Raw genomic sequence first — 57671 nt, 5'->3', positions numbered from 1 at the left:
TGCCTTCGACGATCTGCCGCTGCTGACGCAGAAGGCGAGAGTGCTTCTGTTCGACGGGCTGTCGACCGAACTGATCACGCTGGCGCTGCGCGGCGCGCCGCCCGCATTGACGGAGTCGGTGCTGTCGGCAATCGGCGCCCGGTCGCGGCGCATGATCGAGTCGGAACTCGGACAGGGCTCGGAAGGCATCCAGCTTGCCGACATCATGGCGGCGCGCAAGAACATTGCAGTGGCGACAATCCGGCTTTCGCGCGAGGGGGCTTTCGAACTTCCGTCCTCGTCGCAGCAGAGCGAAGCGGCCTGACGCTGAGCAACAATGGCTGAAGCGGCGGACAAAGACTCCAAAACCGAAGACGCGACAGAAAAAAAGATCCGCGACACCATCGAACAGGGCAAGCTGCCCCATTCGCGGGAGGCGGCGCTGCTGGCGTCCTTCATCGCCATATTGGTGTTCACCGTCTTCTACGCCAAGGACGCGGTCGTCAATCTCGGCATGTTCCTGTCCATGTTCCTGGAAAAGCCCGAGGCATGGCCGATGGACACCGAGACCGATGTCATCGCGCTCTACAAGACCGTGATGATGGAAATAGGCCGTGCCGTCGTCAGCCTGCTGGTGCTGCAGGTGGTGGCCGGCATCGGCGCCTCGGTGCTGCAGAACATGCCGCAATTCGTCGGCGAGCGAATCCGGCCGCAGCTATCACGCATCTCGATAGCCAAGGGCTGGACCAGGACGTTCGGTATTCAGGGCTGGGTCGAATTCCTGAAATCGCTGGGCAAGCTCGGCTTCGCCAGCATCGTGCTCTACTTCACGCTGTCGCAGGACTACCGCCAGCTGCTGGCCGGCATGATCACCAACCCCGTCGCTTTCGGCCTCGTCATCAAAAGCATCACCGTCGACATATTGGTGGCGATCGTCTTCGTCATGGGGTTGATCGCGGCTGTCGACGTGGTCTGGTCGCGCTTCCACTGGAAGCAGGATCTGCGCATGACCAAGCAGGAGGTCAAGGACGAGTTCAAGCAGTCCGAGGGCGATCCGATCATCAAGTCGCGGCTGCGCTCGCTAGCGCGTGACCGGGCACGCAAGCGGATGATGACGGCGGTGCCGCGCGCGACGCTGATCATCGCCAATCCGACGCACTTTTCGATCGCGCTTAGATATGTCCGCGACGAGGATTCGGCACCTGTGGTGCTGGCCAAGGGCCAGGACCTGGTGGCGCTCAAGATTCGCGAGATCGCCAAGGAGCACAACATCCCGATCTTCGAGGACGTGGCGCTCGCCCGCTCCATGTACAAGCAAGTTTCGGTTGATAGCGTGATCCCGTCGCAATTCTACCAGGCCGTCGCCGAACTGGTGCGGATCGTCTACTCGAAAAAGGCTGAGCGGAGACAAATTTCATGAACCGCCAACCGCACGCGAAATCCCGCGAACTCATCGTCGCCAAGGCTATCGAGCAGGTGGTGGACGAGTTGCGCCTGATCGATGTCGCCGACTACATCGCCTTCATCCGGCTCGAGCATTTCGCTTGCCTGTCGGATCTCGTGGATTCGGCGGTGGAGCTTTATTTCCTGCCCGGTACGCTGCGGCTCGGCCATGGCGGTGAGGCGCATGTCGACTGGAGCGGCAGCCCGCGCATCGTGCTCGATCTCGAGCTCAGGCCGCCGGGTGTGACCGTCTATTTCCAGCTGACGCTGAGCGAAGAGAGGTCTTCGGTCGCCGTCAACTATGTGTCGTTCGAGAAGCCCGGCGAAGACCCCGAGCACAACACCGCCTTGCTGGAAACGGTGATCGAAGAGGCGCGCATCCGGAGAACCGAGCCACTCGCTTATCGCTGACTTTTTGTCCGTTATCCCAATCGTCTGAGCACGCCAGCCTGAAGGTAGGCGGGCATCACTCGATCAGCCCCAGCCGCAACGCCTTGGCCACCGCCTGGTTGCGGTTGACCGCGTTGAGCTTCTGCGTGGACTGGGTGAGATACTGGTTGGCGGTGTGGACGGACAGCTTCAGCAGCCTGGCGATCTCTTCGCTGGTGTTGCCGTTGGCGGTCAGCTTCAGGCACTCCAGTTCGCGCTTGGAGATCGAGCGCATCCGGGTGGCGTCGTTGGGACGAATGCGGGCAACGGCGGCGAACAGCGAGAAACAGCGGGCGTGGATTTCGTAGAGCATGTCCTCCGGCAGAGCGATCGTCGAGCCGAGGAACACCACCAGCCCGCAATGGCCGCGATCGGCATGGACGGGAAAGGCAATGCCGTTGGTGCCCGGCGCCAGGGGGGCTGCGCGCTCCGTCCAGGCGAGGTTCTGGAAGACAGTGTCCGAGCCGGCGATGCCGTCATCGGCCCACCAGCGCGGCGCCGTGGAGGTGCCGCTGTGGCGCACCATCTCCTCGCCATTGGCGCCGGCGATGAACTTGGTCGCGACAGCGGTGGCCGGATAATCGGAATCGAAGCTCGGCACCAGACGCGCCCGCTCCGGCGAAGGGCTGACGAAGTAGAGGCCGAAGGCCGACGCGTTGATGTCGACGGCGATCCAGCGGCAGCGGCGCACCGCGTCGGGGATGGTGACGGCATGATGCGTTTCGGAACCGATGGAGAAGGCGCCGAATGGATTGCGCTGCTCGTTGAAAAGGGCTTCGGCCGCCGCCTTGATGTCAGCGTGTTTCAAATGATGCCGCTCCTGATCGCCGTGGCGATGGCCATCGCGCGGTTCGAGGCCGCGAATTTCTGGATGGCGTGGGTGATGTAGCTGTTGACGGTGTTGGACGAGACGCCAAGGATGACCGCGACCTCGTCGGTGGTCTTGCCTTCCGACACCCAGAACAGGCATTCGCGCTCGCGGTCGGACAGCGGATCCTGCATGGCGGCGGCGGCGACCAATTGCGGAATGGTGGACAGCGCATAGCAGCACTTCAGCTGCGCCTTCATCAGCGCCGGCTGGTCGATCTTGCCGGCCTCGGCCGCCGAGAACAAGGCAAACAGCCGCTGGCCTCCGACATTGAGCCGCAGCGAATAGACTTCCGCATGGCCAAGCACGTCTAGCAGGCGTGCTTCCTCGCCGGTGAGCAGCCCGCCGGCGTTGGGCGCTTCGGCAGCCAGCAGCGGCTTCGGGCGAATGCCGGGCGCTACGGTCAGCGGTCCCTGGGCGAGGCCGGCGATCAGCCGTTTGCCGATCAGTTCGATGGCGTCGAAGATCCAGTTGGAGGAGACGATGCGGGCGTCGTTGCGGTCCTGGTCGTGGACGATGGCGACGAGCATGTAGCTGTCGGCGCCGATCTCGGCGGCAAGCTGCATGAAAAAGGAGGTGAGATCGCCGCGGGACGCGAGGCGCGAACCTAATGTGTCGGATTGCAGAAGCGCGGCGGAACTGCTCATTGGATGCTTTGGTTGTATGTCATGGCCGGAATCTTTTCTTGAGCCCGGATGCTGGGTCACCAGCGGCCGAACTTGAAGACGCATCACGTTTACGAAGCACGCACACGGCGCGGGGTCGCGCGGATCGCCGAATCCATTCAGGGAACGCGAAGCCGTCCGCGTCTGGTGCCGGTCAGAGGCCGGAACTTGAGACTTTGGGTGGTCGCCGCGCCCCCCAAGGACCGGCTGATTCGGGTCTAATCTACCCGCAGATGAATCCGACATCAAACGCGATTTGACAAAAACGTTTTTTTTGGACTCGGGCGACTCGGAGGCGGACTGCGAGGTCTTTTGCTGCCTCGAGCGACCTGAAACGCCGACACGAAAAAGCCAGAGGTGTTGCGACACTGCCGTATCGAGGGCCGATCGATTCCGATAGGTTCTGGGCGACCGGCAGGGGTGGGCATCCCTTCGGTCGTTAAAGGCGATTTGGCGGCGCTTGCTTCGCGGCCATCGGCATCGGGGGCAATGATGAAGCAGGCTTTCCTGGCGTTCACGGTGGTGCTTGCGGTTTTTGCCAGTGCGGCAGCGCCAGCCAAGGCCGAGCCGATCGTCTCGACAACGAAGGAGCAGACTGCAATGCGAGCGCTTGACCTTCTCGGCAACAAGAGGCAAGCGCCGCTGTCGGCTTCACCGTGGCGGGTGGGCGATGGCGGCACGACGCGAGCGGTGCACGCCTGCGCCGGTGACAGGGATTGCGGCGCGCAGATCCACGCCGACTAATCGGTTCGACGCGCGGCCGCCGGCCGCGTTGAAATCTTGGGTAACTTTGTTTCGGGGGAAACGATGAGCGATTCATTTCGAGAAGTCACATCCGTCTCGTGGTTCGGACGGATCAAGCGTGCGGTCGGCGGGGTCATCTTCGGCCTCGTCCTGATCGTGCTGATGGTGATCGGGCTGTTCTGGAACGAGGGCCGCGCCGTGCAGACGGCGCGCTCGCTGGCCGAGGGGTCGGGAGCGATCGTTTCGGTCGGCGCCGACAGCGTCGATGCCGCCAATGACGGCAAGCTGGTCCATGTCAGCGGACCTGTGACGGCCGATAGTGGCCTGGCGGATCCTGATTTCGGCATTGCGGCGCAAGGGCTGCGGCTGTCGCGCAGCGTCGAGATGTATCAGTGGAAGGAAGAGTCCAAGTCGGAGACGACGAAAAAGCTCGGCGGCGGTGAAGAGACGGTGACGACCTACAGTTATTCGAAAGTGTGGGACGACAGCCAGATCGACTCGTCCGATTTCAAGAAGCCGGACGGCCATCAGAATCCGCCGATGGCGATCCACAGCCGCACTTTCCAGATTCCTGAAGGCAAGCTGATCGCGTTTGATCTCGATACGCCCGTGCTCGATCGCATCGAAGGCGACAAGGACTATTCGCTGTCGACCGATCAGTCGGCGGCGATAAAGGCCGCCTATACCGGCACGAAACCGCTCAGCATCGTCGATGGCAAGATCTATCTCGGCAATGACAACACGACGCCCGCTCTGGGCGACTACCGCATCGGCTACGAACTGGCGCCGCTTGGCGTGGTCAGCATCGTCGCGCGCCAGGCAGGCAGCCGGTTCGAGCCATACCAGACGCAAGCGGGCGATGCGTTGCTGATGGTGGATACCGGCAACGTGCCGGCCGAAAAGATGTTCGCCGACGCTGTAAGCGCCAACACGCTGATCACCTGGCTGCTACGCGGCGCCGGCCTGCTTTTGCTGACCATCGGCTTTGCGCTGTTCCTCAGCCCGATCGGGGTGATCCTCGACGTCATACCCTTCCTCGGCAGCACGGCGCGGATGGGAACCGGCATCATCGCCTTCGTCCTGGCGATCCTGGTCGGCACGACGACGATCGCCATCGCCTGGTTCTGGTACAGGCCGCTGCTGGCGGTAGGGATCCTGGCCGCCGGCGTGATCGCGGCGGTGATCGTCTACAGGATCGGCCGGTCGCGAAAGCCAGTCGTTCCAGCGGCCGCGCCGACCGCCGGCGCAGCTGTCTAGGTGGAGTTCCGGGGGCGGCTGTGGCCGCCCCCCACTTCTACTTGTCCTCGAAGCCGGTGAGCACGCCGACGGCGTTGATGCCGATCTCCTCGACGGCATAGCCGCCTTCCATGACGAACAGCGTCGGCAGGTCGAGCTTGGCGATGCGTCGGCCGATCTTCGGATAGTCCGCGCTCTTCAGCTTGAACTGGCTGATCGGGTCCTTCTCGAAGGTGTCGACGCCGAGCGAGACGATGACGATATCCGGCGCGTAAGCGGCGAGCCTGGCGCAGGCGTCTTCGAGCGAGGCGTTCCAGTTGTCCCAGTCGGTGCCGAAGGGCATGGGATAATTGATGTTGAAACCTTCGCCTTCGCCGGCTCCGCGTTCGTCGGCATGGCCGAGGAAGAAGGGGTACTCGACCATCGGATCGCCATGCAAATTGAGAACCTGGACGTCGGCGCGGTCGTAGAAGATTTCCTGTGTGCCATTGCCGTGGTGATAGTCGACGTCGAGGATCGAGACGCGTTTAGCGCCCTGGTCGCGGAACCACTGCGCAGCCACCGCCGCGTTGTTGATGTAGCAGTAGCCGCCCATGAAGCCGGCGCCGGCGTGATGGCCGGGCGGACGGCAAAGCGCGAAGGCCGATGTGTCACCGCCCTTGACCAGGGCAGCCGCCGTCAGCGCCACGTCATAGGACGATTTGATGGCGGTCCAGGTGCCTTCGACGAAGGTGGCGCCGGCGTCAAAGGAATAGTAGCCGAGCAGAGCATCGACGCGCTTGGGCGGCACGTCGCCGCGCAGGCCGCGCGTCGGCCAGGTGAAGGGCATGGCCGTGCCCTCGAAGCCGGCAGCCTTCCATTCCGGCCAGACGGTGGGCAGGAAGTCGATGTAGTCGGCTTTGTGGATGCGTTTGGCGGCGGTGAGATCATGCTCGACAGGTCCGATGATCGGTCCAAGCTTCTCGCTCTCGACCCGCGCCTTGATGAACTCGGCCCGCGACGGCTTTTCGAAGCCCGGCACGATGGCAGATGTGACCAGTTCCATCTGGCCGGCATGGCCGGCATGAAGCGGCGAATAGACAGTCTTCATGAAATTCCTCTCGAAGTGAAATCAGTCAAGGTTGAGATAGGGGGTCACCAGAGCGAGCCACATTCTTTCCACATCGTCCTCGATGAGGTCGTATGTCTTGCGGTCTCGTTTCAGCCCCACAAGCCGGCAGGCGTGCCCGACATCCATCATCAGCACGCCGAGCCGGCTGGCGATCTTGTCTTCAAGGGCCGGGTTCACATGCTGCAGCCACGCGGCGTAGAGCGCGATGATCTGCTCGTCATATTCGTCCTGGATCGGCCTGAGGTCGGCATTGCCGGAGATGGCCTCGATCACCGGCATCAGGTTGGCGTTTTCGAGATATATCCTGGAGGTATCGATGAAGAGCTTGCGCACTTCCTGGCGAAACTCGTCGCGGTTGGTGGGCGGCGCGACCTTGATGCGCCTGGCGATCACCTCGGGAAAGGATGACAGCCAGCGCCGCGCGAGGTCGAGAAGAATGGCCTCCTTGTTGGGAAAGTATTGGTAGAGCGACCCGACCGACAGGCCCGCGCGCCGCGCAATGGCGAGCGTCGTAGGGGTCTTGGTTCCTTGCTCCCGCGTCAAGATCAAAGCCGCGTCGAGAATCCGGTCGACCACCTTGCTCGACCGCTCTTGCCGCGGCTGCTTGCGCGGTTCGAGCGCCATCCTGGTTTCGCGGCTGAGATTGCGCTTCACGTCCCGATGCCCTCGTTCCCCCGTCCCAAGCGCCGGATGCTGTCCACAATACATTCGAAATTCGGCACGTTGACAAACGCGAATAATTAGTCGCATTCTTTTATCCACGCTGTTTTCAGAGATCACAAGGGGAATTTCAAAACAGCGCACTGGCATCAGTTTTCGTCCGATAGCGCCGCTCCTGCGGAGTGGAAGCTTGTCGGACAAGAGGGTTGTCGGTCTCAGTCAGTCGTCAAAAGCGCGGAGTCGCGATGTCTGTCACGGGTGCGGGTGCTGATCTGATCGTCATCAATGGTCGCGTGCGGACCATGGACGATGATAATCCCGCCGCCGAGGCCATTGCCGTCAAGGACGGCGCCATCGTCGCCATTGGCAGCCGCGCCACCATCGAAGAGCTCAAGGGTCCAGCCACAAAGACCATCGACGCCAAGGGCGGCTCGGTGATCCCGGGCTTCATCGAAGCCCACATGCATCTGTTCTCGGGCGGGGCCGAGCTCGCGCATCTTCAGCTTGGCGGTGTCCACGGCTTCGAGGCGCTGCAAAAGGCGATCCGCGATTATGCATCGACACGGCCGGAGGCGAAAATGCTGGTCGGGCAGGGCGTCGACTACACCGTGCTGGGCGAAGAGCGGGTGACGCGCCATCATCTCGACGCCATCCTGCCGGATCGCCCTTTCTGCATGGCGGCGCCCGACCACCACACAATGTGGGCCAACACCAAAGCATTGGAGATGGCCGGCATTCTGCAGGGGCGCACGCTCGGTCCGGGCAACGAGATCGTCATGGGCGAGGATGGCCTGGCTGCCGGTGAATTGCGCGAGGGCGAGGCCTTCGGTCCGGTGCTCGACCTTGCCGGCGAAAGCCGGGTGCGGCTGGGGCTGTCGACCGGTGGCGAGCCCGACCCGATGCCGTCGGCCGCCGAGCGGGCCGCCGACCGTGACATCATGCGGCGCGGGCTTGCCTGGTGCGCGCGCCACGGCATCACCTCGATCCAGAACATGGACGGCAATCTCTACCAGCTCGAACTGCTGGCCGAGATCGAGGCGGAGGAAGGCTTGCCCTGCCGCGTCAAGATGCCGTTCCACTACAAGAATTTCATGACGCTCGACATGCTGGAGAAGGCCTCTGTCATGGCTGAGCGCTACGACAGCGAATGGCTGTCATCGGGCATGGTCAAGGTGTTCTATGACGGCGTGCTCGATTCCTGGACCGCGGTCATGGTTGAGCCCTATGCGGACCGGCCCGACTGGGTCGGCGAGCCGTTGTTCACGCCGCAGCAATTCATCGATCTCGCCGTGGCCATCGACAAACGCGGGCTGCAGATCGCCGTTCACTCGATCGGTGATGGCGCCGTGCGCGCTGTCCTCAACGGCTATGAGGCTGCGCAGAAGGCCAATGGCAGGCGCGACAGCCGGCACAGGGTCGAGCATATCGAGGTCACCACCGCCGCCGATGTGCCGCGTTTCGCCGACCTTGGCGTCATCGCTTCGATGCAGCCGTCGCATCCGCCCGGGGCCATGGATTTTCCGCTCGAGCCGACCGTGTCGCGCATCGGGCGGGACCGCTGGCCGCTGAGCTATGCCTGGCGCACCTTAAAGGAAGCCGGCGCCCATGTCGTGTTCGCCTCGGACTGGCCGGTGGCGGCGATCGACCCGATCCTGAGCATTCAGGCGGCATTGATGCGCAAACCATGGGCAGAAGGCGATCCGGACCAGAGTTTTTCGCTGCAGGAGGCGCTCGCCGCCTACACGGTCGAAGGCGCCTATGCCGAATTCGCCGAGCATCGCAAAGGCGTGCTGAAACCGGGCTACATGGCGGATCTGGTGGTTTTGTCGGCTGATATCGAGAAGACGGCGCCGGCCGAATTGCACAAGGTGCGGCCGATGACGACGGTCTGCGGCGGTAAGGTCACCTACCAGGCCTGACAATGGCATGCGGCTTGCAAAGCTTGCGGCTTGCAAGACGAATCGACTGACTGAACTGTGATTCAATGCCGGACTTGCCAACCTACCGGCCGTGTGGTCACATCGAACAGGGGAAAAACTCCGCCGACAAGAGCGGGGTCAACAGTGAGGCGTATCGTGCCGGAAAAACCGGATCGGAATGCAATTGAAGTCGTAAACGTCAGTAAAATTTTCGGATCAGGGGAGGGGCAGGTCGCTGCCCTCGACACGGTTTCGGTATCCATCCGCGAGAACGAGTTCTTCACGCTGCTGGGCCCATCTGGTTGCGGCAAGACCACGCTGCTGCGCTTGATTGCCGGCTTCGACTTTCCAACCGCCGGCGAAATCCTGCTTTACGGTGAGGACATTGCGCCGCTGCCGCCGTTCAAGCGGCCGGTCAACACCGTCTTCCAGTCCTACGCGCTGTTCCCGCACATGACCGTCGCCGACAATATCGGCTTTGGCCTGGAAATGCTGGGCAAGCCGAAGGCCGAGATCAAGGCGCGCGTCGCCGAGATGCTCAAGCTGGTCAAGATGGAGGCGCTGGCGGGTCGTCGCACGAGCCAGATTTCCGGCGGCCAGCAGCAGCGCGTGGCACTCGCCCGGGCGCTGGCGCCACAGCCCAAGGTGCTGTTGCTCGACGAGCCGCTGTCGGCGCTCGACTACAAGCTGCGCAAGGAGATGCAGATCGAGTTGAAGCGGCTGCAGCACGAGACCGGCATCACCTTCATCTTCGTCACCCATGACCAGGAAGAAGCGCTGACCATGTCGGACCGCATCGCGGTGATGTCGTCGGGCAAGATCCTGCAGGTCGGCTCGCCGCGCGACATTTACGACCGCCCGGCCGAGCGCTTCGTCGCCGACTTCATCGGCGAGTCCAACTTCCTCAAGGCGGATGTGGTCGGCGCGACTGGTGGCCGGGCGACGGTGAAGCTGTCCTCTGGCGTGGAAATCCCGGCCTCGCTGCCGGAAGGCTTCAGCCCCAGCGGCAAGGTCACCATTGTCGTTCGTCCCGAGCATGCGCAGTTGGGCGCCGCCAGCCCCAGCGCTTCGCTGTCCGGCACTGTCGAGAACATCGTCTATCTCGGCACCGACACGCACTTCCATCTGCGCCTTGCCGGCGGCGAGCCGTTCATCGTGCGGCGCCAGAACAGCCGCGGCGCCGGCGACGGCATCGTGCAGGGCGGCCAGATCGGCATCATGATCGGCAACGACGCCGCGCAAGTGCTGAAGGACTGATCATGGCGACCGCGGAAGAAGTCGCCAAGGCAGCGGAGCGGCGCGATGTGCGCGACCGCTGGCTGCTGTCAGCGCCAGCATTGCTGGTGATTTTCCTCGCCGCGACCGGCCCCTTGCTGATCGTGCTGATCTACTCGTTCCTGACGCCCGGCCCCTATGGCGACGTGAAGTGGCAGTTTTCGCCCGATGCCTGGCTGTCGGTGTTCATGGAACGCGACATCTTCGACGATACGCTTTCGCTTGCGGCGGCGCATGTCACCATTTTCTGGCGCTCGATCAAGCTCGCGGTGGTGACGACGATCGCCACTTTGGCGCTCGGGTTTCCCACCGCCTATTTCATGGCGACGCGCAGCGAAAAGACCAGGGATCTCTGGCTGTTCCTGATCACCATTCCGTTCTGGACCAACCTTCTGATCCGCACCTTTGCCGTGCTGCAGATCATCCGCAACGAAGGCATCATCAACACCATCCTCATCAAGCTCGGCATCGTCTCGGCGCCGGTGCAGATACTCTACACCGACACCGCGATCCTGATCGGCATGGCCTATGTCTATCTGCCGCTGATGGTGCTGCCGATCTATGCCAGCATGGAGAAGCTCGATTTCCGCCTGGTCGAGGCGGGCTACGATCTCTACGCGACACGCTTCAAGGTGTTGCGCAAGATCATCTTTCCGCTGGTCAAGCCAGGCGTCATCGCCGGCTCCATCCTGGTCTTCATTCCGGCGCTCGGCGCCTATGTGACGCCCAGCGTGCTTGGCGGCGGCAAGAACATGATGCTGTCCAACCTGATCGAATTGCAGTTCGGCCAAGGCCGCAACTGGCCGCTCGGCTCGGCGCTATCGATCACGGTGATGATCATCGTCATGGTGGCTCTGCTTGCCTATGTGCGCAACGCCGGCAAGTCGGGGGTGCGGCATGGCTAGCAACTTTTCCATCAAGCACCAGCCCGGCTTCACGGCGATCGCCGCGACCTGTTTCGTCGTGCTCTATTTGCCGATCATCGTGCTGGTCGCCTACGCCTTCAATGCGGCGAACTCGACATCCGAATGGGGCGGCTTTTCGATGCGCTGGTTCCAGTCGGCGTGGCAGAACGTGCAAGTCATCGACGCGACGCTGCGCTCGTTCCAGATCGGCGCCGTCGCGGCGGTGCTGTCGACCATCTTTGCCACCATGGCCGCGCTCGCCACCACGCGCACGGCGCCCTATCCAGGCCTCATCTTCAAATATGCGGCGATCAACCAGCCGCTGATGGTGCCCGAGATCGTCACCGGCGTGGCGCTGCTGATCTTCTTCTCGCGCATAAAAATCTTCACCGGCTATTCCGGCCTCGGCTATCTGATCGCCGCGCATACGGCGTTCTGCATTCCGTTCGCCTACCTGCCGATCCGGGCGCGGCTGGAGAACATGGACCTGACGCTGGAGCGCGCCGCGGCCGATCTCTATGCGACGCCGTGGAAGACTTTCCGCCGCATCACGCTGCCGCTTCTGTGGCCCGGCATCCTGGCCGGATTGATGCTGGCCTTCGTCATCTCGCTCGATGACGTCGTCATCACCGAGTTCGTCAAATCGGGCGGTCAGGACACGCTGCCCACCTATATGCTCGGCCAGATCCGCCGGGGCATCACGCCTGAGATCAACGCGATATCGACCGCCTTCCTGCTGCTTTCGGTCGCGATCGTCACGTTGTTTTTCTTCGTCAGCAGGAAACGAGACTGAACCGACAATAATGGGAGTTAAAACCATGAACTGGAAGACAATGACAGCCGCCATGGGGTTGGCGCTGCTCGCAACGACGGGCCTGGCCCGCGCCGATGGCGAGTTGAACATCTACAATTGGGGCAACTACACCAGCCCCGACGTGATCAAGAAATTCGAAGCCAAATACAACATCAAGGTCACCATCACCGACTACGATTCCAACGACACCGCGCTGGCCAAGGTGCGCCAGGGTGGCACCGGTTTCGACATCGCCGTGCCGTCGCAGACCTACGTGCCGATCTGGATCAAGGAAGGCCTCGTCCAGGAGACCGACCCGGGCAAGATGGAGAACTTCAAGAATGTCGCGCCCGAATGGGCCAATCCCGACTTCGACCCCGGCCGCAAATATTCGGTGCCGTGGGCGCTGGGCACTGTCGGCGTCGTCGTCAACACCGATGCCTACAAGGGACCGGCCGACAGCTGGGGCATCATCTTCAACACGCCGGACGAGTTGAAGGGCAAGACCAATGTCGTTCCCGAGATGAATGACGTTATCTTCGCGGCGATCAAATATGTCGGCGGCCAACAGTGCACCGATGACAAGACGGTGCTGAAGAAGGTGCGCGATACGCTTGTCGCGGCCAAGCCGAACTGGATCGCGATGGAATACAACACCATCGAGAAGATGGGCGCCGGCGACTTCAAGGCGACCAGCGACTGGAACGGCTCGGCGCTGCGCCAGCGGCTGGCCAATCCGGCCATCCACTACAATTATCCGAAGGAAGGCTACGGCCTGTGGAGCGACAACGTTGTCGTTCTGAAGGAAGCCAAGAACGTCGAGAACGCCAAGCTGTTCCAGAACTTCATCATGGATCCGGAAAACGCGGCCGGCCTCTCGGCCTTCCACCGCTACGCCAATGCCATCACGGGCTCGGACAAGTACATGCCGGCCGATATGAAGGACGCGCCGGAGGTTGTCATTCCGGAGGCTGCGAAGGCACAGGGCGAATTCCAGAAGATGTGCGCGCCTGAGATCCAGGACATCTACACCAAGATCTGGACCGAACTGCAGAAGTAATCGCTTCTTGAGAGACCCGGCGGTCTTTCTCGCCGGGTCTCTTCTTTTCCGGAATGGCTTTCATGGACTCCTATCGCAACAGCGATCCGCGGCCACCGATCATGCAGGGCTCGCCGCCGCAAATGGTTCCGCCAAAGCTCGATTGGGACCGGCCGCCCTGGAACCGCTGGGGGTTCCAGCATATCCGCGAATTCCTGCCGACCATCGAGGTCTGGCGCGGCAATGGCCATCGCCATCGTCTCGAACGGGCAGAGACCGATCTCGATGCGCTGCCGGTGGAGGACAGTGAGGGTCGCCCGACAACGCTCGCCGGCCTGCTCGACGAGACCTATGCGGACGGCTTCCTGGTGCTCAAACACGGCAAGGTCGCTTACGAGCGCTACTTCAACGGCATGGACGAGCGCACGCTGCACCTGTCGCAGTCGATGGCGAAGTCGGTGACCGGCACTGTGTTCGGTATTCTGGTCGGGCGTGGGCTGATCGATCCGGCCAAACCGGTGACCGCCTATCTGCCGGAGCTCGGCGAGACCGGCTGGGTCGGCGCCAGCGTGCAGCATGTGCTGGATATGACCACCGGCGTGCGCTTTTCCGAGGAATACACCGATCGTTATTCCGATATCGGCCAGGTCGATGTCGCCACCGGCTGGAAGCCGGTGCCGCCGGGCAGCGATCCGGATTTCCAATGGCCGTCGCATCTGTTCGAGCTGATCCTGCGACTGAAGGACAAGGTGCGGCCGCATGGCGTCGCGTTCGAGTACCGCTCGATCGAGACTGACGTGCTTGCTTTCATCATGGAGCGGGTGACCGGCAAGCGGCTGGCGCAACTGGTCTCGGAGGAACTCTGGCAAAAACTTGGCGCCGACGAGAGCGCCTGCTTCACCGTCGACAGCGCCGGCTATGCGCTGGCCGATGGCGGTTTCAACGCGACGCTGCGCGACTACGCCCGCTTCGGCCAGCTGATCCTCGACAATGGCCGCGGCATCGTGCCGGCCGACTGGATCGAGGCGACGCGCAATGGCAGGCATGGGCCGGACTTCAATCCGAGCCTGCCGGAGGGCAGCTACCGCAACCAGTTCTGGATCGAGGATCCGCGCTCACGCGCGCTGATGTGCCGGGGCGTGTTCGGGCAAATGATCCATATCGACTGGGAAACGAACATGGTCGTGGTCAAGCTCTCGACCTATCCGGATTTCAGCAATGTCGCCTATTCGGTGGCGACGCTGAAAGCCGTGCACGCCATCGCCAAGGCGCTTGGCTGAAACCACACAAACAATCCCTTTGAGGAAACGTTCATGACCGGCAAGACCGCGTTCGAGACCCGCTACGGCTTTGCCCGCAACGAGGTGCTGCTTTCCAACTGGCGGGAAAATCCGTTCAACCGCTGGTCGTTCCAGAATCTTGGCGAACTGGTGCCGACCGCTCCCGTGGCGGCGACGCCTGGAAGCGTCGAGGCGCCGGTGCGGGACATGAGCGGCCTGCTTGGCGAAAAGGTCTCCGTCGCCGGCGCGGCGGAGACGGCGGCTGAATTCTTGGCGCGCTCGAGCAGCGATGCGCTCACGGTGATGAAGGGCGGCAAGATCATCGGCGATTGGTTCGCGCCGCAGATGGAGTTCGGCGCCCGGCACATCATCTTTTCGATCAGCAAGTCGGTCACCGCCATCATCGCCGGCATATTGGAAGGCGAGGGCGTGTTCGATCCGGAAGCGCCGGTGGCGCAGTATATCCCGGAAGCCGCCGGTTCGGCCTATGGCGATGCAAGCTGCCGGCATGTGCTCGACATGAGCGTCAGCCTCGATTTCGAGGAGGCCTATCTCGATCCGGAAAGCGCTTTTGCCCGCTACCGCCGCGCGACGCTGTGGAACCCGGGCGGCGGCACGGAAAGCCTGCGCGAATTCATCCTGACCTTGCAGCGGCTCGAAGAACCGCATGGCAAGACCTTCCGCTACCGCTCGCCCAATTCCGATCTGCTCGGCATCCTGCTGGAACGCGCTTCGGGACAGCGCTTCCCGGACCTGATGCGCGAGAAACTGTGGCTGCCGCTCGGCGCCGTCAGCGAGGCCTCGATCGGCGTCGACATGGAAGGCACGGCACGCACCGCCGGCGGCATTTCGGTGACGCCGCGCGATCTCGCACGCATCGGTGAGATGATGCGGCAAGGCGGAACGGCCAATGGCCGCCGCGTCGTGCCGGAGGCCTGGGTGCGCGATACGGTCGTTACCGGCGGCAGTGCGGAAGCCTGGCAGCGCGGCACCATGGTGCGTCTGTTCCCGAAGGGCCGCTATCGCAACAAATGGTACCAGACGGGACACGAAAACGGCGCCTTCTGTGGAATCGGTATCCATGGCCAATGGCTCTACGTCAATCCGAAGACGGAAGTGGTGATTGCAAAGATGGGGTCGCAGCCGGTGCCGGAGGAGCCTGCGCTCGAACGCGAGATCGTTGCCTTCTTCGAGGCGCTGAGCGGGCGGGTTTAACCGATCCCGGACATCCGAACTGCGGTGCGCTTTCCTGTGGACCTCGCGCGCTGGTGAAGACGCGGCAGTTGGCGGCGCTGATGTCTGCGCCTATGGTCGCCGCTCTTTTGCGACAAGGACCAGCATGGCATCGGACAGCAAGCGCATCGCAGCAATCATCGCGGCCGAGATCGGCGCGCGGCCGGAACAGGCGGCGGCAGCCATAGGGCTGCTCGACGAGGGGGCGACGGTGCCGTTCGTGGCGCGTTACCGCAAGGAGGTCACTGGTGGGCTCGACGACACGCAACTGCGCGACCTTGCCGAGCGGCTGGCCTATCTGCGCGAACTCGATGCGCGGCGCGACACCATTCTCGGTTCCATCCGCGAGCAGGGAAAGCTGACCGAGGAGCTTGAAGCCAAGATCGTAGCTGCCGTCACCAAGGCGGAGCTCGAAGATATCTATCTGCCCTACAAGCCCAAGCGCCGCACCAAGGCGGAGATCGCCCGGGAGCGCGGGCTTGGGCCGCTGGCTGAGACGATCCTTGGCAACCGCTCGCTGGTGCCCGCCGAGGCTGCGCTAGCCTATGTCACCGAGGAAGTGGCTGACACCAAGGCAGCGCTGGAGGGCGCGCGCGACATCCTGTCGGAACAGTTTGCAGAGAACGCCGATCTGGTCGGCAAATTGCGCAGCTACATGAAGGAGCGCGCCTTCATGCGTGCCCGTGTCGTCGACGGCAAGCAGGAGGCGGGCGCCAAATTCTCCGACTATTTCGACCATGTCGAGCGCTGGGCGAATGTGCCGAGCCACCGTGCGCTGGCCATGCTGCGCGGCCGCAACGAGGAAGTGTTGTCGCTCGACATCGAGGTCGATGCCGACGATGCCTCACCGGTGAAACCGGTCGAGCGGATGATCGCCACTGCCTACGCCATCGGCTCCAGTCTGCCGGGTGACCGCTGGCTGATGGAGGTAGCTGGCTGGACCTGGCGCATAAAACTGTCGCTGCACCTGACCCTCGACCTGATGCGCGATCTGCGCGAGCGGGCGGAGGAGGAGGCGATCCACGTCTTTGCCCGCAATCTGAAAGACCTGCTGCTGGCAGCACCCGCCGGATCGCGGCCGACCATGGGGCTCGATCCCGGCATCCGCACCGGCGTCAAGGTCGCGGTGGTCGACGGCACCGGCAAGCTGGTGGCGACGACGACGGTCTATCCATTCCCGCCAAGGAACGACTTGCGCGGCACACAAGTCGAACTCGCCGCGCTCATCCGCCAGCACAAGGTCGAGCTGATCTCGATCGGCAACGGCACCGGCAGCCGCGAGACGGAAAAACTGGTTGCCGACATGCTGTCCGATATGCCGGCCGGTGCAGGCCCGAAGCCGCTCAAGGTCATCGTCAGCGAGGCCGGCGCTTCGGTCTATTCGGCTTCGGCCACTGCTGCTGCGGAATTTCCTGGGCTCGACGTGTCATTGAGAGGGGCCGTGTCGATCGCGCGGCGCTTGCAGGATCCCCTGGCCGAACTGGTCAAGATAGAGCCGAAGTCGATCGGCGTCGGCCAGTACCAGCACGATGTCGACCAGTACCGACTCGGCCGTTCGCTGGAGGCGGTGGTCGAGGACGCGGTGAACGCCGTCGGGGTCGATCTCAACACGGCTTCGGCGCCGCTTTTGGCGCGGGTGTCAGGCCTTGGCGCGTCGCTTGCCGACGCCATTGTCGCGCATCGCGATGCGACCGGACCGTTTGCCAGCCGCAAGGAGCTGCTCAAGGTGGCGCGGCTGGGACCGCGCGCGTTCGAACAATCCGCCGGCTTTCTGCGCATTGCCAATGGCAGCGAGCCGCTCGACGCTTCGTCCGTGCATCCGGAAGCCTATGGCGTGGCCAAGAAGATCGTCGCCGCCTGTGGCCGCGATGTGCGCGCGCTGATGGGCGACAGCGCCGCGCTTAAGGCGCTCGATCCGCGTGTCTTCGTCGATGAGCGTTTTGGTCTGCCGACGGTGCGCGACATCATTGCCGAGCTGGAAAAGCCCGGCCGCGACCCGCGCCCCGGCTTCAAGACGGCGACCTTTGCCGACGGCGTCGACGACATCAAGGATCTGAAGCCCGGCATGCTACTCGAAGGCACCGTCACCAACGTCGCCGCCTTCGGCGCCTTCGTCGATATCGGCGTTCACCAGGACGGGCTGGTGCATGTCTCGCAACTGGCCGACCGTTTCATCAAGGACGCGCATGAGGTGGTGAAGGCTGGCGACGTGGTGAAGGTGCGGGTCGTCGATGTCGACATCAAGCGCAAGCGCATTGCGCTGTCCATGCGCAAGGATGGCGGCGAGGGCGGTGCCTCGAACGGGCCGCGCGACAATGGCGGCGGCAAGCCGGCGCCACGTCCGCCAGTGCCGCAGCGCCAGCCCGAACGGCCTGCGCAAGGTGCGTTCGGCGCGGCGCTGGCCGAGGCAATGAAGCGGAAGTAGCTACCACGCCAGAACAGCCGGCTCCTTCTCAACCTGCCCCAGCAGCCAGTCGCGGAAGCTGGCGACCGGCGGGTGGCTGCGCTTGTCGTACGGCACGACGAGGTAATAGGCGCTGCGGCTCTGCATCGGCTGCCCCGGTGTCGGCACGAGCTGACCGCGCTGCAGCTCGCCAGCAATGAGAACCTGCGGCAGGAGCGCGACACCAAGCCCGGCCATGCAGGCCTGGGCGACGGTGCCGAACTGCTCGAACTGCATGCCGGGCCCGGTCGGCGCACTTAGGCCCTGTTCCTCGAACCATTCGCTCCAGGCGCCCGGACGCGTCGCCATGTGCAGCAGCGGCAGCCGGCTGATGTCGGCCGCAGTAGTGATGTCGCGGCTGGCCAGAAATTCGGGCGAGACCACCGGCATCACGGTTTCGCGCATCAGAAGCGTGGAGTCGGCCTCTGGCCAGTCCGGCTGGCCATGATGGATGGCGGCGTCGAGCCGCTCACGGGCGAAATCGAAACGGCCGATGCGGGTGACGAAATTGATGGTGATGTCGGGGTTCTCTGCGACGAAATCCGGGATCAGCGGCATCAGCCACCGTGTGCCGAAGGTCGGCAAGATGGCTAGGTTCAGCATGCCACTATGCCGATTGCTCATCAATCCGAGCGCTGCGTCGCGCAACTGGCCGAGCGCCGAACGCACCGCCTCGGCGTAGATTTCTCCAGTCACCGACAGTCGGACATTGCGGCTGTCGCGCTCGAACAGCTTGCGGCCGAATTGTTCCTCCAGAAGCGCTATCTGCCGGCTGACGGCGCCCTGGGTCAGGTCAAGTTCCTGGGCAGCGGCGGTGAAAGAGCCGAGGCGGGCCACCGCCTCGAAGGCGGCAAGGGCACTGGTGCTTGGCAAAAGGCGGCGCTGGACATTCATGATCCATTACTACAGCTCATTGATACGTGATGCAATTTCGTTTGATTTTTTCGGAGTGGAGGCGGATAAGCCCGGCAATCAATATTTTGCTGGGAGAGAGCGAGAGCCATGGCCGCCGACAAGAACGCGTTCGTTTGGGAAGACCCTTTCCTGATCGAGAACCAGCTTTCCGAGGACGAGCGCATGGTGCGCGATGGCGCTGCGGCGTTCGCCGCCGACAAGCTCGCGCCGCGCATCGAGGAGGCCTATCTCGAGGAAAAGACCGATGCCGGCATCTTTCGCGAGATGGGCGAGGCGGGCCTGCTCGGCATCACCATCCCCGAGGAATATGGCGGGCTCGGCGCCAATTACGTGACCTACGGGCTGGTGGCGCGCGAGGTCGAGCGTGTCGATTCCGGTTATCGCTCGATGATGTCGGTACAATCGTCGCTGGTGATGTATCCGATCCATGCCTACGGCTCCGAGGCGCAGCGCAAGAAATATTTGCCGAAGCTCGCTTCGGGCGAATGGATCGGCTGCTTCGGCCTGACCGAGCCGGATGCCGGTTCCGATCCCGGCGGCATGAAGACGCGGGCCGAGAAGACGGCGAACGGCTACAAACTTTCCGGTTCGAAAATGTGGATCTCCAACGCGCCGATCGCCGATGTGTTCGTCGTTTGGGCGAAGCTCAAGGGCGAGAACGGCAAGGACGAAATCCGTGGCTTCGTGCTGGAAAAGGGTATGAGGGGGCTTTCGGCGCCGAAGATCGGCGGCAAGCTGTCGCTGCGGGCGTCGATCACCGGTGAGGTGGTGATGGAAGGCGTGGAAGTGGGCGAAGATGCGCTGCTGCCCAACGCCAAGGGCCTCGGCGGCCCGTTCGGCTGTCTCAACCGTGCCCGCTACGGCATTTCCTGGGGCGCCATGGGCGCGGCCGAGGATTGCTGGCACCGCGCCCGGCAGTATGGCCTCGACCGCAAGCAGTTCGGCAAGCCGCTGGCCGGCACCCAGCTGTTCCAGAAGAAGCTCGCGGATATGCAGACCGAAATCGCGCTTGGCCTGCAGGGGAGCTTGCGCGTCGGGCGGCTGATGGACGAGGGCAAGATGGCGCCGGAGATGATCTCGATCGTCAAGCGCAACAATTGCGGCAAGGCGCTCGACATTGCCCGCCAGGCCCGCGACATGCATGGCGGCAACGGCATCCAGATCGGCTACCACGTCATGCGCCACGCGCAGAATCTGGAGACGGTCAACACCTATGAAGGCACGCACGACGTGCACGCGTTGATCCTCGGCAGGGCGCAGACGGGCATCCAGGCGTTCTTTTAAGCTGTGCCGATATTCAGGTGAGGCCGGCCTGCAAATGGCCGATACCTGCGCTTCCGGTGCTCACGTACGAAAAGTACGCTCCGCTCCGGCTCTCGGTATCAGCCATTTTCGGCTCGGCCTGACCTAAATCTCGACACAGCTTAGCCGGCTTCGGCTGCTTAAATTAGGTGCACCGCAACATCTGTGCTTGGAGAATGCCCAGCAGATGTGTCAGGGTTCGGCGAATTTGTTTGAAACGCCGATCTCCGAGGCCCCATGGCAATTCTGGCAGCCGTCTACCACCTGACCCACTACAAATATGACCGGCCCGTGGTTCTCGGGCCCCAGGTCATCAGGCTGCAGCCGGCGCCGCATTCCCGCACCAAGGTGCTCAGCCATTCGCTGAAAGTCGGGCCGGCGAACCACTTCGTGAACCTGCAACAGGACCCTTACGGCAATTTCCTCGCCCGCTTCGTCTTCCCCGAGCCGGTGACGGAACTGAAGATCGAGGTCGACCTCGTCGCCGACATGACGGTCTACAATCCGTTCGATTTCTTCGTCGAGCCGGCGGCCGAGACGTTTCCGTTCGAGTATCCGGAAGACATCAGGGACGATCTCGCCATCTACCGGACGCCGGAGCCGGCTGGACCGCTGCTGTCGGCCTTTCTCGCAACGATCGACCGAAGCTCGACCAACACCGTCAATTTCGTTGTCGATCTCAATGCGCGGCTGCAGCGCGAGATCGCCTATATCGTGCGTATGGAAACCGGCGTCTTCTCGCCGGAGGAAACGCTGGCGGCGAAAAAGGGTTCATGTCGGGATTCGAGCTGGCTGCTGGTGCAGATCCTGCGCAACCTCGGCATCGCAGCGCGCTTCGTCTCCGGCTACCTGATCCAGCTCAAGCCCGATCTGGTGGCGCTCGATGGCCCGGCCGGAACCGCCGTCGACTTCACCGATTTGCATGCCTGGTGCGAAGTCTATCTGCCGGGCGCCGGCTGGATCGGCTTCGATCCGACCTCGGGCCTGTTGACCGGCGAAAGCCATGTGCCACTGGCGGCAACGCCGCACTTCCGCAACGCAGCCCCGATTTCCGGTATGGCGAGCTTCGCCAATGTCGAGTTTGGCTTCGACATGCGGGTCGACCGCATCGCCGAGCATCCGCGCATCACCAAGCCATTCTCGGATGAAAGCTGGCAGGCGCTGGATGCACTCGGCAACAAGGTCGATGCCGCGCTCCAGGCAGGCGATGTCAGGCTGACCATGGGCGGCGAGCCGACCTTCGTGTCGATCGACGATTTCGAGTCGGCAGAGTGGAACACCGCCGCCGTTGGCCCGACCAAGCGCGAAAAGGCCGATGCGCTGATCCGCAAACTGCGCGAACGTTTCGCGCCGGGCGGCTTTCTCCATTACGGCCAGGGCAAATGGTATCCGGGCGAGAGCCTGCCGCGCTGGACCTTCTCACTTTACTGGCGCACCGACGGCCAGCCGGTGTGGAGCGATCCATCGCTGATCGCACGCGAAAAGAGCGACGCAAAGGTCGGACCGCAGCAGGCCGAAAGCCTGTTGACGGCGATTGCCGGCGAACTCGGCATCGATAAAGGCATGGTCAGCGAAGCCTATGAGGATCCGGCCGAATGGCTGCTCAAGGAAGGCAAGCTGCCCGACAATGTCGACCCGTCCAATTCCAAGCTGGAAGACCCGGAAGAGCGCAGCCGCATGACGAAAGTCTTCGAGCGCGGGCTGACGAAACCGTCAGGCTACGTGCTGCCGGTGCAGCGCTGGAACAGCCAGGCTTCGGATCCGCGCTGGCGCTCGGAGAAATGGAAGACCCGGCGCGGCCGGCTGTTCCTGGTGCCGGGCGATTCGCCGGTTGGCTACCGCCTGCCATTGGGCACGCTGCCTTACGTACCGCCGGCGCAATTCCCCTACATCGTGCCGGTCGACCCGTCGCTGCCGCGTGGTCCGCTGCCGGCGCGGGAAGCGATCCTGCCATCCGCTGCTCCGGCCGAACTGGAAGGCGCCGACGAAATGGCGCGGCGCCAGCAGGCGATTTCGTTCACCGCGACGACCGGTCAGCAGGATCGGGTCGAGCAGGAGATCACCGAGATCGGCGGCGCGGTGCGGACGGCACTGTCGGTCGAACCGCGCGACGGGCGGCTGTGCGTGTTCATGCCGCCGGTCGAGGCGCTGGAAGACTATCTCGAACTGGTCGCAGCCGCCGAAAATGCGGCCAAGGCGATCGGCCTTCCCGTGCATATCGAAGGCTACGGGCCGCCGCACGATCCGCGTCTCAACGTCATTCGCGTTGCGCCCGATCCCGGCGTCATCGAGGTCAACATCCATCCGGCTTCGAATTGGCAGGACTGCGTGGCGACGACGACCGCGATCTACGAAGAGGCGAGGCAGACGCGGCTTGGCGCCGACAAGTTCATGATCGACGGCCGCCACACCGGCACCGGCGGTGGCAACCATGTCGTGGTCGGCGGCGCGACGCCCAATGATAGCCCCTTCCTGCGCCGGCCGGACCTTTTGAAGAGCCTGGTGCTGCAATGGCAGCGGCGTCCGTCGCTATCCTATCTGTTTTCCGGCCTGTTCATCGGCCCGACCAGCCAGGCGCCGCGCTTCGACGAAGCGCGCCACGACTCGCTCTACGAGCTCGAAATCGCGATGGCGCAGGTGCCGCACCCGGACCAGGGCAATGCACCCTTGCCATGGCTGGTCGACCGGCTGTTCCGCAACTTGTTGACCGATGTCACCGGCAATACGCACCGCTCCGAAATCTGCATCGACAAACTGTTTTCGCCCGATGGCCCGACCGGCCGGCTTGGCCTGGTCGAGTTCCGCGGTTTCGAGATGCCGCCCAATGCGCGCATGTCGCTGGCTCAGCAATTGCTGGTGCGTGCGATCATCGCCCGCGCCTGGAAAAACCCGCTCGACGGCCGCTTCGTGCGCTGGGGTACCTCGCTGCATGACCGTTTCATGCTGCCGCATTATGTCTGGGCGGATTTCCTCGACGTGCTTGACGACCTCAAGCTCAACGGTTTCGAGTTCCGTCCCGAATGGTTCGATGCGCAGCTCGAATTCCGCTTTCCGTTCTGTGGCGAGGTTCAGCATGCCGGCATCAAGCTGGAACTGCGGCAGGCGCTTGAGCCTTGGCACGTCATGGGCGAGCAGGGCGCGATCGGCGGCACCGTGCGCTTCGTCGATTCCTCGGTCGAACGGCTGCAGGTCAGGACCGAAGGTCTCAATCCGGAACGTCATGCGATCGTCTGCAACGGCCGCGTCGTGCCGATGAAGGTGACCGACAACAGGGAAGTCGCGGTGGCGGGCGTGCGCTTCAAGGCGTGGCAGCCGGCGTCCGGCCTGCATCCGGCGCTGCCGGTCAACACGCCGCTGGTCTTCGACATCTATGATCGCTGGTCGGGACGGGCGGTTGGCGGCTGCGTCTACCATGTCGCGCATCCCGGGGGGCGCAGCTACGACACCTTCCCGGTCAACGGCAATGAGGCCGAGGCGCGGCGGCTCGCCCGCTTCGAGCCGCGCGGCCACACGCCGTCGGCCTATGTGCTGCGCAACGAAGAACCCTCTGAAGACTTCCCGATGACCCTTGACCTCAGGCGGCCACCCAGACTCTGATCAGCAATGGCAAAGGGGAATCAGAAAAAGATACGCGGCAAGCCGCTGAGGCACAGTCTGCTGGAGCACTACCAGCCGATTGACGGCGTCGTCGACGAGATGGTCGATGCCTCAGGCAATCCGCGTCCGGCCTGGGCCCCTTTCATCGAGGCGCTGGAGGAACTGGGCCCCGAAAAGCTCGGCCAGCGCTTCGCCCGCGCCGACCAGTATCTACGCGATGCCGGCGTCTACTACCGCGTCTACGACAAGGCCGGCGCCAATGAGCGCGAATGGCCGCTGGCGCATATCCCGTTGCTGATCGAGGACAAGGAATGGGCCGAGATCAGCGCCGGCCTCGTGCAGCGCGCCGACCTGTTCGAGGAGATAGTCGCCGATATCTACGGGCCGAACCGGCTGATCGAGAAGGGCATCCTGCCGGCGGGATTGATTGCGGCGAGCCCGGAATATTTGCGGCCGGTCGCCGGCACCAGGCCGGCCAGCGGCCATTTCCTGCATTTTTGCGCCTTCGAGCTCGGCCGCGGACCGGACGGAAGCTGGTGGGTGCTGGGTGATCGAACGCAGGCGCCGTCGGGCGCCGGCTTTGCGCTGGAAAACCGCGTCGCCACGACACGCGCGCTGTCCGACATCTATGGCGAAATGCACGTCCACCGTCTCGCCGGCTTCTTCCGCCGCTTTCGCGATGCGCTGATCGGCATGGCCAAGGAGAATGACGGCCGCGTCGCAATCCTGACGCCGGGGCCGCTCAACGAGACCTATTACGAACATGCCTACATCGCCCGCTACCTCGGCATCATGCTGCTCGAGGGCGAGGACCTGACCGTTTCCGGCGGCAAGCTGATGGTGCGCACGGTTTCCGGGCTGATGCCGATCAGCGTGCTATGGCGGCGGCTCGATGCCGCCTTCGCCGATCCGCTGGAACTGCGGCCAGACTCGCAGATCGGCGCGCCGGGATTGGTCGAGGCGATCCGCCGCGGCGCTGTTTCGACGGTCAATGCGCTGGGGTCGGGCCTGATGGAAACACGGGCGCTGCTCGCCTTCCTGCCCAAGATTTCGCGCGCATTGCGCGGCGAAGAGCTTTTGTTGCCAAGCGTCGCCACCTGGTGGTGCGGGCAGGATAGCGAACGCCGGCATGTGCTTGCCAATCTCGACCGCATGGTGGTCGGTCCGGCGCTGTCGACGCGGCTTGCCTTCGAGGACGACGACCAGACCAGGCTCGGTTCGGCGCTGACGCCGGAAGAACGCACCGCACTGATTGCGCGCATCGAGAGCGACGGCGGCGGCTTCGTCGGCCAGGAAGCGGTGACGCTGTCGACGACGCCGGTCAATGTCGGCGGCTGGCTGGAGCCGCGGCCGGCAAGCCTGCGCGTCTATCTGGCGCGCACACCCGAAGGCTGGACGGTGATGCCCGGCGGCTTCGCCCGCGTTGGCCTGTCGCTCGACCCGACCGCCATCGCCATGCAGCGTGGTGGCCAGGCGGCAGACGTCTGGGTGGTCAGCGACCGGCCGGTGGAGCGCGAAACGCTGCTGCCGCAGGAGCATGACAGTTTTGCTCGTACCATGCCGGGCAGCCTGCCCAGCCGCGCGGCGGAAAACCTGACATGGCTCGGCCGTTATATCGAGCGCTCTGAAGACACGGTACGCATTCTGCGCGCCTATCATGTGCGGCTGGCCGAGACGTCCGATCCGGACATGCCATTGCTCACCGATATCAGGGATTATCTCGAACCGTTCGGCATCGACCTCGAATCGGCCATTCCTCCAGGATTGATCGGCACGCTGGACAGCGCCGTCTACAGCGCCGGGCAGATCAGAGACCGCTTTTCGCCCGACGGCTGGCTCGCGCTCAAGGATCTGTCGAAGACAATCCACCAATTCGCAACGACGGTGGCGCCGGGCGATGATGCGACACGGGCGATGACGGTGATGCTGCGCAAGCTCGCCGGCTTTTCCGGCCTGCTGCATGAGAACATGTATCGTTTCACCGGCTGGCGTTTCCTCGAAATCGGCCGGCGCATCGAGCGCGGCATCCAGATCGCCCGCACGCTTGCCCGCCTGACCAGGGCAAAAGCACCTGATGGCGCGCTCGACATGATGCTGGAGATCGGCGACAGCGTCATGACCCATCGCCGGCAATATCCGGTCCGGGCCGGACGGCGCACGGTGATTGACCTTTTGGCGCTCGACCCGCTCAACCCGCGCTCGATCCTGTTCCAGTTCGAGAGGCTGAAGGCGGAAATTGGCCTGTTGCCGTCGGTTGGCCCGGAGGGGCATATGTCGGTGGCGGCCAAGGAAATCCTGCAGCTCAACACGGCAATTGCCGTCATGGAGCCATCGGAGATGTCGGCGGAGGTGCTGGACGATCTCGCCACCGAGATCGGCAACCTCTACAACAGCCTCGCCAAAGCGTATTTCGGTTAGCATGCTGTACGATATCAGGCTTCATCTCAGCTACGATTATGACGCTGCAGCCGGTGGCAGCCGGCATCAGGTGCGTGTCTTGCCGCAGACCATTGCTGGCGTGCAACGTGTGGTCGCCGCCTCGCTGTCGTTTGTGCCGACCCCGTCCGAGCGGACGGATTTTGCCGATTTCTTCGGCAATAATGTCACCGCGATCGCCTTTCGCGATGTCCATGACGGGCTCGACATCAGGATGAGCGCGCGCGTGTCGGTGTCGCGGCCGGAGCCTGGGCTCGACGTGTCGCCCGACTTGCAGCGGCTGAAGGAAGAACTCGGCGCGGTGCGGTCACTGGCGCCCGACGCACCGCATCACTTTCTCACAGCCAGCGATCATGCTGGCATCGATGCGGCGATCACCGCCTATGCACACGGCAGCGCCAGCGGCTCGACGGTCGGCACGGCCATCGATCTGTGCAACCGCATCCACCGCGACTTCACCTATGATGGGGAAGCGACCACCGTTCATACCAGGGCCAGCGACGCCTTCCGTTTGAAGCGTGGCGTTTGCCAGGATTTCTCCCACATCATGATCGCGGGCTTGCGCGGGTTGGGCATTCCCGCCGGCTATGTCAGCGGCTTCCTGCGCACCATTCCGCCGAAGGGCAAGCCGCGGCTCGAAGGCGCCGATGCCATGCATGCCTGGGTCAAGGTGTGGTGCGGGCGCGATGCCGGCTGGCAGGAGTTCGACCCGACCAATGGCATGCGGGCCAGCAACGACCACATCACCGTCGGCTACGGCCGCGACTATTCCGACGTGGCGCCGATCGTCGGCGTGCTGAAGACCACCGGCGGTCAGGTCGGCGACCAGGCCGTCGACGTCATTCCGGTTGCGCTGGAAAAGGTCTGACGGCGGAACCAGTGGCTTGTACGGCGCTTATCTACGAGAAAAATCTCGTGGAGCGGGCATGCAGGACAAATCCGGGGCGCCACCGGGCCGATCTGTTGCTGGACAGGGCGACGATGACACGCCGAGGAATGGTGCGCAGGCCTCTGCCGATCAGGCCGCGCTTACCTATGTCAGCGACAGCGAGCCGGGTATCCGCCGCCTGAAGGCGGGAGAGGGATTTTCGTACAAAAGCCCGAAGGGGCAGGCCGTGAGCGCGGCGGCAATCGCCCGCATCAAGGCGCTGGCCATCCCGCCGGCCTGGACGGATGTGTGGATCTCGCCCGATCCCGCCGGCCATATCCAGGCGACCGGCCGCGACCAGCGCGGGCGCAAGCAGTATCGCTACCATCCGCTGTGGGCCTCGGAGCGTGACGGTGCCAAATATTCGAGCCTCGTCGCCTTTGCCGAAAGCCTGCCGGAGCTGCGCCGCCGCATCGATGCCGATCTGCGCCGCCACGGCCTGCCGGCCGAGCGCGTCGTGGCGGCAATCGTCTGGCTACTCGACAACACGATGATCCGTGTCGGCAATGCAGCCTATGCCCGCGACAACAAGAGTTTTGGGCTGACGACCCTGCGCGACCGCCATGTCGATATCAAGGGATCGAGCCTGCGCTTTGCCTTCAAGGGCAAATCCGGCAAGGAATGGAAATTGAAGCTTGTCGACCGCCGCATCGCCCGGGTCGTGCGCGGCGCGCAGGATATTCCGGGACAAAAGCTGTTCCAGTATCTGGATGAGGACGGCGTCCGGCATCCGGTGCGCTCCGACGACGTCAACCGCTACATACGCGATGCTGTCGGAGAAGACTTCAGCTCCAAGCATTTCCGCACCTGGGGCGGCACCATCCACGCCGCGTCGCTGTTTGCGCAGACGGAGCTTCCCGAAAGTCAGGCCGGGGTGAAGCGGGTGATGAACACCGTCATCGACAAGGTCGCCGAGCGGTTGGGTAACACGCGGGCCGTCTGCCGCAAATGCTACATCCATCCGCAGGTCTTCGAATCCTGGGCGCAGGGGCGGCTGCTCAGCGAAATGACTGGAGCCAATAAACGCAAGCGATCCATAGATGGTCTCGATGACGAGGAGGCGCTGGTGCTGAGATGGCTGAAGGCAGACGAAGGCTGAAAAATTTGCCCTAACTTTTTTGTCGACGCCATGTCGGCATAGGCCCTACTGTTTCGTCCTTTGATACAGAAAAGGACGTCCTATGCTCTACGCTATCCTCTGCTATGCCTCCGAAGATGTCGTCTCCTCCTGGAGCAAGGCACAGGATGACGAGGTGATGGCGAAACTGCTCAATGTGCAGCAGAAATATGCTGACGCCGGCCGGCTTGGCCCGGTGGCACGGCTTCTGCCCACCACCGCCGCAACAACGCTGCGCCAGGTCAAGGGCGAATCGGTGGTCATCGACGGGCCGTTTGCCGAGACCAAGGAACAGTTCCTCGGTTTCTACACGTTGGAATGCGCCGATCTCGATGAGGCCGTCGACTTCGCGCGCGAGCTTTCCGAGGTCAATCCGAGTGGTGGATCCTATGAGATCCGACCGGTTTCCGTCTTCGACCCAACCAGAGTTTTGAAATGACCGACCTTTCCTGGATCAGCTCCGCGATCTCAGCCGCCCGCCCGCAGGCGATGGGTGCGCTGCTGCGCTATTTCCGCGATCTCGATACGGCGGAGGAGGCTTTCCAGGATGCGTGCCTCAGGGCGCTCAAGAACTGGCCGCAGAACGGGCCGCCGCGAGATCCGGCGGCCTGGCTGATCTTTGTCGGCCGCAACAGCGGCATCGACGCGGTGCGCAAACGCGCTAAGCAGGCGCCGATGCCGGAAGAGGACCAGATCTCGGACCTTGAGGATGCCGAGAGCGATATCGCCGAGCGGCTGGACGGTGCGCATTATCGCGACGACATATTGCGGCTGCTGTTCATCTGCTGCCATCCAGACCTGCCGGCGACGCAGCAGATCGCGGTGGCGCTGCGCATTGTCTCCGGCCTCACTGTCAAGCAGATCGCGCGTGCCTTCCTGGTCGGCGAAAGCGCCATGGAGCAGCGCATCACCCGCGCCAAGGCGCGCATTGCCGACGCCGGCGTGCCGTTCGAGACGCCGGGCGCGGTCGAGCGCTCGGAGCGGCTCGCCGCCGTTGCGGCCATGGTCTATCTGATCTTCAACGAGGGGTATTCGACCAACAGCGGCGAGGCGCCGGCGCGCGCCCCGCTCTGCGAGGAGGCAATCCGGCTGGCGCGCCTGCTGCTCCGGCTGTTCCAGACCGAGCCTGAGATCATGGGGCTGACGGCGCTGCTGTTGCTGCAGCATGCGCGGGCACCGGCCCGTTTCGACGAGAACGGCGAGATCGTGCTGCTCGACGACCAGGACCGCTCGCTGTGGAGCCGCAAGATGATCGACGAAGGTCTGGCGCTGGTCGACAAGGCGCTGCGCCACCAGAAGCCCGGCCCCTACCAGGTACAGGCGGCGATCGCCGCATTGCATGCGCGGGCGGCAACGCCCGAGGAGACCGACTGGACCGAGATCGACCTGCTCTACAGCCTGCTGGAGCGGATGCAGCCATCGCCGGTGGTGACGTTGAACCGCGCGGTTGCGGTCGCCAAGGTGCGCGGCCCGGAAGCTGCCCTTGCCATGATCGAGCCGCTCGGCGAAAGGCTGTCCGGCTATTTCCACTTCTTTGGCCTCAAGGGTGGGTTGCTGATGCAACTTGACCGTGGCGAGGAGGCGCGTGTTGCCTTTGACCGTGCGATTGCTTTGGCCAACACGGCGGCGGAAGCCGCCCACATCCGCATGCATATCGACCGGTTGATGAGAGACGGCGCCGTGAAGGCGCCGGCGAAGACAGCGCACTGAAGACTGCTGGCTCAATCGTGCAATCCCGGCTTGGACCATGCCGGGGTGGCGATTTTCTCCTGAAACGAGTAATGCCACGCCATGACAGTGCCCGACGTGCCTGCGGCACGCAGGCGACGTGGCGCGAAGGCTCGACCGCCGGCACCTGATGGCGAGCGGATCTGAAAGGGATAAAAATGACGATAGCGAAGGAAACGGCTGAACTTCTGGCGAAACTGGGCGTGGCCAAGGACGCGCTTAGCGGCGGCGACCTCATCGTGCGCAGCCCGGTGACGGGCGAGCAGATCGCGGCGCTGAAGACGATTTCACCGGCCGAGGCCGCCAAGACCATCGATGCCGCACACACGGCGTTCCAGGCCTGGCGGATGGTGCCGGGTCCCCGGCGCGGGGAACTGGTGCGGCTGCTCGGTGAGGAATTGCGCGCGCACAAGGCCGAGCTTGGCCGGCTGGTGTCGATCGAGGTCGGCAAGATCCCGTCTGAAGGTCTCGGCGAAGTGCAGGAGATGATCGACATCTGCGATTTCGCCGTCGGGCTTTCCCGCCAGCTTTACGGCCTGACCATCGCCACCGAACGTCCCGGACATCGCATGATGGAGACGTGGCATCCGCTCGGCGTCGTCGGCGTCATCTCGGCCTTCAACTTCCCGGTCGCGGTGTGGTCGTGGAATGCAGCACTTGCGCTGGTCTGCGGCGATGCCGTGGTGTGGAAGCCGTCGGAAAAGACGCCGCTGACGGCGCTCGCCTGCGAGGCGATTTTTGCCCGCGCGGTCAAGCGGTTCGGCGCTGACGCGCCGCAAGGCCTGGCGCCGGTTCTGATCGGTGATCGCGCCGTCGGCGAGATCCTGGTCGATCATCCCAAGGTCCCGCTGGTTTCGGCCACCGGCTCGACGCGCATGGGCCGGGATGTCGGTCCAAGGCTGGCCAAGCGCTTTGCCCGCGCCGTGCTGGAACTCGGCGGCAACAATGCCGGCATCGTCTGCCCAACCGCCGATCTCGACATGGCGCTGCGCGCCATTGCCTTCGGCGCCATAGGCACCGCCGGCCAGCGCTGCACGACGCTGCGGCGTCTGTTCGTGCATGACAGCGTCTATGATGCGCTGCTGCCGCGGCTGAAGAAGGCCTATGAGAGCGTCTCGGTCGGCAACCCGCTGGAGACGTCCTCGCTGGTCGGGCCGCTGATCGACAAGGCGGCGTTCGACGCCATGCAGAAGGCGCTCAAGGAAGCCACCGCCCATGGCGGCAAGGTGACCGGCGGCACGCGGGTCGAGAACGACCACCCGGACGCCTACTACGTGCATCCGGCGCTGGTCGAAATGCCGAAGCAGGTTTCGCCGGTGACGGAAGAGACCTTCGCGCCGATCCTCTATGTGATGAAGTATTCCGATTTCGACGCCGTGCTCGACGAGCACAATGCGGTCGGTGCCGGGCTGTCGTCGTCGATCTTCACCCGTGACCTGCAGGAATCCGAGCGCTTCCTCGGCGTCGACGGTTCGGATTGCGGCATTGCCAACGTCAATATCGGCACATCGGGGGCCGAAATCGGCGGCGCCTTCGGCGGCGAGAAGGAAACCGGCGGCGGCCGCGAGAGCGGTTCGGACGCCTGGAAAGCCTATATGCGCCGCGCCACCAACACGGTGAACTATTCCAAGGCGCTGCCGCTGGCCCAGGGCGTGTCCTTCGACATCGATTGAGGCGCTGCGCCGGCTTTCCCTGACCAGTTGATCCATCCCGATTCAGTCGGGATGGATCGCCTGTTCAGCCTGGAGCTTGACGGCCTGCGCGCTCATATTTTCCTGGTAGAAGCTGTTCGGCTGCCAGGTCTTGGCAATTGGTATGACTACCTGTCCGAACAATTGTGAGCGTGCGGGTTCAGCCAGCCTTTTGCATCGGGCGACAGGCCTCGAAAGCGGCATCGATGACCGCAAGCTTGGCGGCCTGGACGGTCATGTATTCCTGGTAGAAGCTGTTCGAGACCCACATTACCGAATGCCCGCGCCGGCCCATCCAGCCGACGCTGCCGAGCTTTTCGGCGTCGCGCAACTTGCGCGCCAGATGGGTGCGCGAGAGTTTTAACCAACTGGCGAATTCGCCGACCGAAACCACGCTGGTCGGGATCTGGTCGAGACCGGCATTTTCAGGATCGATGCCGGACATCAGCCAATCCATGACGATGCCGCCATTGTTGAGCCAGATGAACAGCGAGAAGGTCTGCTTGGGTTCGCGCACCGGGCTGGATGAGAGCAGGCCTTCCGCCACCAGTGGCTGCAGCCTGGCAATCATGCCGGGCTGCTCGAGAAACAAAGCGAGCCGATTTCCCCCGTCCAGACCGTCGAGTGTGCGCAGATGCGCAAACACCCAGCCATCGAATTCCTTCAGCGTCGCTGGCGTCACCTGAAACGGGTGGGCGCGTCCATCACCGGTGTGCGGCAGGTATTCGATGATGTGATAGTGCAGCATCTCCTTGATGAAGGCCTCGGCCGTGTTGCGGCTGGCGACGGAATAGCGGAGCACGGCATCGATGAAGCGGGCGAGGGTAAGTTCCGTGCGGGGATCGCGCGGGTCTCGGGCGAAATGCAGGGCAAGGCCGGTGTGAGCCAGCAGCCAGCGCTGTTGCGTGGCGAATACGGCGGCCAGGCGCGGGCTCGTTTCATAGATGTGCAGCAGCGCCTTCGACTGCGCCTGGACATAACGATGCAGCGCCGGATGGCCGGCAATATATTCGAAATTCAGCGCCACCCTCCTCGTCCTCCGGCCAGCCCCCCGGCAGCGAAGACGCAATCACATTTCCAGCCTTAGCCGCCAGTGTCCAGCCATGCCAACCCGGACAAAAGGCGTAGAGCTGTCAATCGTTCCACGGACACGTTGAAACCGCTCCATCTCTTTGATTTTGAGGCAATTGCGCCGGGAAAGCCCCACGCGCTTTTCCTGGGAAAACCGTTTCACACTTTTCGCGGAACTGCTCTGGTCCGTTCGCGTCCGGCGGATGGCGCGGCCAGCATAGTCAAAGCACAATGCCAAGGCCAACGGAGGCGCCGCTTCCGGTCCTCTTCACCGGTTTCGCTGTGAAAGGGGATGTGCAGGCGTTGATCGAGGATCCGCGCCTGGACCAGACAGCACTGTGCCGCAGAATGGCGACGAATGCCGCCGTCTGTGTCGTTGCGACGGCTCAATAGGTAGGCGAGGCCGCCGTCTGTTTCATGGATTGCGGCCTGTGGGTCTGCCTGTGCGCGAAAAGGATGTGCGCAGGCGGTAGCGGTCGCCGGCGTAGCGGATGGTCGAGGACAGAAGCGGCCGGCCGGCGGTGTCGACGATGAGCTGGCGCATCACCAGGGTGGATTTGCCGACATCGATGTCGAGGTGGCGCGCCAGAACAGGATCGGCATCATGCGCCTCGATCGTGGTTTCGGCGCGCGCCAGATCGACACCGGCATCGATCAGCAGGCCGAACAGCGAGGCATTGCTGAAGTCGATGTGGCTGAGATCCGGAACGAGGCTTGCGGCAAAGAACGAGGTGTCGACAGCGACCGGGACCTGGTCGAGGCGGCGGATGCGCTCAAGGTGGAAAAGGGCAGCACCCGGCGCGATCGACAGCTCCTCGGCCTCGTCCAGCGAGGCCGGCGCATGCTCGGCGCGCAACACGTCGGAGGAGGGCGTCAAGCCGAGGCGTTTTGCAGTCTCGCTGAAGGATTCCAGCGTGTTGGGAAATTCCTTCGGCACCTTGGCCGAGACATACCAGCCGCGCCCGTGCGAGGGCGTCAGCACGCCTTCCTCGACCAAGCTCTGCAAGGCCCGGCGCAAGGTCACCCTCGATATCGACATGCGTGTAAACAGGTCGCGCTCGGCTGGCAGGCGCGCGCCAGAGGCAAGCTTGCCTGAGGCGATCTCGTGCAAGATCGCGTCGGCCGCCTGCCGCCAGAGTGGTTCGGGTCCATCCGACTGCAGTGGCGAGCCCTCCATCACGGTCACCCCTTGATCTTTTCCCATACGCCCGTTCGCATCGAACGATAGCAGGCGTCAATTATATGGTTGACGATAACGCCGTCCTCGAAGGTTTCCAGCGGCGTCGTCCCGGCCGCGAAATGGTCGACGAAATGGCGCATTTGTTGCGAGAAACCATAGGCGCGGGTCTCCTCGGGCACCGGATAGACCCACCCGGTCTCGGCATCGGCCTTCTCGACAAGATAGCCCACGGGCTTCTCGATAAAGCCCCAGACTGGGCCGACCGATGTGTCGGTGACGATGCGGCCGGCGGAGCCGACCAGTTCGTGGCGAAGCTGCATGCCGCCTTTCTCGATCCATGACGATTCGATCGTGGCAAGCTGGCCGCCGGCGAATTTCAAAAGCGCGATCGCCGTATCTTCCCCGGTTGTCTTATCACCGTGGACCAGTGTCGCGCCCCACGCCATCACCTCGGTGATCTCATTGTCCTTGCCGAAGAAGTGGCGGGCGCTTTCGACGGTGTGGCAGCCCATATCGAGCAAAGCGCCGCCGCCGGCGAGCTCGGCATTCCAGAAATGCGGCGCGTGCGGGCCGGAATGTGCTTCGCGGGCGCGCATGGTCAAGAGAGTGCCGATGCCGCCGGCCTGGATCATCTGGTGGGCCTTGGCGATGTTGGGGGAAAACACCGCGCATTCGGCATAGCCGTGCCAGATGCCGGCGCGCTCGACGATGTCGAGGATCTCCTGCGCTTCCTTGCCGGTGCGCGCCAGTGGCTTGGTGCAGATGACCGCCTTGCTGTGTTTTGCCGCCGTTCTGACGGCTTCGAGATGGATTTCGTTGGGCAGCGCAATCACCACCAGCTCGACCTTCGGATCGGCGCACAGCGCGTCGATATTCCTATGAGCGGTGACCTTGGGACCCCATTTCTTGGCGAAGGCCGTGGCGCGCTCGAAACTGCGTGACGAGCAGGCCACCAGCTCGGCGTTGCGCACGTCGAGCAGCGAGTCCGCATAGGTCTCGGCAATGAAGCCCGAGCCCAGAATTCCAACCCCAATCATACAAGTCCTCCCAGATTTCTTGCCGTCAATCCAATGCTGCCTCAGCCGGACAGCGACCCCTCGACGAGAAAAGAAAAGACAACACAATACCACTTGTCACAAGATGTATCAGTAGGTATGGTCCGAGGCAACATTGCAAAATCGTGAATCCACACGAGGCACCATCTTGAGGGAGAGCAGGACAATGCGTTCCATACGTGTATCGATCCCGCTGGCGGCGACGCTTGGCGTGATGTTTTCAGGGAGCGTCGGCGCCGCCTTTGCCGACCCGGTGACCATCACCTTGAACAGCTGGCGCACCGAGGACATTGCGGTGTGGCAGGACACCATCCTGCCGGCCTTCGAGGCCAAGCACCCCGACATCAAGGTCGAGTTCGTGCCGATCAACACCAATGAATACAATGCCGCCGTACAGTCGCAGATCGAAGGCGGCGCCGGTGGCGATCTGATCACCTGCCGCCCGTTCGATGTGAACCGCGAATGGATCAAGCGCGGCTATTTCGAATCGCTGGAAGGCCTGCCGGGCCTGGAGAATTTCGACAAGACCTCGCGGGCCGCCTGGACCGGCGCCGACGACAAGACCTACTGCCTGCCGGTCGCCGCCGTGCTCGCCGGCTTCTATTACAATGCCGACATCTTCAAGGAGCTGGGCCTCACCGTGCCGACCACCAGCGCCGAGTTCATCGATGTGCTTACGGCAATCAAGAAGGACGGCCGCTACACGCCGCTCGCCTATGGCTCGGCCGAATCCTGGCAGCTCGCCTACAATGGTCTCTACTCGATCGGCCCGGCCTACTGGAAAGGCGAGGAGGGCCGGCTCGGCCTGATCGACGGCAAGAAGAAGCTGACCGATCCCGAATTCGTCGACGCCATCGCTGCCTTCGAAGCCTGGAAGCCGTTCCTGCCGGCGGGCCAGGAGAGCTTGAACTATGCCGACATGACGCAGCTGTTCACTTTGGGCAAAGCGGCCATCCTTCCCGACGGTTCATGGGACATCAACCAGGCGACCTCGACCGGTCTCAATGTCGGCGTGTTCGGCCCTCCGGTGCCGAAGGCGGGTGACAAGCGCTATCTCCAGGAAATGCCTGACATGGGCATCGGCATCAACGCCAAGAGCACACACAAGGAAGCGGCAAAAACCTTCCTCGACTGGGTTGCCGGACCTGAATTCCAGGAGCTCTATGTCAACGCCGCTCCTGGCTTCTTCGCCATGAGCTCGAAGCCGGTGACCTACAAGAACAAGCTGGCGCAGGATTTCGCCGACCTGAAGAAAGGCGCCGAGCTGACGCCGCGTTTGGCGCTGGATCGGCTGAGCGCCGGCACGCCGCCGCTCGACGACGAGACCTGGCGCCTGCTGCAGGTGATGTTCACCAAGTCGGACGTCACACCGCAACAGGTCGCGACCGAACTCCAGGCCAGCCTCGCCTCCTGGTACGGACCGCAGAAGAAGTAATCCGGCACTCCCTCGCGCGTGCCTTGCCACGAGGCAGGGCATGCGCAAGCCTGACGGCATGCTGGCGCTATCCTGTCCGGCGTGAAGATGAGGTTTTGAGTTGATATCTCCCGCTGCCGCCTATCGAAACCTGCTGCTGTTCGCGCTGCCGGCGCTGGCCGTCTATCTGGTTTTTGCCGTGCTGCCGCTGGCGACCTCGGTCGTCATGAGCTTTTTCCAGACCAGTGGCGCTTTGGGTGATGTCTTTGTCGGCTTCGCCAATTACGAGCGGCTGTTCACCCACCCGACCATCAGCGCCCGCTTCTGGAATGCGCTTCTCAACAACATGCAGTATTTCGCCATCCATCTCATTGTCGAAGTGCCGATGGGCCTGCTGCTGGCGGCATTGCTGACATCGGGAAAACTGGCGCGGTCGGAAGGCATTTATCGCACGCTGTTGTTCATCCCGGCGACGCTGTCGGTGGTCATTGTCGGCTTCGTCTGGCGGCTGATCATCAATCCGCTCTGGGGCCTGGTCGGCTTCCCGCTGCTGGGCACGGAATCGACCGCGCTCACCACCATATCGCTGATGTCGGTATGGCAGTATTTCGGCATTCCGATGGTGTTCCTATACAGCGCCCTGCTGGCGGTGCCCGACGAGCTGGTCGAGGCCGCCAACATCGATGGTGCCGGTGGCTGGACGACGTTCTGGAAGATCAAGTTCCCGCTGATTGCGCCGCAGTTCGGGCTGATCGCGATCCTCACCTATATCTGGACGTTCAACGGCTTCGACCTGGTGTTCGCGCTCAACGGCTCAGCGCCCGGTCCGAACTACAGCACCGACATTCTCGGCACCTATTTCTACCGCACCTTCTTCGGCTCGAGCGGACAGCTTGCCGATCTCGATCTGGGTAGCGCGGTCGCAACGGTCATCTTCCTCACCGTCTTGCTGGTCACCGCAGCCTATTTCTGGCTGATCCAGCGCCGCCTGAAATCCTATTCGGTCTAGGAGCTGAGATGAGCGCCCAGGACCTCATAATACCCGCCACCCGCCGCCGCCATGACCGCGAACACTGGACCGCCGAGCGCATCATCGTGCATGCGCTGCTGATCGTCTTTGTGCTGCTCGCCATCGGGCCGGTGCTGATAGTCATCATCAATTCGCTGAAGACGACGCCGGCGATTTTTGGCGGGCCGTTCGATCTGCCAACGGCCAAGACCTTCAGCCTCGAAGGCTACAAGCGGGTGTTCACCCGCGGTAATTTCATCATCAACTACCGCAACAGCCTGATCGTCACGGTGACGACGATCGGACTGACCGTGGTGCTGTCGACACTCGCCGCCTTCGCGCTGGTTGAATACCGGGTGCGGCTGGCGTCGCTGCTCGGTGGCCTGTTCGTGCTTGGCATCATGCTGCCGATCCGGCTCGGCACAATTCCGCTGATCCAGATGATGCTCGCCTGGCGGCTGATGGACACGCTGGCGGCACTCATCCTCGTCTACACCGCCATGAGCATCCCGATCGCGGTGACGCTGATGGTCACCTATTTCCGTACCGTGCCGACCGATCTCAAGGAAGCGGCGCGCATGGATGGTGCCAGCGAGCTGCGCACCTTCTGGATCGTGCTGCCGCTGGTCAGGCCGGGCCTCGCCGCGGTTGCAGCACTCACGATGCTGCCGGTGTGGAACGACCTATGGTTCCCGCTGATCCTGGCGCCCAGCCGGCAGAACCAGACGGTGACGCTCGGCGTGCAGCAATTCGTCGGCCAGTTCATGAACGACTATCCGGCGCTGCTCGCGGCACTGACGCTTGGCGCCGTGCCACTGGTCCTGCTCTTCACCCTGTTCTCGCGGCAATTCATCAGCGGCCTGAGCAAGGGCTACAGCAAGTAGATTTTCCACGCACACCTATTTCGAATGATGGAACATTGAGATGCAGATAGGCAAATACATCCGCCGGCAGCCCGCGACCCTCACCGGGCTTCCCGCCGCGATCGGTGCCGAGCTCGACCGTTTTGCCAGCCTGCGCCAGATGCCGGAGCGGATCGTGCTGCTTGGTACCGGCTCGTCGATGAACGCGCTGCTGGCCGGCGCCGAGGCGCTGGAGGAGGGCACGGGCGCTTCGGTGATCGCCAAGGAGCCGGAGGCTTTCCTGCGCCTGCCGCCCAAAGCCTCCAACCAGCGCACGCTGGTTCTGGCGGCGTCGCAGTCCGGTATGAGCATCACCACGATCGAGGCGGTGCGCCTGTCGGTGCAGCTTGGGTTCCCGACGCTTGTCATCACCGGTGAGGCCGGCAGCCTGATTACCGAGACCGGCGCGGAGATCATCGCTATGCCGATCGGTCCGGAGACGGTTGGCCCCAAGACCATGGGCTACACTGCCACCGTCATCTCGGTGCTCGCGGTTGCGGCGAAGCTTGCCCACCGGACACTCTATGTGTCGGGGCTGCTCGCCCAGTTGGAGCAGACGGCGGAGACCGGTCTTGCTGCCGCAAAAGACCTGGTCGCCCGCTTCGGCGTCCCTGATTACATTCTGGTCGCTGGCCAGGCGACGCATCTCGGCACCGCACTCGAAGCATCGCTCAAGATTGCCGAGATCAGCGGCGTGCCGACCTCTGCCTTCGACACCGAAGAGGCCCTGCACGGGCATGTCTACGGCACGACGAAAAACAGCCTGGTGATCGCCATCGCGCAGACCGAGACCGAGGCGAAGGTCGCTGCCAATCTCGGCGAGGCGCTGGCTGAGCTTGGGCCGCGTACGGTCGTCCTCAACCTCTCCGGCCACCGGACGCGGTTCGATCTCGACGTCAGCTGGCCGACAGCACCGCAGCAGCAATGGCTCGCCGGTTGCTGGGCGCCGATGCCGCTGCAATGGTATGGCTGCGAGCTGGCGATCGCGCGCGGCATCGATCCCGACAAGATGATCTACCCCAACCTCGGACGGCGGCTCAATGTGCGCATCCGCAAGGAGGCGTGATGGTAACCGCGGTTGGAATCGACATTGGCGGCAGTCTGGTCAAGCTCGGCGTCGTCGACGGTTCAGGCAGGGTCTTGGCACGCGGTGCTGTGCCTGTGCATCGCGACATCGAGTTCGCCGATTTCGTTCATCTGGCCACCAACGCGACCGAGGAATTGAGGCAGGCGTTCCCCGACATTGCCGCCATCGGCATCGGTGTGCCGGGCACGCCCAACCCCGAGACCGGCATGCTCAACGGCCGCTGCCCGGCAATCCCGGCGCTGCTCAAGGGATCGCTGTCAAAGCTGTTTTCCATCCGCTTCGGCGTGCCGGCCGTCGTTCGCAACGATGCCGTGAGCGCCACCCATGGCGAAATGCGCCACGGCGCCGGGCGTCCGTTTTCGCGCTTTGCGCTGCTCACGCTCGGCACCGGCATTGGCGGCTCCATGGTCATCGATGGCAAGGTCATTGACGGCCCGGACGGCCTGCCGCCGCAGTTCGGCTGCATCTCGCTCGACCCGGCTCGCACTGACATTGCCGATCCGGTGCCGGGCATGGTCGAGAACCTGGCCAGCGCCCGTGCGCTGGTCAACCGCTACCGCCAGCTCAAGCCGGACACCGACGCCAAGGATGCCGAGACCGTCGTCGATCTCGCCAAGCAAGGCGATGCGATCGCGCTGCAGGTGGTCGACGAGGTGGCGCGCTGGCTCGGCCAGATGATCGGCATCATGTCGAACATGCTCAACATCGAGGCGGCGATCATCGGCGGCGGCCTGTCGCTCGCCGGTCCCTTCTTCACCGACCGCATTGCCAGAAACGTCAGGGATTTCGTCCTGCTCAAGCCCGGCCGGCCGCCGGTGATCGTGGCGGCCGAGCATGGCAACGATGCCGGCGTGATTGGTACGGCGGCACTGGCGCTCGACATGTTCGCCCCCGCGGCAAAGGAATAGCGCCATGGCCGATGTCGAACTCAGGAAAATTTCCAAGAGCTTTCAGAACCTGAAGGTCGTGCACGAGATCGATCTCGAAATTGCCGAGGGCGAGTTCGTTGTCCTCGTAGGCCCTTCCGGCTGCGGCAAGTCGACGACGCTGCGCATGGTGGCGGGGCTCGACCGGCCAAGCGGCGGCGAAATCCACATTGGCGGCCGGCTGGTCAACAACATCCAGGCCAGGGACCGCGACATCGCCATGGTGTTCCAGAGCTATGCGCTCTACCCGCAGATGACGGTGGCGCAGAACATGGCTTTCGGCCTGCGCATTCGCAAAGTGCTGGATGGCGAGGTGACACAACGCATCGCCCGCGTCGCTGACATGCTCGATCTCAGCGAGCTCCTGCATCGCAAACCGCACCAGCTGTCCGGTGGCCAGCGTCAGCGCGTCGCCATGGGCCGCGCCATGGTGCGCCAGCCGAAAGTGTTCCTGTTCGACGAGCCGCTCTCCAATCTCGACGCCAAGCTCAGGGGCAAGATGCGCGCCGAGATCAAACGGCTGCACCAGATGGTTGCCACCACCACGGTCTATGTCACCCACGATCAGGTCGAGGCGATGACGCTGGCCGACCGCGTCGTGGTGATGAACAAGGGGCGCATCGAACAGATCGGCCCGCCCAATGATCTCTATCATGAGCCGGCCAGCCGCTTCGTTGCCGGCTTCATCGGCAGCCCCGGCATGAACTTTTTCAAGTGCCGGCTGGAAGGGCGTGGCGACAGGCTCGCGGTCGTGCTCGGCGACGGCACGGCACTCACGGTACCGGCTGCCCGCACCGCGCGCTATGCCGGCCATGTCGGGCGTGAGCTGGAATTCGGCCTGCGCCCCGAGCACATCACCGAGCAGCGCGAGAGGCCCGATAGCGTCGAAATCAAGGTCCCGGTCGAGGTTGTCGAGCCGATGGGCATGGAGACCCTGTTGCATGTGCTGGTCGCCGGCGCCGAGGCCACCGCGCGCATCGATCCGGCAGCAACGCCGAAGCCAGGGGAGATGGCGACGCTGTCGCTCGGAATGGGCCACATGCACCTGCTCGACCCGGAAAGCGGCAAGGTGCTCTGAGAGGCGAAGGGCTCCGACACAGGTCAGAACGGGGTCCGCCACACATTCGCGTGTCGAAATGCAAAAACAATATATTATCCGTTGACAAATATAATTTTGGAGCGAATTTTTAGGTGCGGTGCCAGACGACCGTGATGGCCCTCAGGGCCATCTCCATGCAGTCCCAGGAATGTGCGGTCATGATCGACATCCACAGCGTGTCAAAATCCTTCGTGACCAGGGACGCCGACCCGGTCCACGCGCTGAACGAAGTCAGCCTGGAAATCTACGACAATGAGTTCTTCACGCTGCTGGGCCCATCGGGCTGCGGCAAGACAACCTTGCTGCGCTTGATTGCCGGTTTCGAGGCGCCGAGTTCAGGTGCCATTCGCATTGCCGGCAATGATGTCGCTTCGCTGCCACCGCAGAAGCGGCCGGTCAACACGGTGTTCCAGAGCTACGCGCTGTTTCCGCATATGAGCGTGGCCGAGAATGTCGCGTTCGGGCTGCAAATGCAGAACGCGCCGAAAGCGCTGATCGAGGAGCGAGTCAGGGAGGCGCTGGAAATGGTGCGGCTCGAAGGCTTCGCCACGCGTCGGCCCGCACAGCTGTCGGGCGGCCAGCAGCAGCGCGTCGCCGTGGCGCGCGCGCTCGCACCCAAGCCAAGCGTGCTGCTGCTCGACGAGCCGCTGTCGGCGCTCGACCTCAAACTGCGCAGGGGCATGCAGAGCGAGTTGAAGCGGCTGCAGCGCGAGACCGGCATCACCTTCGTGCTGGTCACCCACGACCAGGAGGAGGCGCTGGCCATGTCCGACCGCATCGCGGTGATGCGCAGCGGCGATGTGCTGCAGGTCGGCACGCCACGCGACATCTACGACAATCCGCAGGACCGCTTCGTGGCCGACTTCATCGGCGAGTCCAATCTGCTGCCCGGCGGCGCCCTCGGCCGCGATCCGGCAAAGACGATCGTCGTGCGGCCGGAGCACATCGTGGTGTCGCCGGCATCGGACGGCGCCAAAGGCCACGTCACGGGCGCGGTCTCCGCCATCACCTTCCTCGGCTCCGACACGCTCTACGAGGTCGTGCTGGAGGAAGGGGCAAAACTGCACTCGCGCTCGCGCGGTGGTGCAGCACTTTCGACCGGCGACCGGGTCGTCGTCGACTGGGCACGGCACCTCGAACGCGAACTGGCGAACTGAGATGGGTCCGAACCGCACCTGGCTGCTGATTGCGCCGGCCATGCTGGTCATCGGCATCTTCATGGTGTTGCCGCTGTTGCTGGCGGTCGGCTATTCCTTCATGACCGCCAACCCCTATGGCGGCGTCACCGCGCCGGCGACTTTCGACGCCTATCTGCAGTTTCTCTACCAGCGCGATTTCGACGACAGCCTGGTGTTTTCGCCAAGCTATGCGCTGATCATCCTGCGCTCGATTTATCTCGCCATCGCCACCACCTTGATCTGCCTCGTGCTCGGCCTGCCGGTCGCCTGGTACATCGTCTGCCAGACGCCGGAGCGGCGGCGCATTCTTCTGTTCGCGGTCACGCTACCGTTCTGGATCAACACGTTGATCCGCACCTATTGCTGGATCCTGATCCTGCGTGACGAGGGGCTGGCGAATGGCGCGCTGCGCCATGCCGGCATTATCTCCGATCCACTGCCGCTGCTCTACAATGATGGATCGATCCTGCTCGGCCTCGTCTACACTTTCCTGCCCTTCATGGTGCTGCCGATCTATTCGACGCTGGAGCGTATCGATGCCCGGCTGATCGAGGCCGCGCACGACCTCTATGCCAGCCGCGCCGCTGTCTTCCGCCGTATCGTCTGGCCCCTGGCAAGGCCCGGTGCGCTGGCCGGCGCCACGCTGGTGTTCGCGCCGGCGCTGGGCTCGTTCCTGGCGCCGGACCTGCTCGGCGGCGGCAAGAAGCTGCTCATCGGCAGCCTGATCCAGATGCAGTTCACCTCCTCGCGCAACTGGCCGTTTGGCGCGGCTCTTTCGACCGTGGTGACGGTCGTCGTGCTGACCGTCTTCGTCATCCGCTCGCGCCGCGTACAGGAGGACCGGCAATGAATGGGGCAAAGCCTTTCGACTGGCGACACACGCCCGGTCTGTCGGCCTACACTGCGCTGATCTTCCTGTTCTTCTACGCGCCGCTGCTGATCCTGGTGATCTATGCCTTCAATTCGAGCCGGCTGGTCACGGTCTGGGCCGGCTTCAGCCTCAAATGGTTCGTCGTGGTCGCCAACAATGGCGCGATCCGCGATGCCGCCTACAACAGCGTCATTGTCGCCATCGTCGCCACCATCGCGTCCACCGCGATCGCGACCGCCGGCGCGATTGCGCTGGAGCGCGGCCGGCTGCGCTTCGGGCGGGGCGCGGCAACGGCGCTGATCGCCATGCCGCTGGTGGTGCCGGAGATCGTCGTGGCGATCACCACGCTGATCTTCTTTTCCGGGCTAGGCATGCATCATGGCCTCATCAACCTGATGATCGCCCACACCGTCTTCTGCATCCCGTTCGCGCTGTTGCCGATCCAGGCGCGGCTGCGCGACATGGGCGGCGCGCTGGAGGAGGCGGGACGCGATCTCTATGCCGATGAGTGGCGATTGTTTCGCCGCGTCACGCTGCCTTTGCTGCTGCCTGCGATCTCGGCCGGCGCCATCATGGCCTTCGTCGTCTCGCTCGACGATTTCCTGATCTCGATGATGGTGTCGAGCGCCGGCTCTACGACGCTGCCGGTCTACATCTACGGCATGATGCGGCTTGGCGTGACGCCCGAGGTCAACGCCATCTCCACAATCCTGCTTGCCGTTTCCATCGTCTTCGTCGCCGCGGCCCTGCTCGTCGGACGACGTAACAGATTTGCATAGAAAATGAGAAAACAGACCAGAGGAGAATGACCGTGACCAAATGGAAGGAAGGACTTTCGGGACTAGCCTTGGCGGCCGCCATGCTCGGCGCGATCACCACCCATGCGCTGGCGGACGCCGGCGAACTGCATATCTACAACTGGACCGACTACACGTCGGACGAAATGATCAAGAAGTTCGAGGCCGAGACCGGGATCAAGGTCACCATCGACACCTACGATTCCAACGAGACCGCGCTCGCCAAGCTCAGCTCCGGCGCCGCCGGCTATGACGTGATGATCATCAGCAACGACTTCGTGCCGATCTTCGTCAAGCAGAAGCTGTTCCAGGAAGTCGACGCAGGCGCGATGCCGAACTTCAAAAACGTCGATCCGGAATGGCAGCACCGGTCCTGGGATCCCGATGCGAAATTCACTGTGCCATGGGTGTGGGGCACGACCTCCTATTCCGTCGACACCGCCGTCTACAAGGGACCGACCGATAGTTTGAAGCCGCTGTTCGATCCGCCGGCGGAGCTCAAGGGCAAGGTCGGCATGTTCGGCTCGCCGACCGAAGTGATGTCGCTGGCGCTGGTCTATCTCGGCAAGGATCAGTGCAACAGCAATCCGGCTGATCTTAAGGAGCTCAATGCCTTGCTCGAGGCACAGAAGCCGTTCGTCAAGGTCTACAATTCCGACGGCATCGTCGAGCGCCAGGTTGCCGGCGAAACGGTCATGCATGAGCAATGGTCGGGCAAGGCGCTGGCCACACGCCAGCAGAAGTCGACGGTCAAATACGTCTATCCCAGGGAAGGTGTTGTCGGCTGGATGGACAATGTCGCGGTGCCGACCAGCGCGCCCAATGTCGAGAACGCCAAGAAGTTCCTGAACTTCCTGATGGATCCGGAAAACATCGCGCTGCAGCAGAAATACACCGGCTACCAGAGTGCGATCGCCGGATCGAACAAGTTCCTGGCGCCCGACATTGGCGGCTCGCCGGAGTTCAATCCGCCGGCCGACCTGAAAATCACGTTCGCACCGTCATGCGACGAGAAGGCGATCCGCGCCTATGACCGGATCTGGACCAATCTGCGCCAGTGACGCAAAACGCCGCCCTGCGAAGGGCGGCGTTTGTTTCCTGTCCGAGGAGACCCGAATGAAACGCTACGCCCGCACCGTCGTCTTTGGCGCTGGAAGGTCGGAGGCCTCCGCCGCCAGCAGGATGTCGGTGGTGACAGCCAGATGCGCCGCCAGCAATTCGGCGGCCTTCTCGGCATTGCGGTCGAGCACGGCAGCGGCGAGGTCCTGATGTTCCTTGATGATGTTGCGAGCCTTTGGCGCCAGCGAGACCGAGCGGCGGCGGTAGCGCTCGCTCTGGTCGTAAAGCTGGTCGCGCAGGCGCAGCAGCCAGTGGCTGTCGCAGCCGGCGACCAGCGCCTTGTGGAAGGCCGCGTGCGCGGTCGCCCATTCGTCGCTCGAATGCACCGGATCGTCCGGCGTGTGCTCGGGCGTGCGCGACAATCGGTGGAGTGCTGCAACCAGCTGCGATTCCCAGGCGACGTCGCCGACCTCGATGGCGCGGCGGATGCACAGCGTCTCGATCTGGATGCGCGTCTTGGTGAGATCGAGCAGATCCTCGGCCGAGATCGGGGCAGCCCGAAAGCCGCGCTGCGGCTCAGCCACGACAAGGCCCTCCGAGGTCAGCCGCGACAGCGCCTCGCGGATGGCGCCGAGACTGACGGACAGCCGGTCGCAGAGTTCCTGGACCTTGAGCCGGCTGCCCGGCGCGATCCGGCACGACAAGAGGTCGGCGCGCAAATCCTCGTACGCACCCTGGGTGAGATTGATCGAGCCTTCCCTAGCCATTCGCTTGCCCGCGGCCGAATCCGTCCATTGAGGAGCCTTGATACATTATTCCAGCCAGAAATCAGAATGCAAAATAATATATTCTATGTTGACAGATATATAATTTCTCAACAAAGTCCAGCCTTCACCAATGAGGATGTGGCCAGTGCGATTTGCAGCTTATAAATCGCCGCGGGGACCTGGGCTGGCGATCGCCTTGCCGGCAGGCGAGTTCCGCGGCATCGACGCCAGCGATGCGATGTTCCCGGGATGGCTGGACGAACTGATCGCCGAAGGCGGGCAGGCGCTGCAGGCCGCCGGCGAGAAGCTGGCCTGCGGCCGGCGCATCGATGCGAAGGCGGTCGAATGGCTGCCGCCGATTTCGGCGCCGGGCAAGATCATCTGCGTCGGTCTGAACTATGTCGACCATTCGATCGAGAGCGGCTTCGTGCCACCGGCCTATCCGACCTTGTTCGCCCGCTTCTCGACCAGCCTGATCGGCCATGGCGCGGCCATCCGCCGGCCCGAAGCCTCGATCCAGCTCGACTATGAAGGCGAGATGGTGGCGATCATCGGCAAGGCCGGCCGCCACATTGCGCTTGAGAAGGCACTCAGCCATGTCGCCGGCTATTCTATCTTCAACGACGTTTCGATCCGCGACTTTCAGACCAAATCGCCGCAATGGACCGTCGGCAAGAATTTCGACGGCACCGGCTCGTTCGGACCCATCTTCGTGACGGCGGACGAATTGCCGCCGGGCGGCAAGGGCCTGCGCATCCAGACGCGCCTCAACGGCGAGATCGTTCAGAACGCCTCGACTAACGACATGATCTTCGATGTCGCCTCGCTGATATCGATCATCAGCGAAGCCATCACGCTCGAACCCGGCGACATTCTCGTCACCGGCACGCCGGCCGGCGTCGGCATGGCGCGCAAGCCGCAACTGTTCATGAAGCATGGCGACGTCTGCGAGATCGAGCTCGAAGGCGTCGGCATCCTGTCCAATGTCGTGGCCGACGACGTCACTGCGGCTCGAGCCGTCAACCAATAACCCCGCCAACTCCGAAAGGACGAAGTCATGACAAGAGTGATGTTTCGAAATGCCATGATCTGGGACGGCACCGGCGCCGATGCCTTTCCGGCCGATCTGCTGGTCGACAATGGCCGCATCGTCACCATCGCCCGCACGCCAGGACAATTGTCGGGCGAGGGCACAACGACCGTGGAGTGCCGCGGCATGACGCTGATGCCGGGCCTCGTCGAAGGCCATGCTCACATCTCCTTCGGCGGCGCGATCAAGGATTCCGATCTCGGCCTGATCCCGCCGGAGGAGCATCTACTGCTCACCATGCGCAACGCCAAGACCTTGCTCGACCATGGCTTTACCAGCGCCTACAGCGCCGCGACCTCGAAGTTGCGGCTCGATATCGTTATCCGCAACGAGATCAATGCCGGCCGCCTGCCGGGACCGCGCATGCGCGCCGGCAGCCCGGAGATCACGGTCACCGGCGGCCTCGGCGACGAGCGCCAGCAGCACATGTATCACGAGAGTTTTGGCATGATCGCCGATGGCGTCGAGGAGATCACCAAGGCGGTACGGCTTTGCTGCCGCGAAGGCGCCGACAACATCAAGATCAACATTTCCGGCGACGATCTCAGCCCCGCCGCACACGGCGGCCTGACCGTCATGAGCGAAGCCGAGGTGATGACGGCGGTGTCGGTCGCGCGCGACTTCGGCAAGAAGATCAACTGCCATGCCCGCGCCGCCGGCTCGGTGAAGCGCGCGGTGAAGTGTGGCGTTGACGTCATCTACCACTGCGAATCCGCCGATGAGGAAGCGCTCGATGCGCTGGAATCGGCCAAGGACCGCATCTTCGTCGGCCCAGCCATCGGCATCATCTACGGCACGCTCTACGAGGGCGAGCCCTTCGGCTTCACCCATGAGATGGCGGTGAAGTTCGGCATGCAGCGCATCCTCGACGACAGCCGCAAGGTCTACACCGAACTGCGCAAGCGCGGCGTGCGGGCGCTGATCGGCGGCGACTATGGTTTCGCGCAGACGCCGCAAGGCACCAACGCGCGGGATCTAAAACACTTCGTCGACCTGCTGGGATATTCGCCCAGCGAAGCCCTGCAGTGCGGTACGCGGCTAGGCGGCCAGGTGATGGGCCTCGGCGACGAACTCGGCATGGTCAAGGAAGGCTTCATCGCCGACCTCCTGCTGGTCAACGGCGACCCGCTTAAGGATCTCGACATGATGGTGCATGAGAAGAACCTCATCGTCATCATGAAGGATGGCGAGCTCTACAAGGACCAGTCGGCCTCGGTCGCTTCACAGCGGCAAGCGGCCTAACCGGCGACCATCATGCAGCCCGTGGTCCCGATCGATGTCGATGACACAACCGGCATCTGGCGGACCGACGGGCTGCCGATGGTCTACCTGCCCAGGCATTTCCTGGTGAACAACCATCTCGCGGTCGAGGCAGCCCTCGGCCGCGATTCCTATCGCGCTATCCTGCGCGCATCGACAGCGAAGTCGGCCATCGAATGGTGCGAGGCGCAGGTGCGCGGCAAAGGTCTCGACCCTGCGGCGACGTTCCGCCACTATTTCCAGCGCCTGTCGCAACGCGGCTGGGGCCAGTTTTCCATCGACACGCTGGATACCACCAGTCGCCGCGGCAGCATCAGCCTGAGGAATTCGATCTTCGCGCTCGAAGCCGGGCAGCAGCGCGGACAGCGCGTCTGCTACATGTTCGAAGGTTTTATCACCGGCGCTTTCTCCTTCCTGCTCGGCATCGTGGATCCGACAGCAGTGGAATGCGAGGAGACCTACTGCGCCTGCGATGGCCGGCAGGACAATTGCCGTTTCGACTTCGCGGCGTAACACGCCGGTTGTCAGCCGATTGCACCGGTGCATAGAGTTTGTTGACACGATGGAACACAGTGGCATTGCCACGAGTGGAACGACGGCCCTACAAACTCCTGACGACGAATTCTCAGGATAGGGCAGGCGCTACCATGGGTGGCTGGTTGCATACTCTTCCACTCGCTTGGATGGCTCTCGTCGTGTTCGGGGCCACCTATATCGTCGCGTTCATCTTGCACCAAGGCATCGCCGTTCTTTCCGCAGGCTCCACGGCGCGGTCATTCAAGGCGCTTTCGCCTGGCATGTTGCCGCCGCTCGGTATCATCTTTGGCCTATTTGTGGCGTTCACCGCGGCTCAGGTGTGGAGCGACAACGATCGCGCCAATGCGGCAGTCAATCGCGAGGCCAGTGCGTTGCGGTCGGTCGTGCTTCTGGCGAGCAGCTTTCCCGGGGAGCCCGAGGCGCGCCTACGGACGCTGGTGCGCAGCTATATCGAGGAAACGACGAGCCAGGAGTGGCCGCTGATGGCCGAGAGCGCGGCGACCCTCACCATAATTCCGCCGGCGCTTAACGAGGCGCTGCGGACGACGCTGGCTTTGACGCCAAGCAATCCCGCCAGGAGATCGCGCAGCGCGAGATTACGAGGTGGCTCGAAGACGCCTTCGAGGCGCGTCGCCAGCGGGTTCTCGTCAGCTCGGCACAGGTCAACCCGACGAAGTGGGCCTGCCTGATCCTGCAAGCCTTCTGTGCTCTTCTCGCGATCGCGATCGTTCATAGTGATAACCGAATGGCATCGGCGATCGCTCTTGGAAGTTTTGCGACCGGCGTGGCGGCATCCGTTCTCTTGATTCTTGCCCACGACCGGCCCTTCACGGGAGAGATCGCAGTATCACCGCAACCGTTGCTGCAAGTTATGCCGGAAGCCAAGGCGGGCGGCGGCGGATGATACAGGCAGGAGTGCCAAGACGGGCAAATTCCGTCGCGTTGTGAGGCTCTGATTTGGTGACAAGCAAAACAGCAGCCCCTACGACTCGTCCCTCTCATCGCGCAGATTGGACACAACGCGGCGGTTCTGCGACCTGCAGGCGTTGTCGGGGCAGTCGCGGACGAGCCTGTCCTTGCCGTAGCCCTTGGCCCACATGCGGTTGCGGTCTATGCCGCCGGCGGCGAGGTAGTTCATCACTGCATCGGCGCGCTGCTGCGACAGCGCTGTTTCGCTTGCGCCGGGATCGTCGGCGAAACCCTGCAGCTTGAGCAGCCAGCGCGGATACTTTGACAACCACGCGATCTGGGTGTCGAGGGTGGTTTTGGCGACAGAATCGAGCGCGGCCGAACCTTTCGTAAAATAGGTGCGGCGGCCGACATTGAGGATAAAATCCTCCTCGCTGCCCGGCTGGACGTTCTGGAAGCCGGCAATCTCGGCGTTGGTGACGTCGGGCGTGGGCGGGGCCAGCGTGTTGCTGGTCGAGCAGGATGCGGCCAGCACCAGCAGGCTGGCGGCGAGCAGCCGGCAAGCGTTTTCAATCATGCGGTTCATGATGCGCCCAATCATTCGACAGTGGTGGAAGGGGGCGCCTGGTCGGCGATGTGCGGCAGGACCTCCACCGCGGTGCCGATCGGGCAACGCTGGTAGAGGTCGATGATGTCTTCCGGGAACATGCGGATGCAGCCGCTGGAAGCATCGGTGCCGATGCTCCATGGCTCCAGCGTGCCATGCAGGCGGTAGCCGATGTCGGCGCCGTCGCGGTACAGATAGAGCGCGCGCGGCCCGAGCGGATTGTTGGGCGCGCCGCCTGCGATCATGGGCGGTAGCTCCGGCCTGCGCTTACGCATTTCGGGGGGCGGGACCCATTGCGGCCACAGCGCGCGGCGGTCGATCGTCGCGCGGCCGTACCATTTGAAGCCTTCCTTGCCTACGCCGACGCCGTAGCGGATGGCGGTCTTGTTTTCCATGATGAGGTAGAGGAAATGGTGGCGGGTATCGACCACGACAGTGCCGACCGGCTCACTGCTGAAATACTTGACGATCTGGCGATGCCATCTCTTGTCGATCTTGGCGAAGTTGGTTTTGCGATAGACAAAATCGTTGTCGCTGGCGGTACCGGCGAAAAAGGATTTTGCCGTCGCGGCTTGACCAATATTGCCAGTTGCACCGACCGCGACCAGCGCCAGGCCACCGATCAGGACATCCCTGCGTGATAAAACCATCGGCAATCCCCCATGCCTTAAGCCTGACGGACCATAGTTGAGAATTATTTCGCCTCAAAGTGGAAAATGCTGCAGTTGGCCGGTGGCGGACAGGTCAGAGTGTGCTTCGGGTTCGGGGTGCAACATCAGGCGATGCCATTTGCAGGGATGGCGGCGAACCAACAGGGGCGCCAGATTGCTCACCACGTTGGCTCTCTACTTCGCGGCTCAGCAGCTTGCATCTCCGGAACGGTGAAAACCGGTACCTCGCCCTTGAAACCCTGGAGCTCGAAGGCGCCCGCCTGGACAACCGGCATCGATGCTCCTGCTGCAAAGCCGGGTCCAAGCACGAGGGGGATGCCCAGCTTCTTGGTCGTCGATTCGAGCCGTGCCGCGCGATTCACCGGTGAGCCGATCGCGGTGTAATCGAAGCGCCGTTCGGACCCGAAATTGCCTACCGAGCAGATGCCGGTCTCGATGGCGACGCCAATTTCGATGGAGCGATGGCCATCAGCCGTGAAGGCGGCGTCTTCGAGCTTCACCCGCTCGATCAGGGCAAGGCCCGCCTCGAGCGCGCGCTCGCGATGATCGGGTTGATCAAGCGGTGCGTTCCAGAAGGCCAGCACCGCATCGCCCATAAACTTGTCGATGGTGCCGTCGCGCTTGAGGATCTCATCGGTCGCAATGCCGAGGAAATGGTTGACCACCTTGGCGATTTCTTGGGTGTCGAGCTGTTCGCTCATCGTCGTGAAGCCGCGTATGTCGCTGAGCAGGATTGTGATTTCGCGCTTCTCGCCGGACAGGATTGCCTCGGTGTCCGAGCTTGCGAGGCGCTGTACCACGGAGGGCGAAAGATATTGGGAGAACTGTCGCGTCAGAGTGGACCGGCGCTGCTCGCTGCGCCTGTACAGAACATAGCCTTCGAAGCCCGCAACCATGATCGTTGCAAGCGCCGGCTGCAGCGGGTCATAGAGTGCGCCTTGCAGGCTGTACTCGAGAGCGCCGAACACGAACGGGGTGACGGCCAGCAGCGCAAGGGCGAGGGCGCCAACCACGACACGCCCGGCGAGCATTCCTGAAAGCCCGATGAAAACGACGGCGCTCAGGAGAAACCAGAGCCGCTCGAGCATTCGCGCGTGCGTTGGCTCTGCCAGGTAGCGCCCGGCAAGCATCTGGGCGATCGCATCGGCGTGGATGTCCGCGCCTGGTCGCGTTGGATGCGTCGGCGTCGGCAGGTACTGCGTCAGTCCCACAGCCGACAGGTCGACAATGGCGATAGCGTTCCGCAGTCGCGGATCGCCATGGCCCGAAAGGATGGCGCTGGCAGACAGGCGGGGGGTATCGGTGGCGGTTTCCCAGAGGCGGATGCCCCCCTCCGGCTCAAGCGGCACAATGGCGCCGGCCATCCTGAGCGCGTCGAACCCGGCTGCATTCATCCGGGCTATGTAACCGTCCTGTCCGGCGTAAAGGCGCAGGAGCTCGAGTGAGAAGGACGGCCACAGTTGCACGCCTTGAGCGGTGTTGCGAATCCAGAGCAGCGGCACATGGCGCAGTACGCCGTCGGGATCGGGCAAGGTGCGAATCACGCCGAGGCCCACGGCCGCGTTCGAGAATTCGGCAAGAGAGCCGGTCAGGCCGGTGAAGCCGGGAAGTGTATCCGGGACTTGCCCGACGATCGACCAGCCGGCTTTGGGTTCTGCTTCTGAAACCGTCGCCTCATTGCCCAGGCTGACGGCAAGCGCCGTCCGATTTTTGGCCAGCGCTGCGGCCAGGCGCTTGTCTCCGGCGATGCCCTCAGGCGAGGTGTCGGCTTCGGGGAGCACCAGCGCAAGCCCGACCACCGACGCGCCGGATTGGGTGATGCCATCGACCAGATCGGCCAAGAGGCCACGGTTCCAGGGCCATCGCCCATGTGCATTGAGGCTGGCGTCGTCTATCGAGACGATCACGACAGGATTGCTCGTCGCCTGGCGTGGGGCGAGAAACTGATAGAAGTCGTACGTGCGTTCGCGCAGGCGCGACAGCGGCCCGTCGAAAGCCAAATGGCAAGCGAGCAGCAAAAGAATGAGCACGAGACCGGATATCTTGCGCCTCGCGGTCCAGCGCCAATCGGCCCAACGCCGATCAGCCCAGCGCCAATCGGCAAAGGGGCTCATACCGAACGACCGGGCTTAATTGCAGAAGCGGGAGCAGCCATCGCCCTCGCCATCGCCCCTCCGCCCCCCGCTGCCCACAGGTGGCGTTGGGCTGTCAGGGAATTCCATGACCACTCCTGGCAATGCGCCGTCCGTGGAGTCGCAGACTTTGAGCGAGCCGCCGAGCGCCGACGCACAAATTGCGCTTACGTCCAATCCAGGACCCGGTGCGCCTGGCAGGCCGGTACCGGCTATCCGGTCGATACTGTCCAATATCGGAAAGGTGTCGATTCCGCCGTAGCCGGCCAGCAGCTTGCCATCTTCCGATGTGCAGGCGTAGCCCGGGTTTGTGATGACTAGCCGTTTGCCATTGATCGTGCAGGTCATACGGCCGGCGCGCAGTATGCCGACGGTCTGGCCGGCTGCCACCAGCACTTCGATGATGCCGCCCCTCGCCCCGAGCACCATGTGCGGCGTCGCAACCTGCATGACGCCCCGTTTCGAAACCTGACCGCCATAAAAACGGGCCAGGCCGCTGTTCATCCCGATGTCGATCTTTCCCGAGCCGGAGCCCGGATTATAGACGAATTCATCGATCGTCAGGCTGGTGTTCGGACCTATCTTGGCGCTGGATTCATCCCGGAACACCAGCATTCCAAGACCGGTGGGATCGCTGCGCAGCTGGTCGCCCAGTTCGACGCCGGCACCAACGTTCATTGTCCCACCGTTATTGCGGACGATGTTGGTCTGATAGGCTGTCATCGACCCGACCGTCTCAGCGGCGGAGGGTGCCGCGAAGGCAAGGCAGGCGATTAAAATCGCGATCGGACGGTACCTCATCGCGGCCCTTTCAATTGAGCGTCAACGTATAGCTCATGAGCATTTCGAACGATTTTTGGTCTCGGTTAGCGATGGCGAAGTTGGTTTCTCGATAGGCGAGATCAACGCTGATCTTCTGGGCTTCCGTCATCTGAAAATCGCTTTCCGAGGCAATGCGCCAGAAGTCGCTCTTGATATTTGTGCCGATGCCGACAGACAGATCGGGAGTGTCGCTGTGGCCGGCCGAGAAGGCGATCTGGTGCGACCATGCGAAAAAATCCGGTACGGTCATCAACAGGCCGCCATAGCGGACCTCGCCCGTGTAGCTGCGGCCGATTTCGCCAGATCCCGAAGCAAAGTCATTCGAACCGACAAAGCGCAGTCCGAGCGCCTGGCCATTACGGAAGCGGTAGCTGCCGCCTGCCTCATAGAAGACCCTGCTATCGGCGAAAATGCCTTGCGAGGCGCTTAGATCGATGTAGCCGCCACCGGCGAAGAGGGTCGTCTCGACCGTCGGGCGAACGAGGAAACGTCCACTGAGGCCGACGCCGGTTTCGTGGATATCGCTGTCGAAACGATCTGTCGCGGTAAACGCGGAAAGCAGCAGGCGAAGCGAATCAATCCCACTGTTGGGCAGGCCCTTGTCCCAGGTAATCGCTGCGTTGCCGTGGACAAAAGTCTTCTCGCTACCCGGAACCGACAGGTCTTCCGTGAAAAAACGCTCTGTCGCCGTCAACGAGCCCGAAAGAACGAGGGCGTCAGCACTTGGCGTGCCGAGGTCCCACCGAACAAAGCCGTCGGCCCGCCCGTAGGGCGAGACGAAGCTGTCATCGTCCTGCGCCCCGCCTGGCTCAAAATCGGTGAATGCGCTGAATACGCCTCCAGTCAGGGCGAGTTCCCAGGTGACGCCACGCAACGCGCGCTCGATGCGCGCCAGCAGGCGAACAGCTTCCTGCTGCTCACTTGCGGTCAGGCCGCCGACTTCGATGCCGTACTGCACCTGCCTCCGGGCCAATTCATAGGACCCGACATGATAATACAGCCGGCTGGCGGCCAGCCGGGCGCGCGCATCGCGGGGGTATTTGATCAGATACTGCTCGATTGAGGAGATCGCCTGATCGTATTGTCCCGCGTTGACCGCAACCGTGACGAATTGGGCGAGTGTTCCATTGTCGGACGGACTGGCGATGCGGGCCGAAAACGCATCGTCATAGACCGTAAAAAGACCTTGTGCGCCGGCCGGCAATGCGCCGCTAAAAAGCAGCGCTGCGGCCAAGCCGAAGATCGTTCGAGCCGAAGATAGCATGCCGAGAACCCACCCGAACTCGACTAGTGCGAAGGATTTAGCACGACTACAAGAAAAAAGGCGACGGAACCGTCACCAGACCGTGCGAGCCTCAGCAGCTGTTGCAGCTGCGCAACAAATTTTTGGGTTCATTCCTATTTCGGCTACGCTGTTTGCCGAGACATCTTCTCAAGCGTTGCTGAACGTAATTGGAGTATCCGGCTCTAGTGGCAAATAATTCAAACTCCTAAGTGGAACAAGATCTACATTGTTTGCGCGATTCTGCGCGTATCCGGTCACCGGATGAGGCTTCAAGGTCGCGCACGTTTTATCCAAAGGTTTTCCTTCGCGTTGCACAAAGGTCGAAATGCTGAGGTGCTCCTCATGCGTCCGCGATGCGGCCTGGCTCTCGCAATTTCTCCGAAGGCGACGAGGCCAGCTTATTGCCCCCAATCCCCAGGGACGCGTCCCTGGACGCGCCTTGCTACAGCACGAGCATGGTGGCCAGCCACAGCATCAGGCCCATGCCTACAACATCAGTCAAGGTGGTGAGGAAGATCGCCGAAGCGACCGCCGGATCGGCACCGACCCGGCGCAGGCCCAACGGGATCAGCACGCCGGAGATTCCGGACAAGAGGCACGCTCCGGACATGGCAAGCAGGATCACAAGTGCCAGCATGGGCGCTTGGGCCGCCGACTCCGGCTGCCTCGAGGCGTAGAACCACATCGCCGCAGCCGCAAGAAGGCCGACCAGCAAGCCGTTAGCGATCCCGAGCGCGCCCTCTCTCATCACCAAGTGCAGCTTCGGTCTTTTGTCCACATCCCCCAAGGCAAGGCCACGCAGCGTCATGGCCAGTGCCTGGCAGCCGGTGTTTCCGCTCTGCCCGGCCAAGACCGGGAGGAACGCCGCCAGGGTGACGATCTTCTCTATCGTGCCTGTGAACGAACTGACCACGAATGCGGCCAGGAAGGCCGTCAGGAGGTTCAACTGCAGCCACGGATGACGCTTCAAGAAGGCTGAAAACAAGGGCGTAAAAGAGCGCTCCTCCTTCAGGACACCTACCATCTGGCCAGACTGGGCGGAAATCTCAATGATTTGCTGCTCGAACAAGCGCCAACCGCGAACCTGCCCGAGCAGCCGGTTCTCGGCGTCCACCACCGGATAGACAGGGTAGTGACGCCGTACCGCTGCCTCGCATGCGTTGCTCAAAGGGAGATCGACATTGAGAGCGAACGGCTTGGGCAGCATGATCTGATCGACAATGGCGTCCGGTTCGCTCAGCATCAGATCGCGCAGGACCACCAGGCCAACCAGTTTATTGCCTTCGTCCGTGACGTAGAGATAAGTGAGCTCGGTCGGCACCTGGGCGCGTCTGACAGCTTCAACCGCGGCAGCAACTGTCGTCCCGACAGGAACGCTGGCGGAAATCGGGTCCATCAGCTCGATGAGCGACTCGGGCATCGCGATATCCTCGCCACCGTCATGAGGCCCGATGGGCCGCATGTGCAGTGGCAAATGCTCGGCCACCTTACGGGCGTGCCCGTCCGGTAACAGCTTCAGTGTGTCGCGGATGAACTCGGGAGACTCTCTGGCGAGCAATTCAGCTGCGTCATCAGGTGCTCGGGCACGTAGCGTGCGCACCAACTTCTGAACGCCGGTCTCTTCTTTCATTTGCTATGGCCCCCGATTGAAGGTCACATAGTATGTAAAGTATCGGATCGCACCAGTGCGGAAAACGACAGCTTCTTGCGGCCCCGGCAGTCCGCCTTGTGGTTCTCGAAGTTATTGCGGGCTGAGGCGCGAAGCGGGTCCCCTCAGGGCGCCCAGTCACACCTGCGGCGAAAGCCATTGACGGCGGACAGGAGGAGGGCAAGCCGGCATCGGAGCTGCCCAGCCCCTAGATGGGCCCAGCCGGCAACGTTGCGGTTCGGCTCGGATCGCCTTGCGATGCTGCAAACACGAGCGGTACAGGATACAATACCGAAGCGAATGCGTTCCCCGGATGGCTCAAAATGTCCTCCGCCGATTCTCTCGCCGCGAGATTATTGTCGGCGACATTGATGTTCGATCGTGCGTCGTTGCTGGCGCTCGAGGCTTTGGCTGCCGAATCCGACCGTCGGGTCCTAAGGCGCGGTGAGGTCCTGGTTCGCGAAGGCGATCCATCGGACAGGTTCTTCGTCGTGCTGTCCGGTCGCTTTACGGTACACAAAGGAGATCGGATTGGCTCGGTCGCCGAGATCGCGCAGGG

The 57671-nt window shown here is 63.1% G+C and carries 50 protein-coding genes and 1 pseudogene (2 of these 51 only partly in view); 36 read left to right on the top strand and 15 right to left on the bottom strand.

Going from position 1 to position 57671, the window contains the following annotated elements:
• The 3 genes in view from ACYHH6_RS30975 to ACYHH6_RS30965 are tightly spaced (at most 12 nt apart) and all read left to right on the top strand, a layout consistent with a single transcriptional unit that may run on beyond the window.
• Positions 1 to 304 carry the 3' end of a flagellar motor switch protein FliG gene (locus tag ACYHH6_RS30975; RefSeq protein ID WP_352586327.1) on the top strand. Its footprint begins 716 nt before the window's first position, so only the last 304 of its 1020 coding nucleotides appear in the window; the start codon falls outside the window, past its left edge; it ends in the stop codon at positions 302 to 304.
• A gap of 12 nt (positions 305 to 316) precedes the next feature.
• Positions 317 to 1399: a flagellar biosynthesis protein FlhB gene (gene flhB, locus ACYHH6_RS30970; RefSeq protein ID WP_352586328.1), complete on the top strand. Its 1083-nt coding sequence runs from the start codon at positions 317 to 319 to the stop codon at positions 1397 to 1399.
• Positions 1396 to 1833, top strand: a complete 438-nt coding sequence (locus tag ACYHH6_RS30965) for a hypothetical protein (protein ID WP_112559347.1) — start codon at positions 1396 to 1398, stop codon at positions 1831 to 1833. The genes flhB and ACYHH6_RS30965 overlap by 4 nt, the downstream gene beginning before the upstream one ends.
• A 55-nt stretch (positions 1834 to 1888) precedes the next feature.
• On the opposite strand, the gene ACYHH6_RS30960 is transcribed toward ACYHH6_RS30965, so the two are convergent.
• Both ACYHH6_RS30960 and ACYHH6_RS30955 read right to left on the bottom strand, forming a co-directional pair.
• On the bottom strand, positions 1889 to 2659 hold the full coding sequence (locus ACYHH6_RS30960; protein ID WP_352586329.1) for a helix-turn-helix transcriptional regulator: 771 nt from the start codon (positions 2657 to 2659) through the stop codon (positions 1889 to 1891).
• On the bottom strand, positions 2656 to 3366 hold the full coding sequence (locus ACYHH6_RS30955) for a helix-turn-helix transcriptional regulator (RefSeq protein ID WP_352586330.1): 711 nt from the start codon (positions 3364 to 3366) through the stop codon (positions 2656 to 2658). Before ACYHH6_RS30955 ends, ACYHH6_RS30960 begins: the two co-directional genes overlap by 4 nt.
• 510 nt (positions 3367 to 3876) lie before the next feature.
• Here ACYHH6_RS30955 and ACYHH6_RS30950 point away from each other — a divergent pair.
• Complete coding sequence (locus ACYHH6_RS30950; RefSeq protein WP_352586331.1) at positions 3877 to 4128, top strand: hypothetical protein; 252 nt, start codon at positions 3877 to 3879, stop codon at positions 4126 to 4128.
• 63 nt (positions 4129 to 4191) lie between these two features.
• A complete protein-coding gene (locus ACYHH6_RS30945) occupies positions 4192 to 5385 on the top strand; it encodes a TMEM43 family protein (RefSeq protein WP_352586332.1) in 1194 nt (397 codons plus the stop codon).
• A 37-nt stretch (positions 5386 to 5422) separates the two neighbouring features.
• On the opposite strand, the gene ACYHH6_RS30940 is transcribed toward ACYHH6_RS30945, so the two are convergent.
• Positions 5423 to 6454, bottom strand: a complete 1032-nt coding sequence (locus ACYHH6_RS30940) for a histone deacetylase family protein (protein ID WP_352586333.1) — start codon at positions 6452 to 6454, stop codon at positions 5423 to 5425.
• 21 nt (positions 6455 to 6475) lie between these two features.
• Positions 6476 to 7336: a TetR/AcrR family transcriptional regulator gene (locus tag ACYHH6_RS30935; RefSeq protein WP_352586334.1), complete on the bottom strand. Its 861-nt coding sequence runs from the start codon at positions 7334 to 7336 to the stop codon at positions 6476 to 6478.
• 44 nt (positions 7337 to 7380) lie between these two features.
• Here ACYHH6_RS30935 and ACYHH6_RS30930 point away from each other — a divergent pair, with 44 nt between their 5' ends.
• The 8 genes from ACYHH6_RS30930 to ACYHH6_RS30895 all read left to right on the top strand — a co-directional run bounded on the left by ACYHH6_RS30930 (position 7381) and on the right by ACYHH6_RS30895 (position 18004).
• The gene (locus tag ACYHH6_RS30930) at positions 7381 to 9054 is read left to right on the top strand and encodes an amidohydrolase (protein ID WP_352586335.1); all 1674 of its coding nucleotides are present in this window, start codon (positions 7381 to 7383) and stop codon (positions 9052 to 9054) included.
• Between the two features lie 156 nt (positions 9055 to 9210).
• Positions 9211 to 10311: an ABC transporter ATP-binding protein gene (locus tag ACYHH6_RS30925; protein WP_352586406.1), complete on the top strand. Its 1101-nt coding sequence runs from the start codon at positions 9211 to 9213 to the stop codon at positions 10309 to 10311.
• Positions 10312 to 10313: 2 nt separating this feature from the next.
• Positions 10314 to 11234 (top strand): ABC transporter permease, encoded by a 921-nt coding sequence (locus tag ACYHH6_RS30920; protein WP_112559356.1) that lies wholly within the window; start codon positions 10314 to 10316, stop codon positions 11232 to 11234.
• Entirely contained in the window at positions 11227 to 12027 is an 801-nt protein-coding gene (locus ACYHH6_RS30915) for an ABC transporter permease (RefSeq protein ID WP_352586336.1), read from the top strand. Before ACYHH6_RS30920 ends, ACYHH6_RS30915 begins: the two co-directional genes overlap by 8 nt.
• Before the next feature lie 25 nt (positions 12028 to 12052).
• On the top strand, positions 12053 to 13087 hold the full coding sequence (locus tag ACYHH6_RS30910) for an ABC transporter substrate-binding protein (protein ID WP_352586337.1): 1035 nt from the start codon (positions 12053 to 12055) through the stop codon (positions 13085 to 13087).
• 62 nt (positions 13088 to 13149) lie between these two features.
• Entirely contained in the window at positions 13150 to 14346 is a 1197-nt protein-coding gene (locus ACYHH6_RS30905; protein ID WP_352586338.1) for a serine hydrolase domain-containing protein, read from the top strand.
• A gap of 33 nt (positions 14347 to 14379) precedes the next feature.
• Entirely contained in the window at positions 14380 to 15561 is a 1182-nt protein-coding gene (locus ACYHH6_RS30900) for a serine hydrolase domain-containing protein (protein WP_352586339.1), read from the top strand.
• 124 nt (positions 15562 to 15685) lie between these two features.
• Complete coding sequence (locus ACYHH6_RS30895) at positions 15686 to 18004, top strand: Tex family protein (RefSeq protein WP_352586340.1); 2319 nt, start codon at positions 15686 to 15688, stop codon at positions 18002 to 18004.
• Here the strand turns inward: ACYHH6_RS30895 and ACYHH6_RS30890 are convergent, their stop codons facing one another.
• Positions 18005 to 18916 (bottom strand): LysR family transcriptional regulator, encoded by a 912-nt coding sequence (locus ACYHH6_RS30890; RefSeq protein WP_352586341.1) that lies wholly within the window; start codon positions 18914 to 18916, stop codon positions 18005 to 18007. It abuts the gene before it with no gap.
• Positions 18917 to 19024: 108 nt separating this feature from the next.
• Between ACYHH6_RS30890 and ACYHH6_RS30885 the strand changes: the two genes are divergently transcribed.
• The 8 genes from ACYHH6_RS30885 to amaB all read left to right on the top strand — a co-directional run bounded on the left by ACYHH6_RS30885 (position 19025) and on the right by amaB (position 31718).
• Positions 19025 to 20221 (top strand): acyl-CoA dehydrogenase, encoded by a 1197-nt coding sequence (locus tag ACYHH6_RS30885; RefSeq protein WP_352586342.1) that lies wholly within the window; start codon positions 19025 to 19027, stop codon positions 20219 to 20221.
• 255 nt (positions 20222 to 20476) lie between these two features.
• Positions 20477 to 23836: a transglutaminase family protein gene (locus ACYHH6_RS30880; protein WP_352586343.1), complete on the top strand. Its 3360-nt coding sequence runs from the start codon at positions 20477 to 20479 to the stop codon at positions 23834 to 23836.
• Positions 23837 to 23842: 6 nt separating this feature from the next.
• Entirely contained in the window at positions 23843 to 26254 is a 2412-nt protein-coding gene (locus ACYHH6_RS30875; protein ID WP_352586344.1) for a circularly permuted type 2 ATP-grasp protein, read from the top strand.
• Position 26255: 1 nt separating this feature from the next.
• Complete coding sequence (locus tag ACYHH6_RS30870) at positions 26256 to 27140, top strand: transglutaminase family protein (RefSeq protein WP_352586345.1); 885 nt, start codon at positions 26256 to 26258, stop codon at positions 27138 to 27140.
• Between the two features lie 58 nt (positions 27141 to 27198).
• Positions 27199 to 28299 carry a DNA topoisomerase IB gene (locus tag ACYHH6_RS30865; protein WP_352586346.1) on the top strand — a complete coding sequence of 367 codons (1101 nt, stop codon included), beginning with the start codon at positions 27199 to 27201 and terminating at the stop codon, positions 28297 to 28299.
• Positions 28300 to 28381: 82 nt separating this feature from the next.
• The gene (locus ACYHH6_RS30860) at positions 28382 to 28756 is read left to right on the top strand and encodes a YciI family protein (RefSeq protein ID WP_112559367.1); all 375 of its coding nucleotides are present in this window, start codon (positions 28382 to 28384) and stop codon (positions 28754 to 28756) included.
• Positions 28753 to 30027 (top strand): RNA polymerase sigma factor, encoded by a 1275-nt coding sequence (locus ACYHH6_RS30855; protein WP_352586347.1) that lies wholly within the window; start codon positions 28753 to 28755, stop codon positions 30025 to 30027. Before ACYHH6_RS30860 ends, ACYHH6_RS30855 begins: the two co-directional genes overlap by 4 nt.
• A 176-nt stretch (positions 30028 to 30203) precedes the next feature.
• Positions 30204 to 31718 carry an L-piperidine-6-carboxylate dehydrogenase gene (amaB, locus tag ACYHH6_RS30850; RefSeq protein WP_352586348.1) on the top strand — a complete coding sequence of 505 codons (1515 nt, stop codon included), beginning with the start codon at positions 30204 to 30206 and terminating at the stop codon, positions 31716 to 31718.
• A gap of 178 nt (positions 31719 to 31896) precedes the next feature.
• Here the strand turns inward: amaB and ACYHH6_RS30845 are convergent, their stop codons facing one another.
• From ACYHH6_RS30845 to ACYHH6_RS30835, 3 genes are all read right to left on the bottom strand, one after another.
• A complete protein-coding gene (locus tag ACYHH6_RS30845; protein WP_352586349.1) occupies positions 31897 to 32763 on the bottom strand; it encodes a hypothetical protein in 867 nt (288 codons plus the stop codon).
• A gap of 459 nt (positions 32764 to 33222) precedes the next feature.
• Entirely contained in the window at positions 33223 to 33984 is a 762-nt protein-coding gene (locus ACYHH6_RS30840; protein WP_352586407.1) for a GntR family transcriptional regulator, read from the bottom strand.
• Between the two features lie 5 nt (positions 33985 to 33989).
• The gene (locus tag ACYHH6_RS30835) at positions 33990 to 35024 is read right to left on the bottom strand and encodes a Gfo/Idh/MocA family protein (protein ID WP_352586350.1); all 1035 of its coding nucleotides are present in this window, start codon (positions 35022 to 35024) and stop codon (positions 33990 to 33992) included.
• 184 nt (positions 35025 to 35208) lie between these two features.
• Here ACYHH6_RS30835 and ACYHH6_RS30830 point away from each other — a divergent pair, with 184 nt between their 5' ends.
• The 10 genes from ACYHH6_RS30830 to ACYHH6_RS30785 all read left to right on the top strand — a co-directional run bounded on the left by ACYHH6_RS30830 (position 35209) and on the right by ACYHH6_RS30785 (position 45386).
• Positions 35209 to 36477: an ABC transporter substrate-binding protein gene (locus ACYHH6_RS30830; RefSeq protein WP_352586351.1), complete on the top strand. Its 1269-nt coding sequence runs from the start codon at positions 35209 to 35211 to the stop codon at positions 36475 to 36477.
• Between the two features lie 100 nt (positions 36478 to 36577).
• The gene (locus tag ACYHH6_RS30825; protein ID WP_352586352.1) at positions 36578 to 37465 is read left to right on the top strand and encodes a carbohydrate ABC transporter permease; all 888 of its coding nucleotides are present in this window, start codon (positions 36578 to 36580) and stop codon (positions 37463 to 37465) included.
• 8 nt (positions 37466 to 37473) lie between these two features.
• Positions 37474 to 38349: a carbohydrate ABC transporter permease gene (locus tag ACYHH6_RS30820; protein ID WP_352586353.1), complete on the top strand. Its 876-nt coding sequence runs from the start codon at positions 37474 to 37476 to the stop codon at positions 38347 to 38349.
• 40 nt (positions 38350 to 38389) lie between these two features.
• A complete protein-coding gene (locus ACYHH6_RS30815) occupies positions 38390 to 39433 on the top strand; it encodes an SIS domain-containing protein (protein ID WP_352586354.1) in 1044 nt (347 codons plus the stop codon).
• A complete protein-coding gene (locus tag ACYHH6_RS30810; protein WP_352586355.1) occupies positions 39433 to 40362 on the top strand; it encodes an ROK family protein in 930 nt (309 codons plus the stop codon). The genes ACYHH6_RS30815 and ACYHH6_RS30810 overlap by 1 nt, the downstream gene beginning before the upstream one ends.
• Positions 40363 to 40366: 4 nt before the next feature.
• A complete protein-coding gene (locus ACYHH6_RS30805; RefSeq protein WP_352586356.1) occupies positions 40367 to 41458 on the top strand; it encodes an ABC transporter ATP-binding protein in 1092 nt (363 codons plus the stop codon).
• Between the two features lie 179 nt (positions 41459 to 41637).
• The gene (locus tag ACYHH6_RS30800) at positions 41638 to 42636 is read left to right on the top strand and encodes an ABC transporter ATP-binding protein (protein WP_352586357.1); all 999 of its coding nucleotides are present in this window, start codon (positions 41638 to 41640) and stop codon (positions 42634 to 42636) included.
• Position 42637: 1 nt separating this feature from the next.
• The gene (locus ACYHH6_RS30795) at positions 42638 to 43507 is read left to right on the top strand and encodes an ABC transporter permease (protein ID WP_352586358.1); all 870 of its coding nucleotides are present in this window, start codon (positions 42638 to 42640) and stop codon (positions 43505 to 43507) included.
• The gene (locus ACYHH6_RS30790) at positions 43504 to 44307 is read left to right on the top strand and encodes an ABC transporter permease (protein WP_352586359.1); all 804 of its coding nucleotides are present in this window, start codon (positions 43504 to 43506) and stop codon (positions 44305 to 44307) included. The genes ACYHH6_RS30795 and ACYHH6_RS30790 overlap by 4 nt, the downstream gene beginning before the upstream one ends.
• A gap of 32 nt (positions 44308 to 44339) precedes the next feature.
• Entirely contained in the window at positions 44340 to 45386 is a 1047-nt protein-coding gene (locus ACYHH6_RS30785; RefSeq protein WP_352586360.1) for an extracellular solute-binding protein, read from the top strand.
• A gap of 63 nt (positions 45387 to 45449) precedes the next feature.
• On the opposite strand, the gene ACYHH6_RS30780 is transcribed toward ACYHH6_RS30785, so the two are convergent.
• Positions 45450 to 46151 (bottom strand): GntR family transcriptional regulator, encoded by a 702-nt coding sequence (locus tag ACYHH6_RS30780; protein ID WP_352586361.1) that lies wholly within the window; start codon positions 46149 to 46151, stop codon positions 45450 to 45452.
• 145 nt (positions 46152 to 46296) lie between these two features.
• Between ACYHH6_RS30780 and ACYHH6_RS30775 the strand changes: the two genes are divergently transcribed.
• The 4 genes and pseudogenes from ACYHH6_RS30775 to ACYHH6_RS30760 all read left to right on the top strand — a co-directional run bounded on the left by ACYHH6_RS30775 (position 46297) and on the right by ACYHH6_RS30760 (position 49942).
• Positions 46297 to 47181, top strand: coding sequence for a fumarylacetoacetate hydrolase family protein (locus tag ACYHH6_RS30775; RefSeq protein ID WP_352586362.1), 885 nt, complete (start codon positions 46297 to 46299; stop codon positions 47179 to 47181).
• Between the two features lie 27 nt (positions 47182 to 47208).
• Positions 47209 to 48483: a metal-dependent hydrolase family protein gene (locus ACYHH6_RS30770; protein WP_352586363.1), complete on the top strand. Its 1275-nt coding sequence runs from the start codon at positions 47209 to 47211 to the stop codon at positions 48481 to 48483.
• Positions 48484 to 48495: 12 nt separating this feature from the next.
• The gene (locus ACYHH6_RS30765) at positions 48496 to 49014 is read left to right on the top strand and encodes a DUF5943 domain-containing protein (protein ID WP_352586364.1); all 519 of its coding nucleotides are present in this window, start codon (positions 48496 to 48498) and stop codon (positions 49012 to 49014) included.
• Positions 49015 to 49148: 134 nt separating this feature from the next.
• Positions 49149 to 49942: pseudogene (locus ACYHH6_RS30760) on the top strand (bestrophin-like domain).
• Positions 49943 to 50020: 78 nt separating this feature from the next.
• On the opposite strand, the gene ACYHH6_RS30755 reads toward ACYHH6_RS30760, so the two are convergent.
• The 6 genes from ACYHH6_RS30755 to ACYHH6_RS30730 all read right to left on the bottom strand — a co-directional run bounded on the left by ACYHH6_RS30755 (position 50021) and on the right by ACYHH6_RS30730 (position 57094).
• Entirely contained in the window at positions 50021 to 50533 is a 513-nt protein-coding gene (locus ACYHH6_RS30755; protein WP_352586367.1) for an OmpA family protein, read from the bottom strand.
• A gap of 11 nt (positions 50534 to 50544) precedes the next feature.
• Positions 50545 to 51204, bottom strand: a complete 660-nt coding sequence (locus ACYHH6_RS30750; protein WP_352586368.1) for a L,D-transpeptidase — start codon at positions 51202 to 51204, stop codon at positions 50545 to 50547.
• A gap of 179 nt (positions 51205 to 51383) precedes the next feature.
• Positions 51384 to 53339, bottom strand: a complete 1956-nt coding sequence (locus ACYHH6_RS30745; RefSeq protein WP_352586369.1) for a CHASE2 domain-containing protein — start codon at positions 53337 to 53339, stop codon at positions 51384 to 51386.
• Between the two features lie 15 nt (positions 53340 to 53354).
• Positions 53355 to 54080 carry a FecR domain-containing protein gene (locus ACYHH6_RS30740; RefSeq protein ID WP_352586370.1) on the bottom strand — a complete coding sequence of 242 codons (726 nt, stop codon included), beginning with the start codon at positions 54078 to 54080 and terminating at the stop codon, positions 53355 to 53357.
• An 88-nt stretch (positions 54081 to 54168) separates the two neighbouring features.
• Positions 54169 to 55413 carry a tetratricopeptide repeat protein gene (locus ACYHH6_RS30735; protein ID WP_352586371.1) on the bottom strand — a complete coding sequence of 415 codons (1245 nt, stop codon included), beginning with the start codon at positions 55411 to 55413 and terminating at the stop codon, positions 54169 to 54171.
• Positions 55414 to 55906: 493 nt separating this feature from the next.
• Entirely contained in the window at positions 55907 to 57094 is a 1188-nt protein-coding gene (locus ACYHH6_RS30730) for a magnesium transporter (RefSeq protein WP_352586372.1), read from the bottom strand.
• Positions 57095 to 57435: 341 nt separating this feature from the next.
• Between ACYHH6_RS30730 and ACYHH6_RS30725 the strand changes: the two genes are divergently transcribed.
• On the top strand, positions 57436 to 57671 hold the beginning of the coding sequence (locus tag ACYHH6_RS30725; protein ID WP_488500504.1) for a patatin-like phospholipase family protein. It continues 1582 nt past the right edge of the window; 236 of the gene's 1818 nt are visible here — the first part of the coding sequence; it begins with the start codon at positions 57436 to 57438; its stop codon lies beyond the right edge, outside the window.

The sequence above is a fragment of the Mesorhizobium sp. P171375 genome, from assembly GCF_057786075.1.
Note: the sequence above shows the minus strand (reverse complement) of the source record. Positions and strands in the feature narration are given on the sequence as shown.

Excerpts from the sequence above, each read along its gene's own strand:
- flhB (WP_352586328.1), top strand. The coding sequence starts at position 317 with ATGGCTGAAGCGGCGGACAAAGACTCCAAAACCGAAGACGCGACAGAA.
- ACYHH6_RS30965 (WP_112559347.1), top strand. The coding sequence starts at position 1,396 with ATGAACCGCCAACCGCACGCGAAATCCCGCGAACTCATCGTCGCCAAG.
- ACYHH6_RS30955 (WP_352586330.1), bottom strand. The coding sequence starts at position 3,366 with ATGAGCAGTTCCGCCGCGCTTCTGCAATCCGACACATTAGGTTCGCGC.
- ACYHH6_RS30950 (WP_352586331.1), top strand. The coding sequence starts at position 3,877 with ATGAAGCAGGCTTTCCTGGCGTTCACGGTGGTGCTTGCGGTTTTTGCC.
- ACYHH6_RS30945 (WP_352586332.1), top strand. The coding sequence starts at position 4,192 with ATGAGCGATTCATTTCGAGAAGTCACATCCGTCTCGTGGTTCGGACGG.
- ACYHH6_RS30940 (WP_352586333.1), bottom strand. The coding sequence starts at position 6,454 with ATGAAGACTGTCTATTCGCCGCTTCATGCCGGCCATGCCGGCCAGATG.
- ACYHH6_RS30930 (WP_352586335.1), top strand. The coding sequence starts at position 7,381 with ATGTCTGTCACGGGTGCGGGTGCTGATCTGATCGTCATCAATGGTCGC.
- ACYHH6_RS30920 (WP_112559356.1), top strand. The coding sequence starts at position 10,314 with ATGGCGACCGCGGAAGAAGTCGCCAAGGCAGCGGAGCGGCGCGATGTG.
- ACYHH6_RS30915 (WP_352586336.1), top strand. The coding sequence starts at position 11,227 with ATGGCTAGCAACTTTTCCATCAAGCACCAGCCCGGCTTCACGGCGATC.
- ACYHH6_RS30910 (WP_352586337.1), top strand. The coding sequence starts at position 12,053 with ATGAACTGGAAGACAATGACAGCCGCCATGGGGTTGGCGCTGCTCGCA.
- ACYHH6_RS30905 (WP_352586338.1), top strand. The coding sequence starts at position 13,150 with ATGGACTCCTATCGCAACAGCGATCCGCGGCCACCGATCATGCAGGGC.
- ACYHH6_RS30900 (WP_352586339.1), top strand. The coding sequence starts at position 14,380 with ATGACCGGCAAGACCGCGTTCGAGACCCGCTACGGCTTTGCCCGCAAC.
- ACYHH6_RS30895 (WP_352586340.1), top strand. The coding sequence starts at position 15,686 with ATGGCATCGGACAGCAAGCGCATCGCAGCAATCATCGCGGCCGAGATC.
- ACYHH6_RS30890 (WP_352586341.1), bottom strand. The coding sequence starts at position 18,916 with ATGAATGTCCAGCGCCGCCTTTTGCCAAGCACCAGTGCCCTTGCCGCC.
- ACYHH6_RS30885 (WP_352586342.1), top strand. The coding sequence starts at position 19,025 with ATGGCCGCCGACAAGAACGCGTTCGTTTGGGAAGACCCTTTCCTGATC.
- ACYHH6_RS30880 (WP_352586343.1), top strand. The coding sequence starts at position 20,477 with ATGGCAATTCTGGCAGCCGTCTACCACCTGACCCACTACAAATATGAC.
- ACYHH6_RS30875 (WP_352586344.1), top strand. The coding sequence starts at position 23,843 with ATGGCAAAGGGGAATCAGAAAAAGATACGCGGCAAGCCGCTGAGGCAC.
- ACYHH6_RS30870 (WP_352586345.1), top strand. The coding sequence starts at position 26,256 with ATGCTGTACGATATCAGGCTTCATCTCAGCTACGATTATGACGCTGCA.
- ACYHH6_RS30865 (WP_352586346.1), top strand. The coding sequence starts at position 27,199 with ATGCAGGACAAATCCGGGGCGCCACCGGGCCGATCTGTTGCTGGACAG.
- ACYHH6_RS30860 (WP_112559367.1), top strand. The coding sequence starts at position 28,382 with ATGCTCTACGCTATCCTCTGCTATGCCTCCGAAGATGTCGTCTCCTCC.
- ACYHH6_RS30855 (WP_352586347.1), top strand. The coding sequence starts at position 28,753 with ATGACCGACCTTTCCTGGATCAGCTCCGCGATCTCAGCCGCCCGCCCG.
- amaB (WP_352586348.1), top strand. The coding sequence starts at position 30,204 with ATGACGATAGCGAAGGAAACGGCTGAACTTCTGGCGAAACTGGGCGTG.
- ACYHH6_RS30840 (WP_352586407.1), bottom strand. The coding sequence starts at position 33,984 with ATGGAGGGCTCGCCACTGCAGTCGGATGGACCCGAACCACTCTGGCGG.
- ACYHH6_RS30835 (WP_352586350.1), bottom strand. The coding sequence starts at position 35,024 with ATGATTGGGGTTGGAATTCTGGGCTCGGGCTTCATTGCCGAGACCTAT.
- ACYHH6_RS30830 (WP_352586351.1), top strand. The coding sequence starts at position 35,209 with ATGCGTTCCATACGTGTATCGATCCCGCTGGCGGCGACGCTTGGCGTG.
- ACYHH6_RS30820 (WP_352586353.1), top strand. The coding sequence starts at position 37,474 with ATGAGCGCCCAGGACCTCATAATACCCGCCACCCGCCGCCGCCATGAC.
- ACYHH6_RS30815 (WP_352586354.1), top strand. The coding sequence starts at position 38,390 with ATGCAGATAGGCAAATACATCCGCCGGCAGCCCGCGACCCTCACCGGG.
- ACYHH6_RS30810 (WP_352586355.1), top strand. The coding sequence starts at position 39,433 with ATGGTAACCGCGGTTGGAATCGACATTGGCGGCAGTCTGGTCAAGCTC.
- ACYHH6_RS30805 (WP_352586356.1), top strand. The coding sequence starts at position 40,367 with ATGGCCGATGTCGAACTCAGGAAAATTTCCAAGAGCTTTCAGAACCTG.
- ACYHH6_RS30800 (WP_352586357.1), top strand. The coding sequence starts at position 41,638 with ATGATCGACATCCACAGCGTGTCAAAATCCTTCGTGACCAGGGACGCC.
- ACYHH6_RS30795 (WP_352586358.1), top strand. The coding sequence starts at position 42,638 with ATGGGTCCGAACCGCACCTGGCTGCTGATTGCGCCGGCCATGCTGGTC.
- ACYHH6_RS30790 (WP_352586359.1), top strand. The coding sequence starts at position 43,504 with ATGAATGGGGCAAAGCCTTTCGACTGGCGACACACGCCCGGTCTGTCG.
- ACYHH6_RS30780 (WP_352586361.1), bottom strand. The coding sequence starts at position 46,151 with ATGGCTAGGGAAGGCTCGATCAATCTCACCCAGGGTGCGTACGAGGAT.
- ACYHH6_RS30770 (WP_352586363.1), top strand. The coding sequence starts at position 47,209 with ATGACAAGAGTGATGTTTCGAAATGCCATGATCTGGGACGGCACCGGC.
- ACYHH6_RS30765 (WP_352586364.1), top strand. The coding sequence starts at position 48,496 with ATGCAGCCCGTGGTCCCGATCGATGTCGATGACACAACCGGCATCTGG.
- ACYHH6_RS30755 (WP_352586367.1), bottom strand. The coding sequence starts at position 50,533 with ATGAACCGCATGATTGAAAACGCTTGCCGGCTGCTCGCCGCCAGCCTG.
- ACYHH6_RS30750 (WP_352586368.1), bottom strand. The coding sequence starts at position 51,204 with ATGGTTTTATCACGCAGGGATGTCCTGATCGGTGGCCTGGCGCTGGTC.
- ACYHH6_RS30745 (WP_352586369.1), bottom strand. The coding sequence starts at position 53,339 with ATGAGCCCCTTTGCCGATTGGCGCTGGGCTGATCGGCGTTGGGCCGAT.
- ACYHH6_RS30740 (WP_352586370.1), bottom strand. The coding sequence starts at position 54,080 with ATGACAGCCTATCAGACCAACATCGTCCGCAATAACGGTGGGACAATG.
- ACYHH6_RS30730 (WP_352586372.1), bottom strand. The coding sequence starts at position 57,094 with ATGAAAGAAGAGACCGGCGTTCAGAAGTTGGTGCGCACGCTACGTGCC.